The organism is Herbidospora mongoliensis, assembly GCF_001570545.1.
GTDB classification, from domain to species: domain Bacteria; phylum Actinomycetota; class Actinomycetes; order Streptosporangiales; family Streptosporangiaceae; genus Herbidospora; species Herbidospora mongoliensis.
In genome coordinates this window covers 226169-283227 of sequence record NZ_BBXD01000019.1, presented here as the reverse complement: position 1 = coordinate 283227, position 57059 = coordinate 226169, and the positions used below count along the sequence as shown (strand labels likewise).

Here is a 57059-nt window from a genome sequence, read left to right as displayed (position 1 = left end):
CCGTGGCTGCAGACCGCCGTCGGCTCGGTCAGTTTCCGGACCAGCCGGAGGGTGTCCTTCGGGTCGTAGCCGGGTTCGGAGAGCAGTTTCTCCTTGCGGATCGACAGGCCCGCGGCCGCGGCGTAGGGCTTGAGCGTCTGGGTGCACCTTCTGCTGGGGGAGCTGACCAGGATCTGCGGCGCGTACGCCGTCAGCGCCTGGGCGACCACCTCGGCCTGGGCCGTGCCGTCGGAGTCGAGCGGACGCCGGTCGTCGTGGCCCTTCCAGTCGGAGCGGCTGCCCGCCAGGCCGTGCCGCACCAGGATCAGCGGCACCGTCACCAGCGGGGCCGCCGTCAGCGCCCTGAGCAGGCCCGCGTCCCACTCGTAGGTCAGCCGCCGCCGGGCTTCGTCGAGCGGGAGCCAGACCAGCTGGTCGACCTCGTCGACCGCGGTGAGCTCCCCCTCCGCGCGGACCCGCGCGGCCCAGTAGTCGACCCGCTTGAGGCGGCCGTCCTTCAGATAGTGGACGGGCGGCAGCGAACGGCCCAGGACGACCGACAGGCCGGTCTCCTCCTGGACCTCGCGCAGCGCGCCGGCGATGACGTGTTCGCCGGATTTGAGCTTGCCCTTCGGGAACGACCAGTCGTCGTACTTGGGCCGGTGCACGAGCGCGACCTCGGGGGAGGTCTCGTCGCCGCGCCAGATGACGGCGCCGGCGGCGTGGATCACGTCGGTCATTTGCCGTCGTCCACGGTTCGCCAGCGTCGTGTGCCGATGAGGTGCTGCTGAAGATCGGCGCCGCCACTTTGGCGAAGCCAACGGCCATCTGAGGTGAGCCACCATGTGTCCGTCCCGTCGGAGAACGCGCGGTCGAGCAGGTCGGCGATGTATGACCGGTGCTGCGCGCCGGTCACCTTCACCAGGGCCTCCACCCTTCGGTCGAGGTTGCGGCGCATGAGGTCTGCGCTGCCGATCCACATCTCGGGCCGCCGTCCGCCGCCGAACTCGTAGATGCGGGAGTGCTCCAGGAAGCGCCCCAGAAGACTTCTGACCCTGATCGTCTCGGACAAACCCGGGACTCCGGGCATGAGCGTGCAGATGCCGCGAACCCACAGGTCGATCGGCACACCGGCCTGCGAGGCGCGGTAGAGCGCGTCGATCACGGGTTCGTCGACCAGGGAGTTGGTCTTGATCCGGATCCGCGCCGGCCGGCCCGCCTTGTGGTGGGCGATCTCCCGGTCGATGCGGGCCAGCAGGCCGTGCCGCAGCGAGTGGGGCGCCACCAGCAGCCGCCGGTACGCCGAGTGGTTGGAGTAGCCGGTCAGGTGCATGAACAGGTCGGTGACGTCCTCGCCGACGAGGGGGTCGGCGGTGAGCAGGCCGAAGTCCTCGTACATGCGGGCGGTCTTGGGGTTGTAGTTGCCGGTGCCGATGTGGCAGTAGCGGCGCAGTTCGCCGCTCTGTTCCTGGCGGACGACCAGGGCCAGCTTGCAGTGGGTCTTCAGGCCGAGCACGCCGTAGACGACGTGGCAGCCGGCCTTCTCCAGTTTCCTGGCCCACGAGATGTTGGCGTGCTCGTCGAACCTGGCCTTGATCTCGACGACGACCACGACCTGCTTGCCCGCCTCGGCCGCGTCGATCAGGGAGTCCACGATGGGGGAGTTGCCGGAGGTCCGGTAGAGCGTCTGCTTGATCGCCAGCACCGCGGGGTCGGCCGCCGCCTGCTCGATGAACCGGCCCACGCTGGTGGAGAAGCTGTCGTACGGGTGGTGCAGCAGGATGTCCCGCTCGCGCAGCATCGCGAAGATGTCGTCGTCGGCGTGGATCACCTCGGACGGCACGAACGGCCGGTAGCTGAGCTCGCCCCGGTTGTGGGTCGGCCCGAGGTCGGCGATCGTGTGCAGGCCCGACAGGTCGAGCGGCCCCGGCACCCGGTAGATCTCGTGGTCGGCCACGCCCAGCTCTTCGACCAGCAGTTCCAGCACCTCGGGCGAGATGGTGTCCTCGACCTCGATGCGGACCGGCGAACCGAACCTGCGGCGGCGCAGTTCGCGCTCCAGCGCCTGCATGAGGTTCTCGGTGACGTCCTCGTCGACGTCGAGGTCCTCGTTGCGGGTGACCCGGAAGACGTGGTTCTGGACGATCTCCATGCCCTTGAAGAGCGTGCCGAGGTGGGCCGCGATGACGTCTTCGAGCGGGACGAACCGGTCGTTCGCCAGTTTCACGAACCGGGGGAGCTGCGGGGGCACCTTCACCCGGGCGAACACCGTGTTGCCGTTGACGGGGTTGCGGACGGTGACCGCCAGGTTCAGCGAAAGCCCGGAGATATTGGGAAACGGGTGGGACGGGTCGACGGCCAGCGGCGTCAGCACCGGCCGGATCCGCTCCCGGAACAACTTCCGCATCACGGTGCGCTCGTCACGCCCGAGATCGGCCCAGCGGACGATCTTGATGCCCTTCTCCACCAGCTCGGGCACGATCGTCTTGTGGAACAGTGCGGAGTGGCGCTGCACCAGGACGTTGGCGATCCCGTTGATGCGCTCCAACTCTTCACTGGGTTTGAGTCCGCTCTGCGCTCTCAGCAGCAGTCCGGTGGCCATCCGCCGTTTCAGGCCCGCGACCCGCACCATGAAGAATTCGTCCAGGTTGCTCGCGAAGATCGCCAGGAACCTCACCCGTTCGAGCAGGGGGATCTTGGGGTCCTCGGCGAGTTCGAGCACACGTTCGTTGAACTGGAGCCAGCTCTCCTCTCGGTTGAGGAATCGTTCGAGAGGGAGGGGTAGCTCCTCCGGGGAGACGGACGCGGTAATTTCGGCGGACATGTCCCGAATATGCCCGAGTTTGTTGAACGACGTGTTAACTACCTCGCAACGAAATCGTTAGCTCGAGCCGAGTCTGCCTCGGGAAATCAGGCTTCGCTTTCGCGGGTTCGCGCGAGCTTCTCGTTCTCCCTGGCCTCGCGGGCGCGGACCTTCTCCTGCTCGCGCCGGAGCTTCTCGGCCTCCTTGGCCTCGCGGTCGCGCTGCTTCTCGGCCTCGCGCCGGACCTTCTCCTGCTCCTTGCGCTGACGGCTGAGCTCTCTGGGGTCGGTGCGCGGCTCGGGCGGCAACGGCGGCGCCAGCACCAGCCCACGGGAGGAGTTGGTGAGGCCGGGCACCGGATCGAGGTCGCTCAGCCCGTTCCAGCACAGGTTCACCAGGTGGGCGGCGACCGCCTCGCGGCTGGGCCGCCGGACGTCGAGCCACCACTGGCCGGTCAGGGCGACCATGCCGACGAGCATCTGGGCGTACATGGGGGCGAGCTTGGGGTCGTAGCCCCGGCCTGCGAACTCGTCGGCCAGAACGTCTTCGACCTGGCTGGCGATGTCGCTGATCAGACTGGCGAAGGTGCCGGTGCCGGAGGCGGCGTGGGAGTCGCGGACCAGGATCCGGAAGCCCTCGCTGCTCTCCTCGATGTACTGGAGCAGCGCCAGCGCGGCGCGCTCCAGTTTCACCCTCGCGTGGGTCGCCGACAGCGCCTGGGTGACGAGGGTCAGCAGGCGCTGCATCTCGCGGTCGATGACCACGGCGTAGATGCCTTCTTTGCCGCCGAAGTGTTCGTACACCACGGGCTTCGACACGCTGGCGTGGGCGGCGATCTCCTCCACCGAAGTGCCGTCGAAGCCCTTCTCGGCGAAGAGGGCACGACCGATCTGGATCAGCTGCTCGCGCCGCTCCGCGCCCGTCATTCTCCTGCGGGTTCTGGATTCGGTCACGGGACCATAATGGCGGGCTGTGGGAGTGCTGGGTGAGGCCCCTGACTATGCAACGCGTTTCGCCGCCAGCCGCTCGGCGTTCGGCCAGCGCACGTCGTAGGCCCAGCCGAACCGCTCGAAGATCTTGATGGTCCCCGCGCTCAGGTCGATCTGGCCCTTCAGCACACCGTGCCGCGCGCAGGTCGGGTCGGAGTGGTGCAGGTTGTGCCACGACTCGCCGAACGAGGGCAGCGCCAGCCACCAGACGTTGCGGGACTTGTCGCGCGACTCGAAGGCCTCGTCGCCGAACACGTGGCAGATCGAGTTGATCGCCCAGGTCACGTGGTGGAGCAGGCCGATGCGGACCAGGGTGCCCCAGAAGAACGCGGTCGCCGCGCCCTGCCACGACCAGGTGATCAGCCCGCCCAGGATCGCCGGCAGCGCCATGGACGTGATCGCCAGCACCGGGAAGAGCTTGTGGAACTTCACGATGTCGGGGTCTTTGACCAGGTCAGGGGCGTACTTCTCGCGGTTGGCGCGCTCGGCTTCGAAGAGCCAACCCATGTGGGCGTACATGAGGCCCTTGAAGACCGACCAGAACGAGGTGCCGAAGCGCCACGGCGAGTGCGGGTCGCCCTCCTTGTCGGAGAACTTGTGGTGCTTGCGGTGGGTGGCCACCCAGTCGAGAACCGACATCTCCAGCGACATGGAGCCCGCGATGCCCAAGGCGATCTTCAACGGCCGCTTGGCCTTGAACGAGCCGTGGGTGAAGTAACGGTGCAATCCGACCGTCACACCCAGGCCCGTGAACATGTAGAAGACGAAAGCGATGGCGACGTCGACCCAGCTCAGCCAACCCCAGGCCCACGCGGCCGGCACCGCGATGGCCAGCGCCACCAGGGGCGCGCCCACCACGATGCCGAAACTGATGATCTCGGGGGTGGTCTTCCGCTCGGGGTCCATGTCGGGTTTGGGCTGCTGAGGGCTGCCGGGGCGCTCGGAGACTACGGTCATCGACTACCTCACGATCTGTGGTAAGTGGTCCGGTTACGCCACCGTAACCTACGCCATCGTAAGTTAGGAAGTCCTAAGTCGAGAATGGGGAGAAGGTGTATGGGAGACGTCCATCTCATGGCGCGAAACTGTCTTGCGATAAAAGGCGCTGGTCTGCTATGGCGTGGCACGTTCCGGATGTCAGTCCCAACCAGCATCCTTTCCCTGGGCGTGCCCGGTAAGCTTGGTCGCGATCCGGCGTTGGGTAATTGGCAGCCCGCCAACCTTTGGAGTTGGTTTGTCCTGGTTCGAGTCCAGGCGCCGGAACCAATTAGCGTCTCAGGTAAGCTCACGTTGTCTCGCGGGTGACCGTGCGGCGTCCGTCAGCTGACCGTTTCGTTCGCGGATCCGAGGGAGCTCCCACAGTGAGTGCGCCGCGCCCGGCCGCCGTCATCGTCCTCGCCGCCGGTGAGGGCACCCGGATGAAATCCGCCACTCCGAAGGTCCTCCACGAGGTCTGCGGGCGCACGCTCGTCGGCCACATGGTGCACGCCGCTCAAGAGCTCGAACCCGCCCGGTTGATCGTGGTGGTGGGGCACGCCCGCGAGCGGGTCGAGGGCCATCTGTCGGCTTACCCGGATGTGACGGCGGTCGTACAGGAACAGCAGAACGGCACCGGCCACGCCGTGCGGATCGTGCTGGAGAACGTCGGCGTCATCGAGGGAACGGTCCTTGTCGTGTACGGCGACACGCCCCTCCTGCGCGGATCCACTCTGGCCGGGCTCCTGGAGAGGCACGCGTCCGACGGCAACGCCGTCACCGTGCTGACCGCCCACGTGCCCGACCCGACCGGCTACGGCCGGATCGTCCGCGGTGACGACGGGGCGGTCCTGGCGATCGTGGAACACAAGGACGCCACACCCGAGCAGCGGGCGATCGACGAGATGAATTCCGGCGTCTACGCCTTTGACGGAGCACTCCTGGCAGATGCCGTCAAGCGCGTCTCGACCGCCAACTCCCAGGGCGAGGAATACCTCACCGACGTGCTGTCGATCCTCCGCGAGGAGGGTCACCGCGTCGGCGCCCACGTCGCCACCGACCACGTCGAGGTCGAGGGCGTCAACAACAAGGCCCAGCTTGCGTTCGTCCGGCGGGTCCTGAACGACCGCATCGTCCACGAACACATGATCAACGGTGTGACGATCGTCGATCCGGCCTCGACCTGGATCGACGCCGATGTCAGGCTGGAAGCGGACGCCGTCATCCATCCCGGCACCCAGCTCCACGGTTCTTCCCGCGTGGGCACGGGCGCGGAGGTCGGCCCCGGCTGCACCCTGACCGACACCGTCGTCGGTGCGGACGCCGTGGTCCGCAACGCCGTCTGCGACTCGGCCGAGATCGGCCAGGGCGCGTCGGTGGGCCCCTTCGCCTACCTGCGCCCCGGCACCCGCCTGGGCGCCAAGGGCAAGATCGGCACCTACGTCGAGACCAAGAACGCCGTCATCGGCACCGGTTCCAAGGTGCCCCATCTGAGCTACGTCGGCGACGCGACGATCGGCGAGGGCGCCAACATCGGCGCCGCGACCGTCTTCGTCAACTACGACGGCGTGGACAAGCACCACACGACCGTGGGCGACCACGCCCGAGTCGGCAGCGACACCATGCTCGTCGCGCCGCTGACGATCGGCGACGGCGCCTACACGGCCGCCGGCTCGGTGATCGTCAACGACGTCCCCCCCGGCGCGATGGCCGTGGCACGCGGTCGCCAGCGAAACGTCGAGGGCTGGGTGATCCGCCGCCGGACCGGCACGAAGTCGGCCCAGGCGGCCCAGCGGGCCCTCGAAGCAGGGTCATAACAGTACGAGGCGCGGAAAGTCCCGCGTATCACCGGTTTCCCCGGGCCAGGAGGAGCAAGTCGCATGAGCGGGATCCAGACCATGGGCCAGAAGAACCTGATGTTCTTCTCGGGCCGGGCATACCCACAGCTTGCCGAGGAGGTCGCGCGCAACCTGGGGGTGGAGATCACCCCGACCTCCCTGCGTGACTTCGCCAACGGAGAGATCTACGTACGCTACCTGGAGTCGGTCCGGGGCTGCGACGCGTTCGTGATCCAGAGCCACACGGCTCCGATCAATCAGTGGATCATGGAACAGCTGATCATGGTGGACGCGCTGAAGAGAGCGTCCGCCAAACGAGTGACGGTCATCATGCCCTTCTTCGGGTACGCCCGGCAGGACAAGAAGGGCCGGGGCCGCGAGCCGATCACGGCCCGGTTGATGGCCGACATGTTCAAGCAGGCCGGCGCCGACCGTCTGATGTCCATCGACCTGCACACCTCGCAGATCCAGGGCTTCTTCGACGGACCCGTCGACCACTTGTTCGCGATGCCGATCCTGATCAACTACCTCCGCGACAAGATCGACCCGGCGACGACGACGATCGTCTCGCCCGACACCGGCCGCGTGCGGCTGGCGGAGCGGTGGTCCGACGCCCTCGGCACGCCGGTGGCGTTCATCCACAAGCGGCGTGATCTTGACGTGGCGAACCAGGTGAAGGTGAACGAGGTCGTCGGTAAGGTACGCGGACGCACCTGTGTTCTGATCGACGACATGATCGACACGGGCGGTTCGATCTGCAAGGCGGCCGACGCCCTCTATGACCACGGTGCGACCAATGTGATCGTGGCGGCCACCCACGCGGTGTTCTCCGATCCGGCGGTCGACCGGTTGAAGAACTCGGCGATCTCTGAGGTCATCGTGACGAACACGCTGCCGATCTCGGAGGAGCAGCGCTTCGACAAGCTGACCGTGCTGTCGATCGCGCCGCTGATCGCGCGAGCCATCACCGAGGTGTTCACCGACGGTTCGGTGACGAGCCTGTTCGAGGGCGACTCGTAGCCTGAAGGCCGGGGCATACCTGCTCCGGCCTTCTTTGTGTCCCGATATCAGGTCATATTGACCATAAGGTGGTCGCCCGCCTATAGTCGGTCGTGCGCCCGGGTTCGCCTCCCTTCCGAGGTGGCGGCCTGAACATCGAAACTCCGCATTTCTCCTGATCGCGATCTTTTATGGGCGCAGGTGATGAGAATTCGCAGGCATCGAGGGAGTGCCCGGTTCCTGGCACTGGCGGCGGCTCTCGCGGCGGCCGCGTGCGGGCAGACTCCACCGGAACAATCCCAGCCGCAAGTCACGGTCACCGCCACGGCGACCACCACGGCGACGGTCGCACCTTCGACTCAGGCGCCCGAGACCGTCTCCCAGCCCCCATCGGACACTGCCACGGTGCCGGATGTCGTCGGGCTCGACCACCAGCTCGCGCAGGACACCCTGCAGGCGGCCGGCTACTACCTCCTCGCGGAGGAGGACGTGACCGGTCAGGGGAGGGTCATCGCGTGGGACCGGAACTGGGTGGTGGTCGAGCAGAGCCCGGTCGCGGGGACCGCCGCCCCGCGTGACGCGACGATCACCTTACGCTCGCGGAAGAAGAACGAGCCGTGACCGGCATCTCCTTCTCGGACGCGCGACGGGCGGCGCGCGCGATCCGGAACTCGGAACACGCCGCCTCGGTGCGGGCGACCATCCGCCCGCCCGGTCAGTTCGCCGGCGTCCGCGACCGCGGCCCGATGCCGATCATCCTGTACGCCGCGGCCAGAGACGGCAGGCTCGTCTGGCGGGGACCGGACGAGTTCGCCCTGCTGGAGCCCCCCGTGGGCACCCGGCCGGAGGCCGGATCCCGGGGCGGTCCGACGCGCTGGCTGGACCGGCGCTGGGGCGGAGTCGTCGCCTTCGGTCCGCCGGCGCTGCTCCTGCTGGTGGCGGTCGCGTTCGTGCCGTTGGTCCTGGCGGCGCCGGGCTGGTTCGTCCTGCCGACGATCCTGTGCCTGGTGGCCCTCCTCTACGTCACCGTGATGATGGCGACGATGATGGTCCGCCTGATCTACCAGCTGATCCGCCCCATGGTGGAACGCGGTCGCGACCACCGCACGGTCTCGGACGAACTGGTCGGCGAACAGTGGTCGATCGCGATCTGCCACCTGGAGGACGCCCGGCGCGGCGAGGCCTTCGTCGACGAGATCAACCGCTGGTTGGGCCATCGCCTGCCGAAGGGATCCGACCCGGACGCGACACTGGTGTGCCGTCTGACCGGGGTCACGACGTCGGCCATGCGGGAGATCTTCACCACGAAGGCCCGGCACTCCCTCCTGGGCGTGGACGGAACCGGACTCGTGTTCCCACTCACTCCGCCGCCGGCACGGAACGAGCGCAACAGGGACAACGGGGTCACGTTCCTGCTGCTCTGGTTCGCCGCGAAGGCGGTGATCCTGCTGGCCATCGCCATCGCGGTGGCGTCGGCCGAACGGGACGTGTGCGGCGATTCCTGCGCGGGCCGTCCGGCGGAGTTCGGCCAGGCGGTGTGGTGGGTGATCTATCGCGCGGTGTTCACCGAACCGCCGGGGCTGAGCCCGGCGACCGTTCCGGGCTGGACGTTCGGATTTCTGATCAGCCTGTTGAGCATCGCGAGCGTCGCGGTGGTCGCCGCCGCCACCCGGTTGTACATCAAGGCGCGCCGCAGGGCACGCGACGAGTTCGACAGAAGGATCACCGACTTGACCGCGACGACGACGGTCCTGCTGCTGGTCGCCACGCAGGTGGAGCAGGAGCAGGTGACGCTGGCCGCCAGAGAGGCGACCGGGCAGGCGCCCGAGATCCTCTTCCTCGACCACCACGTGGCCTTCGACCTGGGTGTCGCCGGTGGCGCCCGCATCCTGCTCGGCCGTTGCGCGGCGGGGGCCGCGGCGGCCGGCGGGTCGGCGCTCACCACGCGGTCGCTCATCGATCAGCTCAAACCCGACTACCTCATCCTGACCGGCATCTGCTTCGGTCTGCGCCGCGAGCAGCAGCGGATCGGCGACATCCTGATCTCCGAACAGCTGCGCCTTCTGGACCCCAAGAAGATCGTGGACGTCGGAGGTGTCTCGGTCGAGATCCAGCGGGGCGCCCGTCCCGAACCGTCGGTCACGCTCCTGAACCGCACCTATGCCATGTCCGGTGGTCCCAAGACGCACTACGGGATCCTCCTGACGTCCAACGTCCTCGTCGACTCGGAGATCGAGCGGGCCCGCCTCATCGCCGAGAACCCCGACGCGCTCGGCGGCGAGATGGAGGGCGGTGGCTTCTACGCGGCCGCTGCCCTGACCGGCTCCCACTGGATCGTGATCAAGTCGATCTGCGACTGGGGGGCGAAGAAGACCAAGAAGGACCAGCCCCTGGCGGCCCGCAACGCGGCCGACTACGTCATCGGGATGATCGCGATGGGCGGCCTGGGAAAGGCCCCGCCTTCGGGGCGGCGGGAGCCGAGCCGGGCCTAACTGTTGTGATCGGCGCGGGTCATCGGGGGGAACAGGTTCTCCGCCTGCCCGCGCCGATACAGCGCGGCCGGGCGGCCGACCTCCAGTGAGCGGAACTCTCCGGTCGCGCGGACGAAGTCGACCGCTTTGGTGACCTTCCGCCGGAAGTTGCTCGGATCGAGGGGGAAACCCCACGTCACCTCGTAGACATGGCGTAGGTCGGCGAGGGTGAAGGGCTCCCGGCAGAAGGCCGCCGCCACGGTCGTGTACTCGAGCTTGGCCCGCGCCCGGTCGAGGCCCTCCTTGAGGATCTCGGCGTGGTCGAAGGCGTGCAACACGGTGGGGGACAGCGCCGTGCTCACGGGAACCCAGTGGGCCTCGCGCGCGTCGGTGCCCGCGACCGGAATCGGCAGATCGGGGCCGAGCGCGAGGTAGGCGACCGTGTAGGTCCTGCACCGGGGGTCGCGGCCGGAATCGCCGAAGGTCCGCAGCTGCTCGAGATGGAGGGTGCGGCCGTCGACGCCGGTCTCCTCCTCCAGTTCCCGGAGCGCGGCCTCGTCGAGGTTCTCGCCGACCCGGACGAATCCGCCGGGAAGAGTGAATTCACCTTCGAAAGGAGGCTTGCCACGCCGTATGAGAAGTACGTGGAGAGCGGCGTCCCGGATCGTGAAAATCACCAGGTCGACCGTCACCGCAGCCGGAACCGTTCCGTCGTACTTCTGTTCCCGATCATGGATCACTTCCCCAGGATAGCTATGGTCACAATGACCTAAACATGCGTAGCCGCCGGATGCCGGAGCTGGTCAGGCAAGTGGCCTCTCGCCAGCCGGTAGACTCGAAGGAGTGCCCGTAACGCCTTCCGCTAGGGCGGGTGAGGGTGGGCGCTAACCCGAAACCGAGATCCCTAGGAGATCGTCGTGTCCGAAGTCAAGATCGCTTCCGAGCTTCGCAATGAGTTCGGCAAGGGTGCCGCCCGTAAGATCCGCCGCGCCGACCGGGTGCCGGTTGTTCTCTACGGTCACGGCACCGAGCCCCGTCACCTCACGATGCCCGGCCACGAGCTGCTGCTCGCGCTTCGCACGCCCAACGTGCTCATCCGCGTCGAGGGTGCTGTCAACGAGCTCGCCCTCCCCAAGGGTGTGCAGCGTGACCCGATCAAGGGCTTCCTCGAGCACGTCGACCTGATCCTGGTTCGCCGCGGCGAGAAGGTCACCATCGAAATGCCGGTCACGGTCACCGGTGACGTCGTCAACGGCGCCATCCTCGACCAGCAGCTCGTGCAGATCTCGGTCGAGGCCGAGGCGACGAACCTGCCGACCGGTGTCGAGATCGACGTCGACGGCAAGGACGTCGGCTTCGCCGTCCACGCCGGCGACCTGAAGCTGCCCGAGGGCACCACCCTCGCGGTCGAGCCGGACATCCTGGTGCTCCACGTCCTGGGTGCGCAGGCCGCCGAGCTGCCCGACGACGGTTCGGAGGCCGCCGAGGCCCCCACCGCCGAGGGCACCGAGGGCGAGTCGGCTCCCGCCGCCGAATAAGGCGTTTCTGTAAGGTCCCCCACAGGGAGATCCTGTGGGGGACCTTTCCGCGTGTGAGGAGACATGCAGTGGACCGCTGGCTGATCGCCGGGCTGGGCAACCCCGGGCCCGAGTACGCCGGGAACCGGCACAACGCGGGCTTCATGGTGGCCGACGAACTGGCCGCGCGCGCCGGTGGGCGGTTCAAGGCGCACAAGTCCCGCGCGGAGGTGCTCGAAGGGCGGCTGGCCGGGGTTCCGGTGGTGCTGGCCAAGCCCATGACGTTCATGAACCTCTCGGGCGGGCCGGTGAAGGCCCTCGCCGACTTCTACAAGACCGGGCTCAACCTCATCGTCGTCCACGACGAACTCGACGTGCCCTGGGGTGCGCTGCGCGCCAAGCTGGGCGGCGGCGACAACGGGCACAACGGGCTGAAGTCGATCACGAAGGCGCTGACGCCCGAATACCTGCGGCTTCGGTTCGGGATCGGGCGGCCTCCGGGGCGGATGGACACCGCCGTCTACGTGCTCAAGGACTTCGCCACCGCCGAGCGCAAGGACCTGCCGTTCCTGGTCGACCGGGCGGCCGACATGGTCGAGTCGCTCATGCTCAACGGCTTGGAGCCCACCCAGAACAAGTTCCACGCCGGCGATCTGAACCCGGTCAAACCCCCGCGTTAGCCCATTCCGGCGTCCACGTGCCGGGCCCGGTCCTGGTGGTGCCGAGATGGGCGCGGAGCGCGGCGAGCGCGCCGTGGGAGTTGTCCCGGCGCCAGATCAGCGAGTGGGGATAGACCGGGGTCGGATCCTGTAGGGGAATGCGGCGCAACCCCTGCTCCACCGGCCAGACCAGCCGGGTCCCCTCCCCGACGAAGGTCGCCAGTTCCGGCGAGCCCGCGATCGTGTCGAGCAGCGGGTCGGTGCCGAACCCGGGCCCGGTGACCTCGATGGTCAGCCCGAACGCGGCGGCGAGGTCGTCGTAGTAGGCGGCCCACTCGGTCCCGGCCACGATGCCGGGCATCCAGATCAGATGCCCCGCGAGCTCGGCCGGACTGACCGCCGGGGCGTCGGCGAGCGGATGGTCCGGCCCGGTCAGCAGATGGACGGGCTCGTCGAACACCCGCGCCCCCTCGATGCCACCGGAAAGCCGCTCCCGGTCGACGGCACGGAACGACGCGTCGATCGACCCCGACCGCAGGGCCTCGATGGCCGCATCGGCGTCGAAGAGCGTGACGACGTCGAGCTCGACCTCGGGACACGCCCGATGGAACCCGCCCAGCACGCCTGCGGGGGCGAGCCGCCGTCCGATCACATCGACCCGCAGCGGCCGGCGCCCGGGACGGACGCTGGCCATCGCCCGCTCTTCGGCCCTGAGGAGGTCGCGGGCGTGCGGCAGGAACGCCTGCCCGTCGATGGTGACCCGCGCTCCCCGCGTGGTGCGCGTGAACAGGCTCACCCCGAGAACCCGTTCCAACGTGGCGATGCGCTTGGACACGGCCTGCTGCGTGACGGCCAGCTCATCGGCGGCGTCCTGGAAACGCCCCGCGTCCACGACGGCCACAAAGGTACGTACGGCGTCGAGGTCCACCCCGGCAGATTAGCCGGTCACAGGCGGAGCAAGGGCTTCACAACTTCTGGTTGTGGGCTTCGGACCACAAGTTGTTTGAGCGTGTCGTCCAAGGGCCGGTTTGATACCTGTCGTGGATCGGCGATTCAGGTGGTTGTGGGCGGCTTACGCGGTCAGTACCTATGGCACGTGGCTGGGGTTCGGGGCGTTTTCGCTGATCGCGGTGCTGGTGCTGGAGGTGGGGCCGGCGCAGGTGTCGGTGCTGTCGGCCGTCGGGCTGGCCGTGGGGGCGGTCGTCGCGGTGCCGCTCGGACCGTGGGTGGAGGGCCGGCGTAAGCGGCAGGTGATGGTCGCGATGGACCTGATCCGGTTCGCGGCCCTCGTCAGCGTCCCCGTCGCGTTCGTGTTCGGGTGGCTCTCCTTCGGCCAGCTCCTGGTCGTCTCCGTCATCGCCGCCGCGGCGAAGATCGCTTTCAACGCCGCCTCGGGGGCCTTCCTGAAGACGCTGCTCCCCCGGGAGGACCTGCTCGTCGCGAACAGCCGGCTGGAGTCCACCATGTGGTCGGCGAGCGTGGTCGGGCCGCCGCTCGGCGGGCTCGCGATCGGGGTGTTCGGTCCGGTCGTGACGGTGCTGGCGGACGCGGTCAGCTATCTGGTATCGGCGTCGTTCGTCCGGGCGATCGGCGGCGACGAGCCGCGTCCGGCGCGGAACGAAGCGCGGCTGCGGCCCGCCGACCTGGTCGAAGGGTGGCGCGACATCCTGGCCCACCGGCCACTGCGGCGGCTGTTCCTCAACGTGGTCTTCTTCAACGGCCTGCTGATGGCGACTGAGCCGCTCCTCGCCGTCCTCCTGCTGGACCGGCTCGGCTTCGCCGCGTGGCAGTACGGGCTGGTCTTCGCCCTGCCGTGCGTCGGCGGTCTCATCGGGGCCAGGCTGGCACGGCGGCTGGTGGCGCGGTACGGGCAGCGCGCGGTGCTGCGCGCGGCCGGGGCGCTGCGGGTGTGCTGGCCCTTCTGGCTGGCGTTCGTGCAGTCGGGGCTTCCGGGGATCGTGCTGGTGATCGTCATCCAGTTCGGCCTGGTGACCTGCTGCGCGGTGTTCAACCCGGTCGTGGCCACCTACCGGCTGGAGCAGATCGCCCCCGACCGGGTCGCCCGCACCCTGACCGCGTGGTCGGTCAGCACCAGCGGCAGCATCGCGGTCCTGACCGCCCTCTGGGGTCTGCTGGCCGCCGTCATCGGCCTGCGCGAGGCGATCGCGGCGGCCGGAGTGCTCATCCTGCTCACCGGGTTGTCAGGCAAACCCTGACGCGCTAATTTGTCAGGGTATCCCTGACGAATAGGAGCCTCCCATGACGACAGACGTGCGGATCCGCTGCTCGTTCTGCGGCAAGCCTGAGAACGAGGTCGAACGGATCGTCGCCGGCCCGGGTGTCTACATCTGCGACCAGTGCGTGAGCCTGGCCGCGACGGTCATCGAGCAGAGCGCCGCGACCGGCGAAGACAGCCCCGACAAGCCGAAACTCCCGATCTGGAACTCGCTCTCCGACGAGGAGATGCTGAGTCACATCCCCCGCGTCGCCGCCCACATCGACGCCACCGAGACCGACCTCACCGCCTGGGTGCGGGAACTACGCCGCCGGGGAGTCACCTGGGCGAAGCTGGGGGAGGCCCTCGGCATCACCCGTCAGTCAGCTTGGGAACGCTTCTCGGGAGAAGAATAAAAGATCAAACGCGCCATTCCATGATGTTCTGGAACAGGTCCGCCTGTTCGATCGCGTCGTCCAGCGCGTGATGTGAGTGGGGATGGGTGGAACGAAGCTCTTTCGGCATCTGTCGTTTCGATGACCACGTGAGTGGAACCCCCGCCTTCGCGGCGTAAAGGGTCTTGATGTCCATCGCCCTGGAATGTCCGAACGGCGAATCGCCGGTGAAATTCATGAAGTACCAGTAAATCCACATCCAGTCGAACGACAACGGAAACGCCACCAGCACCGGAGTCGTCCCGTCGCACACCTTCCGTACCCATGCGGCCGCCGACTCCATCGCCTCTTTGGGGTCCTGGCCCTCGCGGAGGAGCAGGTCACGGTCGAGGCCGCTCACGTCCAGGGCCGACTGGACGAAGGCGTCGCTGATCGGGCGGAGCTCCGCGTAGAAGGTCGTCAGCGTCGGGTCGCTCCGGGTGAAGCCGCGGCCCAGTCGCTTCCCCGCCACCGTCATTCCGAAACTAACCATGGAATACGGGCCGGGAATGGGGCCATCCGCCTCGATGTCGACAGAAATGTACGTCTCGGCTTTCACTGAATTCTCCGGGGAGCTGGCGCTAGCATTCCTGCGGTCGGTAAACGTTCGGTAAAGGGGGCGCGTGGGTGACAGTTGTCGAGCGGCCGAAGACGGCCATCAGGCGCGTGGGGCCCGGGTGGGCGGCGCGATATCGGGCCATGGTGGTCGTCTCCGACATCCTGTGCGCTCTCCTCGCCGGTGGGCTCGCGGTCGTCGTCCGGTTCGGTGAGGTTACTCCCTACGTCGAGCCATACGCCGTGTTAAGTGGTGCGTTGCCGGTTTTGTGGGTCGTGGTGGTCGGGTTGAGCCGGGCCTACGAGCCTCGGTTCGCCGGGGTCGGGTCGGAGGAGTTCCGGCGGGTCGCGCGGGCCGGGATGATGCTCACGGCCGCCGTCGCCGTCGGATCGTATGTGACCAAGATCGACGTCGCACGGGGTTACGTTATCATCGCGTTACCACTGATGACGGTTTTCACGTTGCTTGCCCGATATGCCCTGAGGCGCAGGCTGCACCGGAAGCGGACGAAACTCCAGTGCATGAGGCGGGTCATCGCCGTGGGCCACAAGGAGTCGGTGGCGAGCCTCATCACGCTGCTCAAGCGCGAGCGCTACCACGGCATGCACATCGTCGGGGCCTGTCTCCCCGATGACAGCGCCTCCGACGACGAGGTGGGCGTGCCCGTCCTGGGCGGGTTCTCCGACGTCCCGATCGCCGTCGACCAGATCGGCGCCGACACCGTCGCGGTGCTGGCCTGCCCGGAGTTCGACGGGTCGGCGCTGAGGAGGCTCGCCTGGCGGCTGGAGAAGTCGCGCACCGATCTGGTGGTGGCCCCGGCGCTGATGGAGGTCGCGGGGCCGCGTACGACCATCAGGCCGGTCGCGGGCATGCCGCTCCTGCACGTCGAGCACCCCGAACTGGCGGGAGGACGGCGGCTGATCAAGGACGTCTTCGACCGCGTCGTCGCGGGTCTCGGGCTGATCACCCTGTCTCCGCTGTTCCTGATCATCGCGGTCGCCGTCAGAACCACCAGCTCCGGCCCCGCCTACTTCCGGCAGACCCGCGTCGGCAAGGACGGGAAGACGTTCACCATCGTCAAGTTCCGCACGATGGGGCTCGACGCCGAGAGCCGCAAGGTCGAGCTGGTCAGCGACGCCGACGGCGTGCTCTTCAAGGTCAGGAACGACCCCCGCGTCACCCGCGTCGGCGCCTTCCTGCGCCGTCACTCGCTCGACGAACTGCCGCAGCTCGTGAACGTCGTCAAAGGCGACATGTCGCTGGTGGGGCCGCGTCCGCCGCTGCCCCAGGAGGTCGCCCGCTACGGCGACGACGTGCGCAGACGACTTCTTGTCAGGCCGGGGATGACCGGCTTGTGGCAGGTCAGCGGCCGATCGGATCTGTCGTGGGAGGAAGCGGTACGGTTGGACCTGCGCTACATGGAAAACTGGTCACTCACCCTCGACCTCCAGATCATGTGGAAGACGTGGTCGGCCGTGGCACGCGGATCAGGAGCCTACTAAGTAGTGATGAGCATCAGAGACGATCACGCCCTCGCCGGAGACCTCGCGACGGAGGCGGGTGAGAGACTGCTCCGCCTGCGGGCCCAGCTCGGCTTCGACGACGCGAAAGCGCTGAAGGACGCCGGAGACCAGTCCTCCCACGAATTCCTCGTCGAGTCGCTCGGACGGCTCCGTCCCAGCGACCACATCCTGTCGGAAGAGGGCGCGCGCACCGAGGTCGCGCGTCTTTCCGCCAACCGGGTCTGGATCGTCGACCCGCTCGACGGCACCCGTGAGTTCTCCGAGGCCGGCCGGGTCGACTGGGCCGTTCACGTCGCGCTGTGGGAAGACGGCAAGCTCGCCGCCGGCGCCATCGCGCTGCCGGCCCAGGGCGCGACCCTGACCACGGCCAACCCGCCCAAGCTCCCGGTCAACAACAACCAGCGCATCCGGATCGCGGTGTCCCGCACCCGGCCGCCCGAGTTCGTCCAGAAGCTCGCCTACCTGGTGGGGGCCGACCTCGTCCCGATCGGCAGCGCCGGCGCGAAGATCGCCGCCGTGCTGACCGGTCAGGTGGAGGCATACGTCCACGCGGGTGGGCAGTACGAATGGGACTCGGCCGCTCCGGTGGCCGTGGCGCTGGCCGCGGGAGCCCATGCGAGCCGGATCGACGGGTCAGAACTGATCTACAACCGGGCCGACCCCTCGTTGCCGGATATCCTTGTTTCCCTACCGGATCTGGCGCCGACCCTGCTCGCCGGGATCCGTGACCTGCACCAGTAACTTCATAAGGAACCGCTTTGCTGCAGCATGACTACACGACGTCGCAGCTCGACGTCCTCGAAGCCGAGGCGATCCACATCATGCGTGAGGTCGCGGCCGAGTTCGAGCGGCCCTGTCTGCTCTTCTCCGGCGGCAAGGACTCGATCGTCATGCTGCGCATCGCCGAGAAGGCCTTCTGGCCGGCGCCCATACCGTTCCCGCTGATGCACGTCGACACGGGGCACAACTTCCCCGAGGTGATCGAATTCCGCGACCGGCGGTCGGCCGAGCTGGGGGCGCGGCTGGTGGTCGCGTCCGTCCAGGATTCGATCGACGCCGGGCGGGTGGTCGAGGAGACCGGGCGGCGCGCCTCGCGCAACCGGCTCCAGACCACCACGCTGCTCGACGGGATCGAGGACAACGAGTTCGACGCCGTGTTCGGCGGCGCGCGGCGCGACGAGGAGAAGGCCCGCGCCAAGGAGCGGGTGTTCTCCTTCCGCGACGACTTCGGCCAGTGGGACCCGAAGAACCAGCGGCCCGAGCTGTGGAACCTCTACAACGCGAAGATCCGCAAGGGTGAGCACATCCGGGTCTTCCCGCTGTCCAACTGGACCGAGCTCGACGTGTGGGACTACATCCGCCGCGAGGGCATCGAGATCCCGTCCATCTACTTCGCGCACACCCGACGGGTGTTCGAGCGCGACGGCATGCTGCTGCCCGAGGGCGACGTGGTGGTGCGCGGTGACGACGAGCCGCTGTTCGAGTCGACGGTGCGCTACCGCACGGTCGGCGACATGACCTGCACCGGCGCCGTCTCCTCGACCGCAGCCACGGTCGACGAGATCATCGCCGAGATCGCGGCGACCCGGATCACCGAGCGTGGCGCGACCCGCGCCGACGACCGGGCCTCCGAAGCCGCCATGGAGGACCGGAAGAAGGAAGGCTACTTTTAATGGACATCCTTCGTTTCGCGACGGCGGGCAGTGTCGACGACGGCAAGTCGACCCTGATCGGGCGGCTCCTGTTCGACTCCAAAGCCATCTTCGAAGACCAGCTCGAAGCGGTCGAGCGCACCAGCCGCGACCGGGGCACCGAATACACCGACCTGTCGCTGCTGACCGACGGCCTGCGCGCCGAGCGTGAGCAGGGCATCACGATCGACGTGGCCTACCGCTACTTCGCCACGCCCAAGCGCAAGTTCATCATCGCCGACACCCCGGGCCACATCCAGTACACCCGGAACATGGTGACCGGCGCCTCGACCGCCGACCTGGCGATCATCCTGATCGACGCGCGCAAGGGCGTGCTGGAGCAGTCGCGCCGTCACGCGTTCCTGACGACGCTGCTGCGCGTGCCGCACCTGGTCGTCGCGATCAACAAGATGGACCTGGTCGAATACGCCGAGGAGCGCTTCGAGGAGATCCGCGAGGAGTTCACCCAGTTCGCGTCCAAGCTGAACGCGAGCGACCTGAGCTTCATCCCGATCTCCGCCCTCCACGGCGACAACGTGGTCTCCCGCTCGGAGAACATGCCGTGGTACCAGGGCCCGTCGCTGCTCCACCACCTGGAGCACGTCCACATCGCCTCCGACCGCAACATGGTCGACGTGCGGTTCCCCGTGCAATACGTCATCCGCCCCCACAAGACCGAGTTCCACGACTACCGGGGTTACGCCGGTCAGGTCGCGGGCGGCGTGCTGAAGCCGGGCGACGACGTCATGCACCTGCCCTCCGGCCTGACCACGAAGATCGCCTCGATCGACACCTTCGACGGCCCGGTCACCGAGGCGTTCGCGCCGATGTCGGTGACCCTGCGTCTTGAGGATCACATCGACATCTCCCGGGGCGACATGATCTGCCGGCCGAACAACCAGCCGCGGGTGGCCCAGGAGATCGAGGCGATGGTCTGCTGGATGGCCGACATCGCCAAGCTCGCCCCGCGCACCAAGCTGACCATCAAGCACACCACCCGCACGGCCCGCGCCCTGGTGAAAGACCTCCACTACCGGCTCGACGTCAACACCCTCCACCGCGACGAGACCGCGACGAGCCTGTCGCTCAACGAGATCGGCCGGGTGTCGCTGCGCATCACCCAGCCGCTGTTCGTCGACGACTACGCCCGCAACCGGCTCACCGGAGGGTTCATCCTGATCGACGAGGCCACCAACAGCACCGTCGGTGCGGGCATGATTCTCTAAAACCTGTTGTTTGAGGCAGATTCAAAGCGCGAGCCACGACCGGCCTTCGGCCGTCCGCGTCTCGCGCTGGGTAAATCCTTGAGCGTTCGGTGAACGCTTAGTTACTCTCCGCGCTAGCGTCAGCACGTTCCGTATTCACTTCGGGGGTCGTGCACGTGTCTGACGCTCAGCCGATGATTTTTGTTGGAGGGCTGGGGCGTAGCGGGACGACGCTGCTGGAGCGCCTTCTGGGTGAGCTCCCCGGCGTCGCGCCGCTCGGCGAAGTCGTCCATCTGTGGCACCGGGGGGTGCGCGCGAACGAGCCGTGCGGTTGTGGGCGGCCGTTCTCGCAGTGCCGTTTCTGGCACGAGGTCGGTGACCGCGCGTTCGGCGGCTGGCGTCCGGCCAAGGCCGACCGGCTGCTCGAACTGCGTCACAAGGTCGACCGCACCCGCCGCGTCCCGGTCTTCGTGCTGGGCCTGATCAGCCGTGAAGCGCAGCTCACCGAGTATGTCGCCTCGTATCACCGCATCTACGCGGCGGCGGCCGAGGTCGTGCGCGGTCAGGTCGTCATCGATTCGAGCAAGCACGCCTCGCTGGCCTACTGCCTGTCGGCCATCCTCGATCTGACCGTCGTCCACGTCGTGCGCGATCCGCGTGCGGTGGCGGCGTCGTGGCGGCGCAAGGTCGCGCGGCCGGAAGACGGCCGTCCGATGGCGCGGTGGTCGCCCGCACGCACCGCCGTCCACTGGTTCGTCCAGAACCTCGCCTACGAGGTGCTGCGCCGCAAAGGGGTGCCCATCGTCCGGGTCCACTACGAGGATCTGGTCGAAAAACCGGCCGACACACTGCGCGCGCTGGCCGGCAAGCTCGGGCTGCCCGACAGCCACGAGGCGCTGGCCTTCATCACCGGCCGCACCGCCCGGCTCGGCGTCGCCCACACCGTGTCCGGCAACCCGATGCGTTTCCACGTGGGCCGCGTGCGCTTCCGTGACCGGCGCCCTGACCTGCCCTTCCCCCACCGCTGGGCGGTCACCGCGCTCACTCTCCCCCTTCTTCTCTGGTACGGCTACCGCCTCAATTACTGACCTACCGATCGGAGGCCAAGGATGTCCTCGACCATCGGCGTCGTCATCCCCACCCGTGGTGACCGTCCCTTGCGCGCGACGATCGACGGTGTGCTGGCGCAAAGCCCGGCCGCCGTCGTTGTCGTCGTCGATGGAGCGCCCTTAGATTCCGTCGACGACCCCCGGGTGAAAGTAGTGCCCAACTGCCTGAGTCCGGGCCTGCCGGGAGCCCGCAACACCGGGATCGCGGCGCTCGACACCGACCTGGTGGCCTTCTGCGACGACGACGACGTGTGGTTGCCGGGGAAGCTCTCCAGCCAGGTCGACCTGCTGGAGAAGACCGGGGCCGAGTTCGCGAGCTGCGGGATCGAGGTCGAATACGGCTCGCGCCGGGTGACCCGGCTGGCCGGTGCCACGGAGATCACGGCGGCCGATCTGACGCGCTCGCGGATGGTGATGGTGCATTCGTCGACGTACCTGTTCAGGAAAGGCGCGCTCTGGGTCGACGAGAGCGCGCCCGGCGGCCAGAACGAAGACTGGGACCTGGCGCTGCGGGCGGCCAAACGCCGGCCGATCGCGCATGTCGACCGGCCGCTCGTCCGCGTGCGGTGGGGCGGGTCTCACTACGCGACCCGCTGGGCCGACCGGATCAGCGGCCTGGAGTGGATGCTGGCCCGGCATCCCGAGATCGCCGACGACGCCCGCGGGGCCGCCCGGATCTATGGTCAGCTGGCGTTCCACCATGCCGCCCTCGGGCGGCGGAAGGAGGCGCGGCGGTTCGCCGCCCTCGCCTTCCATTCACGGCACCGGGAGCCCCGGGCGGCGTTGGCGCTGGTCGTGGCGGCCGGGCTGATCTCGGCTCCGGCCGTGCTGAGCGCGCTGCATACCCGCGGCCACGGAATCTGATGCGCACGCGCATCGTCGCGCCGCCCAAGAGGCGGCGGGTTTCCGTGGGCGGGGTCTTCATCGACCGGCTGACCGAGATCGAGGTCGTCGACCGGGTGATCGGGGCGATCCGGCGTGGGTCCGGCGGGCATCTGGTGACGCCCAACGTGGACATCTGCCGCGCGTGCGCGCGGGATCCCGCGCTGCGCGCCCTGGTGCTCCGGGCCACCATCGCCGTCGCCGACGGGATGCCGCTGGTGTGGGCGACCAGGCTGCTGGGGAAACCGGTGCCGGCCCGGATCACCGGGGCCGATCTGATCTGGTCGCTCTCCGAGGCGGCCGCTTTCTACCGGGTGCCGATCTACCTGCTGGGCGGGCCGCCCGGTGTCGGTGATCGGGCCGCCCGGGCGCTGTGCGAGCGGTATCCCGGGCTGTCGATCGCCGGGGTCGACGCGCCGCCGTGGGGGTTCGAGGACGACGCCGAGCAGTTCGCGGCCATGCGCGACGCGCTGACCTCGGCACGTCCGCTGCTGGTGTTCGTCGGGCTGGGTTTTCCCAAGCAGGATCTGCTCATCGAGCGGCTGCGGGGGGAACTGCCCGAGACCTGGTTCGTCGGGTGCGGGTCGGCGATCGCGTTCGCCGGGGGCGCCGTGGTGCGGGCGCCGGTGTGGATGCGCGATCGGGGGCTGGAGTGGCTGTTCCGGCTGCTCAGCGAGCCGTCCCGGCTGGCCCGGCGCTATCTGATCGACGATCTGCCGTTCGCGGTGCGGCTGCTGACCGTGTGCGCGGTCCGGCGGCTATTCACTTAGCAGGGCGCTGATCCTCGCGGCGTCGGCGGCGGACAGGCGCGACCTGGCCGCCGCCGCTCTGCTGTCGGTGGGCCGGAACGCGGTCTTCGAAGCGCCTTGCCAGGTGAAGCCTCGCTCCCGCGTGGTTCCGGTGCAGGATCTCGTGATCGTGGCGGCCGACTGGTCGGTCCAGGGGATGCCGCACCATTCGTACAGATCGCGGAAACCGAAGTGTGGATCGGTCGCCAGTGACTCGTAGCCGACCACGCGGATGTTGGGGTGGCGCATCCGCAGGACCGAGTCGTGGGCGGCCTTCCAGAGGGCGGCCACTCTTTCCAACCGGCCTCCGGCCTGCGACAGCTTCGACAGGTGCGGGTGGTCTCTGAGCAGAAGCGGCTGGGCCAGCAGGTCGCGGGGGTCGGCGGTCCAGCCGAGGTGTTCCCAGCTGCCGACGAAGGTGATCGGGTCGCGGGTGAGGATGACGACGCGGCAGTCGAGGCGGTCGGCGAACCACTCGGCGGACCAGAGGGCGAACGGGTCGTCGAGGAGGGCCTGGCGTCCGGTCAGACGGCCGTGCGCGAACGATGTCGCATATTTCAGGAATCGGGCGGGGGACGGCGGCCAGGGGAGTTCGGCGTGCCAGCGGAACCTCAGCCCCAGCGTGTCCTGGAACGGCTTCAGCCAGGCTTGCTCGTTGTCCCGGCAGATGTACTGGAAACGGTGTGCAACCTGCGCGTTCAGCACTCCGCGGTAGGGGCGTTCGGGGTTGAGGGGCTCGTTGACGTACACGAGCTTCCCGGAGGCGCAGAGCATGCGGCCGGCCCATGACGTGCCGCTGCGGGGGAGGCCGGTGACGAGGATCATGCGGTCGCCCTGGCGAGCTGGGTGAGCGGCAGCAGGTTCTTCACGAGCACCCCTCCCGCCCAGCCGAGCGCCGCGCCGAACGCGCCGTAGGCCGGGACGAGCAGCAGATCGAGCACGACGGTGGTCGCCAGCGCGGCGACGATGTTCCCCAGACTGGCCCTGGTCCGGCCCGAAGCGATCATGACCACATCGGCCATCCCGCAGGCGGAGGCGACCATCATCGTGATCGCCAGCACGACCGCCACGTCGGCGGCGTGGGTGTATCCATCGCCGAAGACCTGCAGGATCTGGGGCGCGAAGATGGCGTACAGAACCCAGAAAGGCCAGGTCAGCGCCATTTGGGTGCGCGCCGCCCGCCGATGCAGGGCACGCGCCGCCGCCGGCTCTCCGTCGGCGAACTTCTTCACCAGCTCTGCCTGTACGCCCTGCGCCAGCCCCTGACCGATGAGCTGGCCGACGACTTTGAAGCGTGTGGCGGCGACGTAGAACGCGGCCTCGGCGGGCCCGGCGAGGAGCGCGACGATGACGACGTCGAGCCGCTGGAAGACGGCCTGGAGCGCGGCGGCCAGCGACCGGGGCCCGGTGTAGACCCAGAACTCCCGCCACGATGTCCGCGTCTCGACCTCCCGCAGTCTCAAAGCGGCGATGACGACCACAGGGACGGCCGGAACGCCCCACGCGGCGATGAGCCAAGGTGCGGAGAGGCCTGCGGCCAGCGCACCACCCACGAGAAGGAGTTGGGCGACGGGCTGCACCAGCCCGCTGAGCAGCAGCGTTTCCCGCATCGCCCCGGTTCCCCTGGTGGCGGCGACCAGCACATCGGCGACCACGATGAAGGGCAGCACGATGGCGAGTGCGGGTTCGGTGCCGGAAAGGATCGCGGCAGTGCCCAACGCTCCTGCCACCACCGGGACCAGTGCCACCGCGAGAAGCGACCGACCTCGGGACGGTACGTCTCGTGCCCGGAAGTAGATGAGCCCGTTGCCCGTATCCAGCCGTAACACCCCGGCCAGCATCAACCCCAGTGCCGTCGTGGTGAAGAACGCGCCCGCCTCGGTCGGAGGCAGGGTCCGGGTGATGAGCAGGGTGATGGCGAACTGGGCGACCGCGTTGGTTCCGGCTCCCGCCAGTCCCGCCACCGACCTCAGACGCGCCATGAAGGGGTCGCGTCGAGCCAGGGGAGCAGCAGTGCGTCCCACGGCAGGAAGTGGTTCGACAACCGGGCGCGCAGGCCGGGCGCTATCGGCGAGTGGGTCCGTGAGTTGTGGCGCTCGAAGACGGGGTCGGCCGCCGGGGGGAGGCCGAGGAAGTCGAGCAGGTCGGCGTAGACGGGCAGGGGGTCGGTGAAGAAGCGGCCGCTGTCGATGACCTTGATGCGGTCTCTGGCGATCAGCGGTTCGAGGCGGGCGAGTTGTTCGGCGTAGCGTCCGCGAGACAGATAGGCGTGGTGCCGGTGGGCGTGGCTTGCCGACAGCGGGGCCGCGCAGAGGCGGGCGGTCTCTCCGGCCAGGCGTTCGGGTTCCAGTTCGACGGCTCGGGCGAACGACGGCTCCGAGTCGAAACCGCGCGCCAATTCGTGCGCATGCGCGGAAATGGCACGTTCCACTGGATCCCGGACCAGCACGATGAGCTTCACTTCCGGCAGGTCCCACGCGATCCGCGGCCCGGCCAGCGGGTGGAACAGGTAGTAGGGGGCCGACTCGAACGCCAGCATCCCCGCCCGTCGCAGCGGGAAGTGGGCCCGATACCAGCCCATACCCCGCCCGTAGGCCATGTCGAAGTAGTGCACGCCCTTCCGCAACACCGGCTTGGCGACGAGGGGATGCTGCGACAGCGCCCGGTAGAGGGAGGTCGTCCCGCACCGCTGCGCGCCGACGATGAGGAATGACGGGAGCATCCGGGCGCTTCCCGTCAGCCGCCCCGCCGTGATCGACACGGCGTGGGCGGTCGTCTTCAGGGCGTTCACGTCAGGGATTCCAGCCCGTCGACGGCAGGGTTGAGCCACTTCGAGGGGGAGCCCAGCGGCTCGTGGCCACTGGCGCGGTGACGCTCGGCCAGGGTCATCAGGTAGCCGGCGGCGGTCACGCGGGCGTCTTCGTAGGTGATCCCGAAGGGTTCGAGCAGGCGTCCCGACTGGGCGACGCATGCCTTCGCCGCCGACACCGGGCGCATCCGCCGCAGCGCGGTCTGGAAGAAGTAGTGCAGCGTGTCGAAGCCGAGCGGCACGCCGGTGCCGAACCGCTCCCAGTCCCAGACCAGCAGGCGGTCGCCCATCGGGGCGACGTTCCACGGCGAGAAGTCGCCGTGCCAGGCGCCCTTGCCGAGCCCGGCGATCTCCTTGGCGGCCTCGGCGAGCAGGTCGGCGGAGGGCTTGCCCTTGGTGACGGGGAGGGGGGTCAGGACGAGGATGTCCAGGCCGCGCCACACTCCGTGGTGCATGACCTTGGGCGCCATGACGACGTCGAACGAGTGACGGGCGACGGCGCGCAGCGTGTCGGTCTCGTGGCGGATCAGGTCTTTCGTGTGCTGCTTGTCGCCGATCTTCACGAAGGCCAGGAGGCCGGTGTCGCCGTACAACTCCAGGATGGGTTTCCTGTTCGCCCGGCGGGCCGGGCGGACGTGCAGCGTCGCCTGCAACCGGCGGCCGAGCACGTCGCCGAGGTGCGTTTCGATCGTGTCGGGCCCGTCGGGCACCAGCACCCGCCCGCCGACATGCCAGGGCGCGCGGGGCACCAGCCGCCGGGGAACGAGTCGGCTCGGCAGCAGGGTCCGGGCAGTGGAGGTGGTGGACGGCGGGAACAGCAAGGAGATCACCTCATCCAGATAGCGCAGACGTATGCGGAAGTCCTTCACGTCGCGTTCCGCCACAGGACCGCGAACGAGATCAGATAGAGGGTCAGGGCACTTACCAGGCCGTCGTAGATGAACATGTAGAAGAGGACGAGGAGCATGACCAGGCTCCCCGCCTGCCCGATAGGTGACCGATCATGCCAATGTCGCCGGATCGCACCCGCGAAGAAGCCGACATACAGGGCGGCTCCGGTGAAACCCTGGGTGATGAGCAGCAGCCAGAGCTGCCCGTCCGAGCCGAGCGGCGGGTGGCCGCACGCCCGGCACCAGCCGGTCTTCCCGGTGGTGATCGTGCGATGGCTCCCGAACGCGTCGCGCGTGTTGCCGTAGCCGATGACCGGTGACGTCGCGGCGACCTTGATGGTCGTGACGACCGTGTGGGCGCGGATGTCGTTGGAGTGTGGCCTGTCGACGCGGGCCGCGACGACCTGGCCCAACGGGGAGAGCACGAAGGCCGCACCGGTCGCCGTCGCCAGGATCAGCAGGGCCGCCCGGTTCCTGTTTCTGATGATCATGTACGCGATCCCGATGGCGATCGCGGCCCAGAGCCCTCGGTTGAGGGAGTAGACGATCGGCACGGCGGCGATCCCGACGGCGATCACCGCGACCGTCCGACGCGCCGGGCCGCCGTGGATCCACCAGCCGACGACGAACCAGACCAGCAGGATCGAGACGTTGCCGCCCCACGCGTTGGCCCATTCGAAGGGGGCTTCCGGGCGGGGCGCGGCGTGGCCCAGGACGTATTGGATCTGGGCGGCGGTCGGGTGGACGAGGTTCGTGACGAAGGGGTGGTCGGGGAGCAGATACTCCATCGGGGCGGTGAACTCGAACCCCGGCGCGAGGATCCCGAGCACGCCACCGGCGACGGCGGTGAGGAACAGGACGCCGAGCATCCTGACCAACGTCAGCTGCGGGAGCTCGTCTTTGGTGAGATTGCCCAGGTAGAGGACGACGACGAACAGGGCGACGTAGACGGCGAGGCGCATCGCGTAGCCGATGAGGCGGCCGACGCCGAACTCGCCGTAGGTCCCGGCGGGGGTCGCGTCGAGCATGACGGCGCTGACCAGGTAGCCGACGATGAGCAGCGCCCACAGGCCCATGCCGCGCGGGATCCGGATGGGCCGGCGCAACCAGAGCACCACGGCCATGGGGATCGCGACGACGACGATCGACAGCCCGCCGAACCCGAGGGCCCACCAGACGGGGTAACCCACGAGGAAGGCCGCGATCGGCCAGGCGGCGGGCGCCAGTCGCCAGGTCACACGTATCCCCTGGTCACAGTAGGTCCCTGCGTTGCTGGGGGATGTCCACTGTGGGGGGTTGCTGGGAGCGCAACGCGTCGACCGCCAACGTTCCCGGAGCGCCCGCGGGATCGACGGCGATGACGCCCAGCACGTCCATCCCCCGTCGCTTGAGGGACTTGGCCGTCCGGATGACCCACGGGGCGCGGATCCGGCCCAGGGCCACGGCGAGGACCGCCGCGTCGGTCGGACCCGCGGTGACCAGCAGGATGCCGCTCAAAGGGGGGAAGCCCTCTTCCAGCGTCCAGGCCACGTGGGCGGGCTCGACTCCCAGTCCCTCGACCAGGACGCTTCGGTGGCCGGCGGCCGCCACCACGGCGGCGAACTCCTCACCTTGGGGGAGGAGGGCCAGGTTGGTGAGGCGTTCCACGTCGGCCGGGGTGCGGAGCCTGGTGTCGTAGCGGTCTCGTGCGAAGGCCGCGCCGACGCCGAGCAGGATGCCGGCGAAGAGGCCGCCGCCCACGTACACGGCAGGGAGGGGTTCGCTGGCCGTCGCGGGGGGAGTCGCGGGAGTGATGACGGTCCCGGGAGTGACCGCGGTGGTCTTGAGGATGTCGTACCGGAGACTGAGGGCCGTCGCCTGGCGGGCGAGCACCGTCTCCTGGTGGGCGGCCAGTGCGCGTTGGGGTGTGCCCCTGGCGTGCCGGGACATGGTGATCAAAGCGGTGCTGAGCTGGCTGTTGACCAAGCGGAGCTTCGCGAGGATCGCGCGCTTCCGCTCGGTCAGGACTGCCTCGGCGGAGGCCAGGCGATGCGCCAGGTAGGCGTCGGCGAAGGCCTGCGCGCCTTCGGCCGCGCCGGTCGCATCCGGCGAAGTGAACGAAATGCGAAGAATTCCGGAATTAGGCGGCACATCAACGGAAACCAGACTTCGCAGCTCTTCCGGGTCCCCTCCGATAACGCGTGACGCATTCGTGGCGACGACAGAGGATTGGGCAATCTGTGCCTCGGTGTCGAGATTGAGAGCTTCGCGCTGTCGCGTCGTCACCGGGTTCTCCTGCTCCCCGAGCCCGGTCGGCGACACCTGCACCTCGGCCACCCCGAGGTAGGCCGTCGGCGCCGTCCACAGCAGTCCGATGCCGCCCATGACGCCGAGAAGAAGGCAGGTCAGGGCGATGCTTCGGCGGCGGCGGAACACGGAGCCGTACTCCGCGAGGTCGCGGCTGTGCCGCGGTGGCAGGCTCATGCAGGTCTCCGATGGGGGTCAAGCGACTACGAACCCTAGCCGGGCCCGGCGATTTTCCCGATGTCATTTCAAGAATTTCTGCTGGCGAATCACGGAACAATAACGGCGATTCGTCTGACATGTCGGAGCTGCGTTCTGGAAAAGGTGGCCACATGTTCTTCCCGCGCAGGGGAAAGTGAATCCATGCGCTGGGCAATCACGGTGGTCGTGTTGATGATGGCGGGCTGTTCCCTGGCTTCGGGAGCCGCCGAGCGGAACGTCCCGAAGGCGGAGCCGCCGCTCGCCGCGCACTGCGCCGTCACCGGCGAGCTGATCCCGACCTGCGGGGCATGGTGGGGCATCGCCCCGGGGGTCTTCACCGGCAGGGGTCCGACCCGCAGTCTGGCGACCGCCGAACAGCGCATGGGCCGCAAGGCCGACATCCTGCACGTCTACCACCGGGCCGGCGAACTCTTCCCCACCGACGAGGAGCGCGCCCTCGCGACCGACCGCCTGCTGCTGGTCAACTGGAAGCCGTCACTGCGGCACACCTGGGCCGAGATCGCCGCCGGCGCGCTCGACCGGCGCATCGACAAGCTGGCCCGCCACATCACCGCGACGTTCCCGCAGCGCTTCTTCCTGACGATCCACCACGAGCCGGAGAACGACGTGCGGCCCGTCGAGGGGATGGCGGCCGACGACTACGCGGCGATGTTCCGCCACGTCGTGCTGCGCCTGCGCGAGAGGGGCGTCACCAACGCGGTGACCGTGATGACCTACATGGGCGCGCCCAACTGGTCGTCGACGTCGTGGTTCGAGCGGCTCTATCCCGGCGACGCGGTGGTCGACTGGATCGGCGTCGACCCCTACGCCGACCACCGGGTCACCGACTTCGCCTCACTCGTCGACAAGCGCCGGCCCGACCATCCCGACTGGCCGGGCTTCTACCGCTGGGCGCAGTCGCGCTTCCCGGCCAAGCCGATCATGGTGGCCGAATGGGGGGTGTTCGAGCGTCCCGGGGTGAAAGCCGCGTTCTTCGATTCCGTACGCCGCCAAATAGCCGCATTCCCCCAGATCAAGGCCCTGGTCTACTTCGACTCCCCCTGGGCCCCCCGGGGTGACACGCGGTTCGACACCACGCCCGATGCCGCCGGGGCGTTCCGGCGGCTCGGGCAGTCGCCCTACCTGACCCAGCCACCGGCCGTGAGGGCGTTCATCACCAGCGCGACGGCCCGCTCGACCGACAGGCCGGTGGTGTCGACCTCCAGGTCGGCGTCCTCCGGCTCGTCGTAGGGGGCCGAGATGCCGGTGAACTCGGGGATCAGGCCCGCGCGGGCCTTGGCGTAGAGGCCCTTGCGGTCGCGGCGTTCGCACTCCTCCAGCGGGGTGGAGATCCACACCAGCAGAAAGTCGGCGCCGACCTCCTCGGCCATCTCGCGCGCCTCTTCCCTGGTCTCGGCGTGGGGCGCGATCGGAGCGCAGATGGCCAGACCGCCGTGCCGGGCGACCTCGGAGGCGACGTAACCGATCCTGCGGATGTTCAGGTCGCGGTCCTCCGCCGAGAAGGTCAGGCCCTTGGACAGCAGACGCCGCACCACGTCGCCGTCGAGGTAGGTGACCGTGCGGGTGCCCTTCTCCAGCAGCGCGTCGCGCACGCCCCTGGCCACGGTCGACTTGCCCGAACCGCTCAGACCGGTGAAGAAGACCACCAGACCGCGCCGGTGCGGCGGGCCGGGGATGCTGATCGGGGCCGGTCCGGCGTAGTGCTCGGTGGCGCCGTAGTTGCGGGCGACGTACTCACGGAGTTCGAGGTCGATCTCGACGTCCTCGCGCGGCGCCAGCGGGACCGCCACCACCTGCGACCCGGGCAGTGCGGCCTGCGCCTTCAGCGCCGACCGGACCACGGCGGGACCGCCCTCGCCGAAGGCGAGCGGCATCAGCAGGATCTGCGCCTCCAGCTCCTCGGCCGTGGCGGCGACGTCGGCCAGCGCCGGCCCGTCGAGCGGGCCGCGCATCGTGACGACCAGCACCTCGCCGTCGAACTTCACATCCTGGGGTGTACGGCGCAGCCGCGCGAACGGCCCGTAAACCGCATCGCCCAGGGCCTTCACCGGCCCGGCCGCGTGGTGCCCGTCGCGTTCGGTCACCGTCAGGGTCGCCAGCGCGGCGCCCTCCGGATCGGTGAGGGTGACCTCGTCTCCGACGGCGATGTCGTCGGGCAGTGCGATGGTGATGGGGTCGGGCCAGGGGGTGCCGTCGGCGAGCGTGCCCGTCTCGGTGACCGACGCGGCGTCGGCCTTGCCGAGGAAACCGGTCAGCGGCGCGAACGCTCCCGAAAGAAGCAGTTCGAGGTCGGCCAGTTCGCGGGGGTCGGGGGTCCAGTCGGTCATGGTGGTCGATTTCCGATCTCGGCAGGCATAGGAGGGGCCGTACGACGGCGTCTTCAAGGCTGACACATTCTCCAGGAGGTGATCGTGGACTCCGCAGCAGAACTCCGTTTCCGCGAGTTCGTGACCGCCAGGTCGCCCGCACTGATGGGCCTGGCCTACCTACTCACCGCGGGAGACCAGCACGCCTCCGAGGACCTGGTGCAGTCGTCGCTGGTCAGGGCCCTGGGGCAGTGGGAAAAGATAGAAGCCCCCGAGGCGTACGTGAAGCGCGTCATGTACAACCAGCACGTCAGCCTGTGGCGGCGCGCCTGGCGCAGACACGAGACCAGTGTCGCCGAACTCCCAGAAAAAGGCGCCGACGACGGCACCCGCCCGGTCGAGTTACGCCTGGCCCTACGTGAGGCCATGGCGAAACTCACCAGACGGCAGCGCGCCATGCTCGTGCTCCGCTACTACGAGGACCTGCCGGAAGACGAGATCGCCCGCCTGATGGGCTGCTCGATCGGCACGGTCCGCAGCACCACCCACCGATCGCTGGCGAAGCTGCGCTCTGCCGACCTGAGGGAGCTCACCCGATGAACGAGGACACCCTGATCAAGGAGGGCCTCCGGGACTGGGCCCAAGAGGTGCGCGTGCCCACCGACCTGGCCGGCCGCGCGCTGCGGGCCCGTAGGCGGCGGCGATTCGGCTTCACCGGGTTCGGCGCCGTCCTGGTCGCCGCCGCCGTCGTGGCCGTCGTAGCCCTGCCGCCGGGCGCCTCACCCGACCGCATCACCGTGGCCGAGGCACCGACGCCGGCTGCCTCGCCGGCGCCGACGAGCGTCCACAGCGACATCGAGAACGACCCGCCGGTGAACCTGGTCGCAGCCGGACCGTGGGCCGTGGGCTCCTACTACTCGACCGAATGGGCCGACACCGGCCGGGGCACCGAGACCCTCCGCTACACCTGGAGCGTCTACAGCCAGGCCGAGGGCCGCTACACCGCCACCCCCTTCCAGTGGCTCGACGTGCTGCCCGGCATGCGCCTCGCGGCCGTGCTCGACGGCGACCTGCCCTCCCGCAGGGTCGGTGTGGTCGACCTGACGACCATGGCGGTCACCCGCTGGTACGACCTGGAGAACGCCGCCGGATCGGTCTTCTGGTCACCCGACGGCTCGAAGCTGGTCGCCACCACCTACAGCGCGCCCCCCGACGAGAAGGCCTGGCTGGACGAGGAGCGCACCAGCGCACGGGGCCTGCCCAAGCCCCGCACCGGCTTCCACGTGATCGACGTGACCGCCGGGACCACGACGTGGACGGCGCTCCCGCCCGACGTCGACTCCGTGAACGGGCGCGAGGACCTGCGCTGGGACGACGACAACACCCGCCTGTGGGCCGCCAAGATCGCGGGCGGCGGCCGGTGGCTCTACGACACCGGCGGCGCCCGCCTGGGCTCCGAGGAGGACTACCCCCGCCGCCGCGACGAGGCGGGAGTGTCCCCGGACGGCAGGCTGCGGGCCGGTCCCGCCGGGCTGCCCACCAGGGTCACCGACGTCGAGACCGGCGAGGTCGTCGGCCGTCAGCAGATGCTGCAGCTGTGGGCCTGGGTCGACGACGATCACCTGATCGGCCTCGGCTGTGCCCGTGACTGCGACAACGAGTTCGACAGCGCGCTGGTCATGGTGAGCGTCGACGGGAAGGAGACGGTGCAGCTCGCCTCCTACCGCGACTCGCGCGCCTCGTGGCGGCCGGTCCTGGTCCGCCGCTAGATGATCCGCGCGAAGTGGTTCCTCGGCCGGCGCACGATCAGCGTCACCTCGTCGTAGACCGGGTCGAGCTTCCCTCGCGACAACGACGCCGCCGCCCGGAGCACCGTCTCGACCAGTTTTCTCCGAGGGCCGAGACGGGCCGGGCCGGTGGTGTCGCCCCGGTCCTCGGCGATCATCAGGCCGCGCATCAGGCAGTAGGCCCGCAGCCCTTCCCGAGAGCAGACCGGTTCGTAGATCGCGGGCAGCGTCTCCCCGAACCGCCGCCGCAACCAGTCGGGCAGGACGCGGTCGACGAACCCGTAGGCCGACTCCCGATCACGCACCCGGATGAGCAGCAGCCCGCCGGGCCGCAGCGAGTTGACCATGCGGTCGAGGATCAGTTCGGCGTATTGGACCCGCTCCAGCAGGAACTCCACGCAGACGACGTCGAACCCGCGCGGCGTCATCGGCACGGAACGCAGGTCGCCCAAGGCGTACGCGTGCAGATCGGGACGCCGGGTCGTGTGCGAACGCAGCGCGGGCCGGTCTTCATCGACCCCCGTCACCCGGCAGTCGACACCGCCGAGATCCAGTGGTTCGCCCCGGCCGCATCCGGCAACCAGGACGTCGAGCGGCGTTCCGGGCGACTCCGCGGCGCGTTCGCCGATGATTTTTCCGAAGGACATGTCACAAAGCGTAGTCATCCGCTCACAGAATCGGTCGCCATCATGGGCGAGTCGCGGGCGCAGTAGCCTTGGGAGGTACCCCCGGTCCCGATCAGGTTCCGGGTCGTCCGCGTGCCGTCGATTCCTCCGGTGCTCGGCTGTAGTGACTGACGTGGGGGCCGCAGGGCATGACTCTTTCCGGACTTCTCGACCTCGTAGCCGCGCAATCAGAGCTGGCAGAGGCACTTGGCCAGGAGGTGACCGGCGCCGATCTGATCGCGCCGACCGCGCTGCGTCCGTTCGGGGTGGCGGCCGTGGCGCGCACCCGTCCGGTCCTGGCGGTGACCGCCACCGGGCGTGAGGCCGAAGATCTCGCCGCCGCTCTCACCAGCCTGCTGCCCGACTCGCAGGTGGCCGTCTTCCCGGCCTGGGAGACGCTGCCGCACGAGCGCCTCTCGCCGCGCAGCGACACGGTGGGCCAGCGGCTCGCCATCCTGCGGCGGCTCGCCCATCCGGTCGCGGGCGATCCGTCGGCCGGCCCGCTGCGGGTCGTGGTGGCTCCGGTCCGGGCGATCCTGCAGCCGATCGTGGCGGGGCTCGGCGATCTGGAGCCCGTACGCCTGCGTCCCGGCGACGACGCCGATCTCGAAGACGTGGTGGTCCGCCTGGTGGAGAACGGCTACCACCGGGTCGACATGGTGGAGAAGCGTGGCGAGGTCGCGGTCAGGGGCGGCCTGCTCGACGTGTTCCCGCCGACCGAGGAGCACCCGCTGCGGCTGGAGTTCTGGGGCGACACCGTGGAGGAGATCCGCTGGTTCAAGGTCGCCGACCAGCGCTCGCTGGAGGTCGCCGACGGCGGCCTGTTCGCCGCGCCGTGCCGTGAGCTGCTGCTCACCCCGGAGGTCCGTGACCGTGCCCGTGAGCTGGCCGAACGCCATCCGGCGCTGGGGGAGATCCTCGGCTCGCTGGCCGACGGGATTCCGGTCGAGGGCATGGAGGCGTTCGCGCCGGTGCTCTCCGGGGAGATGGACATGCTGATCGACCACCTGCCGCTACGCGCGGGGGTGTTCGTCTGCGACCCCGAGCGCATCCGGGGGCGGGCGGTCGAACTCGTCCGCACCAGCCAGGAGTTCCTCGAGGCGTCGTGGATCACCGCCGCCGCCGGGGGAGAGGCGCCGATCGACCTCGACGCCGCCGCGTTCCGCACCCTCGACGAGGTGCGCGAGCACGCCGGTCAGCTGGGCCAGCCCTGGTGGTCGATCTCGCCGTTCGGTGAGGGCATCGACCTGGGGGCGCACGACGTGGAGGCGTACCGGGGAGACACCCAGCGCGCCCTCGGTGACATCAAGGGGTGGCTCGGGGCGGGGCGCTCGGTCGTCCTGATGAGTGAGGGGCACGGGCCGGCCGAGCGGATGGTCGAGCTGCTCAAGGGGGTCGACGTGGCCGCGCGGCTGGTGCGCTCGATCGACGAGCCGCCCGGCCGTGACGTCGTGCAGGTCACCACGGGTCGGTTGGAGCACGGATTCGTGACCGCCGGCCTCGCCGTGATGACCCATCTCGACCTGGTGGGGCAGAAGGCGTCCACGAAGGACATGCGCAGGCTGCCGAGCCGGCGCCGGAACATGGTCGACCCGCTCCAGCTCAAGGTGGGCGACCACGTCGTCCACGAACAGCACGGCGTCGGCCGCTACATCGAGATGGTCCAGCGCACGGTGCAGACCGCCACCCGCGAATACCTCGTCATCGAATACGCCAAGGGCGACCGTCTCTACGTCCCGACCGACCAGCTCGACGAGGTCACCCGCTACGTCGGCGGCGAGTCCCCGACGCTGAACCGCATGGGCGGCGCCGACTGGGCCAAGGCCAAGACCCGCGCCAAGAAGGCCGTCAAGGAGATCGCGGGCGAGCTCATCCGCCTCTACTCCGCCCGCATGGCCTCGCCGGGTTACGCCTTCGCGGCCGACTCGCCGTGGCAGCGCGAGATGGAAGACGCCTTCCCCTACGCCGAGACCGGCGACCAGCTGGAAGCCATCGACGAGGTCAAGCGTGACATGGAGCGCGGCGTCCCGATGGACCGGCTGATCTGCGGCGACGTGGGTTACGGCAAGACCGAGATCGCGGTCCGGGCGGCGTTCAAGGCCGTCCAGGACGGCAAGCAGGTCGCCGTGCTGGTGCCGACGACGCTGCTGGTGCAGCAGCACCTGTCGACCTTCGGCGAGCGGTTCGCCAACTTCCCCGTGACGGTGCGGCCGGTCTCCCGGTTCCAGACCGACGCCGAGGTCAAGGACACCCTCGAAGGGCTGCGGGCGGGCGGCATCGACGTCGTCATCGGCACCCACCGGCTGTTCTCGCCCGAGGTCAGGTTCAAGGACCTGGGCCTGATCATCGTCGACGAGGAGCAGCGGTTCGGCGTCGAGCACAAAGAGGCGATGAAGCACCTGCGCACCCAGGTCGACGTGCTGGCGATGTCGGCGACGCCGATCCCCCGAACCCTGGAGATGGGCCTCACCGGCATCCGCGAGATGTCGACCATCCTCACCCCGCCCGAGGAGCGCCACCCGATCCTGACCTTCGTCGGGCCCTACGACGAGAAGCAGATCGGCGCCGCGATCCGGCGTGAGCTGATGCGCGACGGCCAGGTGTTCTTCGTCCACAACCGGGTGCGCAGCATCGACAAGGTGGCCGCCCGCCTGCACGAACTCGTGCCCGAGGCGCGCATCGCGATCGCCCACGGGCAGATGAACGAGCAGCAGCTCGAACGGATCATGGTCGGTTTCTGGGAGCGCGAGTACGACGTGCTCGTCTCGACCACGATCGTCGAGTCGGGACTCGACGTGCCCAACGCCAACACCCTGATCGTCGACCGGGCCGACAACTACGGCCTCTCGCAGCTCCACCAGCTGCGCGGCCGCGTCGGCCGTGGCCGGGAGCGCGGCTACGCCTACTTCCTCTATCCGCCGGAGAACCCGCTCACCGAGACCGCCCATGAGCGCCTGGCCACGATCGCCCAGCACACCGAGATGGGCGCGGGCATGTACGTCGCCATGAAGGACCTGGAGATCCGGGGCGCCGGCAACATCCTGGGCGCCGAGCAGTCGGGCCACATCCAGGGTGTGGGCTTCGACCTCTATGTGCGGATGATGGCGGAGGCCGTACAGGAACAGAAGAACATGCTGTCCGGCGAGACGGTCACCGAGCAGCCCGACGTCAAGGTCGAGCTCCCGATCAACGCGCACATCCCGCACGACTACGTCACCAGCGAGCGCCTGCGGCTGGAGGCCTACAAGCGGATCGCCGCGATCGTCACCGAGGAAGACATCACCGCCGTCCGCGACGAGCTCACCGACCGCTACGGACGTCCGCCGCAGGAGGTCGACAACCTGCTCGAGGTGGCCCGGTTCCGGATGAGGGCACGCAAGGCCGGGCTGACCGACGTCCAGCTGATGGGCGCCAACGTCAAGTTCGCCCCGGCTGCCCTGCGCGACTCGCAGCAGGTCCGGCTCCAGCGGCTCTATCCGAAGGCCCTGCTCAAGCAGGCCACCGAGACGCTTCTGGTGCCGGTACCGAAGACGAAACCGATCGGCGGGCAGCCGCTGCGCGACCTGGAAATGCTCCGCTGGTGCGGAGACCTGGTCGAGGCGCTTTTCCTGGAGCCCAACCGAGTAAAGTAGGCGCGCCGAACAGCAGTCAGGACCGGGAGGGTCGTTCCGTGAAGCTCAAACTGGCCGCCGTGGCCGTCGCCACAGGGTTGGCGCTGACCGCGTGCAGCGGGCCGATTGAGGCCGGTTCCGCGGCCACCGTCGGCGACCACCGCATCACCACCGACACGCTCGAGAAGAACGTGGCCGAATACCAGAAGGCGCTGGAGGCCGCGAAGGTCGCGCCCGACCAGCTGCAGCTGCCCGGCACGCTGACCCAGGCGGTGCTGCTCCAGCTCGCCAACATCAGCCAGTTCACCCAGCTCGAGGCACAGAACGGCATCTCGGTCACCGAGGGAGAAGTCGCCGCCTTCTACGCCAAGAACAACGGCCAGGCCGCCGTCGACCAGATCCTGCTCCAGCGGGGCGTGGCCCCGGGGGCGACCCGCGACTGGCTCAAGGTCTCCATCGGCTCGGAGAAGCTCGCCGCCAAGCTGGGCGGCGGCAGCAGCGAGCAGCAGCTCGCCGACGGCCAGGCGAAGATCAACGAGCTGGCCGGCCAGATCCCGGTGGTCTTCAGCCCCCGTTACGGCAAGTTCGACCCCCAGCAGGGCTGGCTGCCGAACGACCGCTTCGGCGCCCCGCCCGCCGGCAACGGCGCCGCCGCGGGCTGACGCGTGCCACTGATCGTCGTCACCTCCTCGCCCCGGGTCGCCCCCGGGATCCTCAGCGCTCCCGCGTGGGAGGCCCTTCGGGCGGGGAAGGTGTTCACCGGCTCCGCCGGCCATCCGCTGCTGCCCTACGTCCCGGGCGCCGAGGTCCGCGACGACCCTTCGGGGATCGCGCGGGAGAGCGTCACCTCGACGCTGGTCTGGCTCGCCGCCCAAGACGGCGACGAGTCGTTCTTCCGCGCCGTCGCCCATGCGGCCCTGGCCCTGGACGACCCGCCGGAGATCGAGGTGATCCCGGGCTCCTACGACCTCCCCGGCGCCCGCCTGCTCGACATGGTCGCCGTGATGGACCGGCTGCGCCGCGAGTGCCCGTGGGACGGCCGGCAGACCCACGAGTCCCTCATCCCCTACCTGGTCGAAGAGTCCTACGAGGTCCTGGAGACCATCGAGAGCGGCGACCTGGTCGGCCTGCGTGAGGAACTCGGCGACCTGCTGTTCCAGGTCGTCTTCCACGCCCGGCTCGCGCAGGAGCGCGGCGACGAGGGCTGGGACATCGACGACGTCGCCGAGGCGATCGTGACCAAGCTGGTCCGGCGGCACCCCCACGTCTTCGCCGACGTGTCGGTCGACGGGGCCGACGCGGTGGTGGCCAACTGGGAAGAGATCAAGAAGGCCGAACGCGCCGAGAAGGGCGAACCCGCGTCGGCGCTGACCGGCGTCCCGATGGGCCAGCCGTCGGTGTCCCTGGCCGCCCAGCTGCTGCGCCGTGCCTCCCGGGCCGGTGCTCCCGCCGAGCTCGCGGCGGGCCCTCCTTCTTCCGGCCAGCGGCTTTTCGATCTCGTACGCGAAATCCAAGACGGCGGCGACGATCCCGAGGCCGCGCTGAGGCAGGCGGCGCGCGACTACCGGGCCCGCGTCGAGGCCTGGGAGACGGCCGATACCGGCGAGTAACGTCGGTAAGCTCTTTAAGCAAACTGTCTTTCGACATTTAGGAGTGCTTCGTGGCTTCCATCGAGGCCGTTCACGCCCGCGAGATCCTCGATTCACGGGGTAACCCGACTGTCGAGGTCGAGGTCCTGCTCGAAGACGGCAGCACCGGCCGCGCGGCCGTGCCGAGCGGCGCCTCCACCGGGCAGTTCGAGGCGGTCGAGCTGCGTGACGGCGGCTCCCGCTACAAGGGCAAGGGTGTGGAGAAGGCCGTCCTGGCCGTCACCGACGAGATCCAGGACGAGATCCTCGGCATCGACGCCGAAGAGCAGCGCATCATCGACCAGGTCATGATCGACCTCGACGGCACGCCGAACAAGGCACGCCTGGGCGCCAACGCCATCCTCGGCGTCTCCCTGGCCGTCGCCAAGGCCGCGGCCGAGTCGTCCGACCTGCAGTTGTTCCGCTACGTCGGCGGCCCCAACGCCCACGTGCTGCCGGTCCCGATGATGAACATCCTCAACGGCGGCGCCCACGCCGACAGCAACGTCGACATCCAGGAGTTCATGATCGCGCCGATCGGCGCGGCCACCTTCTCCGAGGCCGTCCGCATGGGCACCGAGACCTACCACTCGCTGAAGGCCGTCCTCAAGGAGCGCGGCTACGCGACCGGCCTCGGCGACGAGGGCGGCTTCGCCCCCAGCCTGCCGAGCAACCGCGACGCGCTCGACCTGATCCTGGTCGCGATCGAGAAGGCCGGCTACACCCCCGGCACCGACATCGGTCTCGCCCTCGACGTGGCCGCCACCGAGTTCCACCAGGACGGCGTCTACACGATCGAGGGCAAGGGCCTGTCGGCCGACGAGCTCATCGCCTACTACGAAGACCTCGTCCGCAGCTACCCGCTGGTCTCGATCGAAGACCCGCTCGACGAGGAAGACTGGTCGGGCTGGAAGGCCATGACCGATGTCCTCGGCGGCAAGGTCCAGATCGTCGGCGACGACCTGTTCGTCACCAACCCCGAGCGCCTCCAGCGCGGCCTCGACACCGGCACCGCCAACGCGCTGCTGGTCAAGGTCAACCAGATCGGCACCCTGTCGGAGACCCTCGACGCCGTCGACCTGGCCCACCGCGCCGGCTACCGCTGCATGATGAGCCACCGCTCGGGCGAGACCGAAGACGTCACCATCGCCGACCTCGCCGTCGCCACCAACTGCGGCCAGATCAAGACCGGCGCCCCCGCCCGTTCCGACCGGGTCGCCAAGTACAACCAGCTGCTGCGCATCGAGGAACTTCTCGACGACGCCGCGCGCTACGCGGGTCGCAAGGCTTTCCCGCGCTTCCAGGGCTAAGTTTTACCGGTACGGCCCGCGTTCACGTGGGCGCGGGCCTTACCGGGAAGCGGGGTCTAGATTGGCGAAACGTCCGCAACTCACCGGCCGGGCCGCGATCCTGGCGGTCGTGGTCTGTGCGATCGCGATGAGCCTGGCCTATCCCGTCCGCGAGTTCCTCGCGCAGCGTCGGCAGATCACCCAGCTGGAACAGCAGCAGGCCAAGGCCCTGACCGACCTCCGCTCGCTCGAAGAGGAGCGCAAGCGCCTGGAAGACCCCGAATACATCAAGCGCGAGGCCCGCGAGAAACTGCACTTCTGCGAGCCCGGCGCCCACTGTTACGGGGTCCTCGAAGACGGGACCAAGACATCGGCCGCGGCCGGCCAGCGCAAGGCCGCCGTGTCACCGTGGTACATCTCGCTCTGGCAGTCGGTCGAATCGGCCGACCGGGGCGAAGGCAAGAAGATCGGGGGATAGGTGTCCGGGGTCAGTCCAGACGACCTGGCGGCGGTAGAGGCCCAGCTGGGGCGGCCACCACGGGGTGTGCGCGCGGTCGCGCACCGATGCCCGTGCGGCCTTCCCGACGTGGTCGAGACCTCACCCCGCCTGCCCGACGGCACACCTTTCCCCACGACCTTCTACCTGACCTGCCCCCGCGCGGCCTCGGCCATCGGCACCCTGGAGGCCGACGGCCTCATGGTCGAGATGCGCGAACGCCTGGCCGCCGACCCCGAGTTGGCGGCGCGCTACCAGGCCGCCCACGACGACTACCTGGCCCGCCGCGACAAGGCCGCCGCAGAAGACGGACTGGAGCCCCTGCCGCGGGGAACCCAGACGGCCGGCGGGATGCCCGACCGCGTCAAGTGCCTCCACGCGCTGGTCGGCCACGAACTCGCCGCCCCGGGCAGCAACCCGCTCGGCCGCGAAGCCCTGGATGTCCTGCCGGAGTGGTGGTCCGAGGGCCCTTGCGTCTGCTGAGCCGCCATCCTGTTCCACAGCGGCCGGCTCAAAGACCTCGGCGCCGTCCGGGGTCTTTTTCTTTCTGTTACGGCTCCGCCCACCCTGCACCGCCCGCCGCCCCGGGCGAACCCCGTTTCCGGCGCCAACCGGCCGCGCCGCCCCGCTGCGCGACGACCTGAAGCCACGAGGTCCAGCCAGTGGAACCGCCGCTAACCCCCCACTTCGACCCGAGGTGGTCGGCCAGGCCGTGCCAGACCTCCTCCCACTACCATTTCGCCGCCGCCAACCTCGCCCTTGCTCAACCTATCGATATTCGATAGATTTCCATCGCAACTCGATAAGGGGACGGCTGATGGGAAATCTGACGGTGCGGGCGCTTCGCGTCGTGCTCGCGGTGGTGCTCGCGGGCACCGTGTTCGTACAGGTGTCGACGCTGGCGGTGCTGGTCCTCGGGAACGACCCGGAGGACGGATCGCTCGCGCTGACCCCGCTGCGCGTGATCCTGATCCTGGGCATGGTGGCGGCCCAGGTCACCCTGGTCAGCGTCTGGCGGCTGGTGACGATGGTGCGACGCGGAACCGTGTTCTCCCACGCCGCCTTCCGCCATGTGGACACCATGATCGGTGCGATCGTGGTGGCTGCCCTCCTGTGGTTCGCGGTCACGGCGATCAACGCGCCGGGCCAGCGGGACGACCCGGGCGTCACCCTCATCATGGGCGGGGTCGGCCTGGGGATCCTGGGGGTCGCGCTCATCGTGCTCGTGCTGCGGATGCTGCTCGCCCAGGCCGTCGCGCGCGACGTCGAGGCGACGCGGATGCGGGCCGAGCTGGACGAGGTGATCTGATGCCGATCGTCGTCGACATCGACGTGATGCTGGCCAGACGGAAGATGTCCGTCGGCGACCTCGCGGACCAGGTCGGGATCACGCCCGCCAACCTGGCGGTGCTCAAGAACGGCCGCGCCAAGGCGGTGCGCTTCGCGACGCTCGCCGCGCTCTGCGAGGTGCTGAAATGCCAGCCGGGCGACCTGCTTCGCTGGGAGTCCGAGGTGCCGCAGGCGGATGAAGTTCCGCAAGAGCGGACGTGAAACGCCTTGGCCTCCGGCTGAGTGAGGGTGATCGTGCGGTCGCCTGACACTTTGGCTGCGTATGCTGGCGAACCTGTTCATCGGTGCTGATGAGGTGGGTTCAGAAGTGACGCGTGTGGCCGCCATCGACTGTGGGACCAACTCGGTCCGGTTGCTCATCGCCGACGTCGTGGGTGACACGCTCACCGACGTCTCCCGGCGGATGGAGATCGTCCGCCTGGGCCAGGGCGTCGACAAGACCGGCATGCTCGCCCCCGAGGCCCTGGAGCGCACGTTCGCCGCGATGCGCGGCTACGCCTCGGAGATCGTCGACGAGGGCGCCGTGACGACCCGCGTCGTCGCGACCTCCGCCACCCGCGACGCCGGGAACCGGAATGTCTTCGTCGACGGTGTACGCGCCATTTTCGGCGTAGAGCCCGAAGTCGTGACCGGTGACGCGGAGGCCAATCTCTCTTTCAACGGGGCCGTAAGGGGCATTTCCGACCCGCCGGGGCCCTACCTGGTCGTGGACATCGGTGGGGGCTCGACCGAGTTCGTCGTGGGCTCCGCGTCGGTCAAGGGCGCCCTGTCCATGGACATCGGCTGCGTCCGCCTGACCGAACGCCACGACGCCGACTTCACCGCCATGCGGACCGACATCGACGCCGCCCTCGCGGTGGTGGCCGACACGGTCCCGGTGCGCGACGCCCAGACGCTGGTCGGCCTGGCCGGTTCGGTGACCACGGTCGCCGGGATCGCCCTCGGCCTGCCCTTCTACGACTCCGCCCGCATCCACCACTCGCGGATCTCCGCCGGCGACATCCACGACGTGACCGAGCGGCTGCTCACGATGACCCGCGAGGAGCGCGCGGCCATCCCGGTGATGCACCCGGGGCGCGTCGACGTGATCAGCGCGGGTGCGCTCATCCTCGACCGGATCGTCCAGGACTTCGGCTCCGCCGAGGTGATCGTGAGCGAACACGACATCCTCGACGGCATCGCCTGGTCAATGGCCTGAAAACCGGGTGACGAGTCGCCGCCACCGGGGCTTGCCGCTGCCTCCCGAGCGGACCGACTGCGCGCGGCGGTCCGGGAACAGGAGTGCTGCGCCCCGCCTGAGCATTGCCGCATATTTCTGGACTGGCCCGAGCCCGGGTTGCTTCCAGCGATGAGTGGGCTCAACTGCCCGGTCATGCCGCATATTTCCGGCATGACCAGGCGGCGCATCACTTGTGCAGGCGTACCGGCAGGGAGAACAGGCCGCGCATGATGTTGCTCGGCCACCAGACCAGGTCGTCGGTCGCCAGGCTCAGGTCGGGGAAGCGCCGGATCACCCCGCCGATCGCGACCTCGCCCTCGATCTTCGCCAGGGCAGCTCCCACGCAGTAGTGCGGCCCCCGCCCGAACGCCAGATGCGGCTCGTCGATGCGCCCCGGACGGAACGCGTCGGGATCGTCGAACGCCTCAGGATCGCGGTTGGCCGCCAGCAGGGACACCAGGATCGGCTCGCCGGGCAGCATCTCCTGGCCGCCGATGACGACGCGCTCGGTCGGGAAGCGCCACGTCGCGTTCCGCACGGGGCCGTCGTAGCGGAGCATCTCGTCGATCACGTCGGGCAAGGTCGACGGGTCGGCCCGTAAAGCCGCGAACTGGTCGGGGTGGCGCAGTAACGCAAGCAGCCCGTTGCCGATCAGCGCGACCGTCGTCTCGTGGCCCGCGATCAGCAGCAGGAACGCGGTGGAGGTCAGTTCCTCGGGGCTGATGTCGGGCCGGCGCACGAGCTCGGTCAGCAGGTCGTCGCCCGGATGGGTGCGCTTGTGCGCGACCAGGTCGGCGAGGAACCGCTCCAGGCCGTCGGTCGCGGCCGCGATCTGGTCGACCTCCGAGGCCGCCGCCGAGTCGATCACCGAGGCCAGGTGGTGGAAGGTGGCCCGCTCCGGTTCGGGGACGCCCAGCAGGTCGCAGATGATCGCGATCGGCAGGGGATAGGCCAGGTCGGCGACCAGGTCGGCCTCGTCTTTGGCGGCCATCACGGCGAGCAGGCCCTCGGTCAGCTCCTCGGCCCTGGCCCGTAACCCGGCCACGCGACGGGGCGTGAACGCGGCGCTGACCAGGCGGCGCAGCCGGGGGTGGTCGGGAGAGTCGGCGTTCAGCATGTGGCGGGCCAGCGTCGAGCGGTGGTCGAGCGGCAGGCCGAGTCGCGCGCGGAACCACACGGGGGAGCCCAGCGCAGGGTCCTTCGCCAGCGCGGGATGGGTCAGCGCCGTCACCGCGTCGGTGTAACGCGTGATCAGCCAGGCCTCGCAGCCGGGCAGCGGCACCTTGGTCACCGGGGCGTTGCGGCGCAGCCAGTCGTAGGCCGGATAGGGATCGGCGTCGAAGGCGGGGCCGAAAAGTGGAGGGAGGGACACGGCGTCTGTCCTTCCCCGCGCCCCCCGCTGGCACGCTTGGGGCCATGAGTTTCGTTCCTCCGGGCACCGGCTGGCCGGACGACCCCGCCACGCCCGCGACCTCCGTCGCCACCACCCCGGCCGAGGTGGCAGAACTGGCCGCGACCAGCCCGGACATCACCGAGCTGACCGCCCGCCAGTCGGTGTGCCGTGCCTGTCCACGGCTGGTGGCATGGCGGGAGGAGGTGGCCGACACCAAGCGGAAGGCGTACCAGAACGAGACCTACTGGGGACGCCCCATCGCCGGCTGGGGCGACGACGACCCGAAGGTCCTGATCGTGGGCCTCGCCCCCGCCGCCAACGGCGGCAACCGCACCGGCCGCATCTTCACCGGCGACCGCAGCGGCGACTGGCTCTTCGCCTCCCTCCACCGCACGGGGCTGGCCGCCCAGCCGACCAGCGTCCACGCGGGCGACGGCCAGCGCCTGCTCGGCACCCGCATGGTCGCGGCCGTCCGCTGCGCCCCACCCGCCAACAAGCCGACCCCGGGGGAGAGGGACAACTGTTTCCCCTGGCTGCTGAAAGAGCTCCAGTTCGTCCGCCCCCGCGTCATCGTCGCGCTGGGCGGCTTCGCCTGGCAGGCCATCTGGCCGGCGCTGAGGGCCGCCGGACACGACCTCCCCACCCCGCGCCCCGCCTTCGGTCACGGTGTGGAGGTCCCGCTCGGCCCACTGACCCTGATCGGCTGCTACCACCCCAGCCAGCAGAACACCTTCACCGGCCGGGTGACCGAGCCCATGCTCGACGCGATCTTCACCCGTGCGGCGAGCTTCTGACGAGTGACGGCCCCGCCCTCATGGGTGGGACGGGATTCTCCCACCCCCGACCGACGATTCCCGCCGCGCCGATCACGCCTGTGGAAACGACGACGACGCCGACACGATCGGTGGGCACATCACGCGGCGCCGCTCTGGTCTGAAAGGTGGTTTTCTGTTACGGCTCCGCCCACCCCGGCTCCGCCCGCCGCTCCGACCGCCCGCCGAATCCGGCGCCAACCGGCCGCGCCGCTCCCCCGCCGCAACGGCGGGGAGCCATGGCCGGCCTACTGTGGGAATCCAGCCCCTGCCGACCCGTTCTCTCCCGGCCCGGTGTCTCGCCCTCCGGAGCATGGAGCCGTGGCCGACGTCTCGCGTGGCGCGTACATCTCGACAGGCGAGACCCTCCCGCCGGAGCCGGGCCAGGGCGGTGTGTTCTCCCAGGTGGGAGGGCTTGTGAATTGCTTCACATGTGTGAAGTCGGTCACGTTGGGAAATTTGGTCAAAGTTGCCACGTGAATCCGTACAGGAACTTCTTGATCTGGAAACTTCGGTCAAGTTCCCTTGGGAAGGGATTGGCTTCGGCGGGTGTTGTTCAGGTAGCTTGTGAATGCTTTCACAAGCCAGGTGAACACACGAAGGGCATCCGTGGTGAACCGCACGTCGAAGCACATCGTCATCGTTGGCGGTGGATACGTGGGCATGTACACCGGCCTGCGGCTCCAGCGCACGCTCCGCCGCGAACTGCGCGACGGATCGGTCCGCATCACCCTCATCGACCCTCAGTCCTACATGACCTACCAGCCGTTCCTGCCGGAGGCCGCCGCGGGGAGCATCTCGCCGCGCCACGTCGTCGCGCCGCTGCGCCGCGTGCTCCCCAAGGTCAGGATCCTCAACGGCAAGGTCGCCAAGGTCCATCACGAGCAGCGCACGCTGACCTTCGAGCCGATTGTGGGCGAACCCCGTGAGATCGGCTACGACATCGTGGTGATGGCGGCCGGTTCGGTCTCCCGCACCCTCCCCATCCCGGGGCTCGCCGACGCGGCCATCGGGTTCAAGTCGGTCGGGGAGGCCATCGCGCTGCGCAACCGCGTGCTGGCCCTGCTCGACCGGGCCGAGTCGGCCGACGACGACGAGGTGCGCCGCCGGGCGCTCACGTTCGTCGTGGTCGGCGGCGGGTTCGCCGGCATCGAGGCGCTGGCCGAGCTCGAGGACATGACCGTCGACGCCATCTCCTACTACCCGTCGATCAAGAAGAGCGACCTGCGGTGGGTGCTGATCGAGGCCTCCGACCGCATCCTGCCCGAGGTCGGGCCCGAGATGGGTCTCTGGACCGCCGCGCAGCTGCGCGAGCGCGGCATCGAGCTGAAGATGCAGACCCGGCTCGACTCCGTCGTCGGCGGACACGTCGAGACCAGCGACGGCGACTCCTTCGAGGCGGCCACCGTCGTGTGGACGGCGGGTGTGAAGGCCGCGCCGATCACCAACTCCGGCGACTTCCCGCTCGACGAGCGCGGCCGGATCAAGACGACCACCCAGCTCACTATTGACGGCGCCGAGGGTGCCTTCGCGGCCGGTGACGTGGCCGGCGTGCCCGACCTCACCCACCCGGGGGAGTACTGCGCGCCCAACGCCCAGCACGCCGTCCGCCAGGCGAAGGTGCTCGGCGACAACATCACCGCCTACCTGCGCGAGCGTCCCCTGAAGGACTACCGGCACAAGTACGTCGGCTCGGTCGCCGGCCTCGGCCTGCACAAGGGCGTCGCGAACGTCTACGGAGTCAAGCTGCGCGGGTGGCCCGCGTGGTTCATGCACCGGACCTACCACCTGTCGCGGGTGCCCACCACCAACAGGAAGGTCCGCGTCATCGCCGACTGGACCCTGTCGCTGTTCTTCCGCCGGGAGACGGTGTCGCTCGGTGAGATCGAGCACCCCCGCGACCAGTTCAAGGCCGCTGCCGGAGGGTAACCCCGGCATCTCCCTTTGTTAACGGCCCGCGCCTACCATCAGGCGCGGGCCGTTTCACGTTGCAAGGCGAGAGGAGCGCGAGGATGGTTGTTTCATCCCGTTTCGCTGGCCATTCTCCCTGCTACTGTATTGCCGCCCAGTTTGATGGATCGTACGGGAGATGCGGCGTAAGGTCTCACCAGTTACAGTTGTGCGCTCCGTGACGTATGATCGCGGCGCCCCCGTAGCCCAATGGCAGAGGCAAGCCCCTTAAAAGGGCTTTAGTGCGGGTTCGAGTCCCGCCGGGGGCACCGTAAGGTGGCGTTATTCAGCCCGTGACCAGCAGAAATGTGGTCACGGGCTGTTGTGATTCCAGGATTTTCGCGCCGAATACGCGAGAACTGACCTGCGACGATGATCGTCGGCCTCTGCCGTCCGGGTCAGGTGAGCTCGGGTGGACGGCCTGTGAGCCGGGGCGTCAGTGGTCCCGTCAAGCTCGGGAACCCCTCTGGGTGCGAAGAATCTGTCCTGGTAGACAGGTGACCGAACGGGGTTCTGTCAGGACTGTGGGTGATCTTCTTCGGGGGCTCCCGGCCGGGTTCGGTCCCGGTCGTGCACATGGCTTACCCCGGGGCGAGAATCCGGTCCCATGCCTGAATTCCGCCAGGTGGGGATGCGTGGAGTAGTGGAAGACAGAAAATGCCACTAAGGGTCGACCGATAAGTCTCTGATCATGAATGCGCGGGGGTCGGGGCGTGGCGGCGACCGGTGTTTCGCGGGATTTCCCCGGTGGCGGCCTTTCTGTTGAACACGACATTCCAGCTGCGAACTCGGCGGCTCCTCTTCTCTGCGTCGTCTCGCCCCGGACCGGCTCATTTTCGGGAGTTATTCCAGCTCGGATTGATTCCGCCGGAAAACGTCATGGCGATTGCTTCTCCGTCGATTCTCCTGAGCCCGTCGACTGCGAAAGCGGTGCTTAACCGCCGGTCCTTCCCGGCCCGTTCGCCCCCGGTGCCGAGGGGTGCCGTGCAGGTGCCGGGCGACGTTCCTGTTGTGGGCGGGTTCCCGCAGGTCAGGGTAGGTGTACTGAGCTGATCCAATGCCGCTGCCGACGGCTATTCGCGTCAGAGGGCCGCGTTCCAGAAGGGCTCCCGATTTTGACCTGGAAGATACCTGTGTGGTCAGTCGGATAGGACTGCGCCAGGTGTGACCACATGTGAAGGTGGTGTTGTTGGGGTATGGCGTGGAAAATCTTTCAGCGGAAGGTCAAATTTCCGCCAAGTCGATCGCGGGAACCGTTAGTGGCATTCCATTCGTCTAATTCGAGGGCGAAGACTGCCAGGTTTCGTTCAGGTGAGTGTGCTCAGGGCCGATCTGACCGCTGCGGGAAGATCGGGAGAGTCCACCGCGGCGAGTTCATCCGCCGTCCACTCGCGGGTCACCACGAGCGCGGCCAGCGGCTCGGCCAGACCGTCTCCCACCAGGCAACAGACCGCCCGGGGCAGCAACCCGTCGTGAGCGACGGCCAGCCGCAGGAAGGCCGCTGCCGCCTCCGGAGACCCGTCCGCGACGCAGCCCAGCCACCACAGTGCCCGCCGCGCCTGCGCCCACGACAGATCCTGGGTGACCGCGTCGATGATCCCCGGCCGCGCCGTCGCGACCTCCGACAGCAGCCGGGTGGCGAGGAGCACCGGCCGGATCGGTTCCCACGCCGACATCCGTGCGATGTCGTCATCGGGCCGGTCGCGCAGCTCGGGGATGCGCCGCAGCACGTCGGGGCCGCCTCCCGCCAGTAGGTTCGCGACCACGGCCGACTCACCGAAGTCGCCGCCGCCCAGCGCGGCCCACCTCCGCCGCTCCCTGTCCAGCAGATCGACGGCGTGCTTGCGGGCCGTCAGTCGGGCGGCGTCCAGGACGTTGAAAACGGGCCCCGCCGGGGTCGGCACGTCGTCGGCGACCTCCCCGCCGAACTCCTCGACCGCCAGCTCGAAACAGACGTCGAGGTCGTCAGGGTCGTGTAGCCGGATGACCGGGCCGTAATGGGACTCCAGCCCGCCGGGATGCCGGGCCTCCGCGATCACCCGGATCGGCGGCTTGCCGGGGTGGTCGCGCAGCTCGGCCAGCAGGAGCGGTATGTCGTCCCGCAGGTCGGCCTCGTCGACCAAAATCAGGGCCGGTCTCTTGTCCGATGCCGGCATCTTGATCAGGCCCCGGCTCGGTCCGGGGCCGAGCCGGCCGCACCTCCACTTGCCTTCGCGGGTGCGGGCGAACTCCACCATCAGCCGCGACTTGCCCACCCCCGGCGGGCCCGCCACGACCATCAGCGGAAAGGCGTCAGGGTCGTCGAGCCAGGTGCCGAGTCTGGCCAACTCCTCCTCCCGGCCCACGAAGGGCACCGGGCAGGAGACCGGTTCGAGCAGCGTCTTGCCGTATTTGGGGGTCTCCCACAGCGGTAGCAGCGGGATTCTCCGTGGCGTGGGCAGCCGGGGGATCTTCGGCAGCATCCGCCGCAGCGCCTTCCCCGGGCTCCGGTTCTGCACGGCGATGGACACGATGATGAGTGAGGCCAGGGTGAACTTGAGCCCCGCGCCGTACCACTTATCGTTGCGGAGGCCGTCGAGGAACCCGGTGACGAGGAGGAAACCCACGAAGAAGACGGAGGGCAGCCATTCCCGGGCCCATGAGCGCATGCATGATCAATACCGCACCACGCGGTCTCGGGGCCAGGTGGCCAGGCGCCAGACGTACTCGATCGGGCCCTGCCGGAACCGGCGCAGCCAGAGCGTCGACCAGACCCACTGCACGCCCATGATGACCCCCGCGATCCCCAGCACCGTCCCCGTCGACCAGTCCTCGGCGGTGCCGCCGATCACCTTCGACAGGGCCAGGACGAGCACCGTCGCCGTCAGGTAGTTGGTCAGCGCCATCCGGCCGAGGGGCGTGAGGAGGGCGTACAGAAAACCCCGGAGGGGGCTGCGGAGCAGCAGCAGGAACACGCAGAAGTAGACGGTCGCGGTCGCCAGCCCGGCGGCCGTGAACAGGTTCGCGTCAGAGCTCTGCAGGTGCCCCAGCACGACAGCCGGCACCAGTGCCACCGCCCCGACGATCACCGGGATCCGGGTGGACGACTCCAGCCGGTCGGCCACCCCATACCGGACCAGCGCCGACCCCAGCAGGAACAGCCCGGGAACCACCATGATCCCGCCGCCGAAGAAGAGCGCCAGGCCGAGCGCCACCACCGACAGTCCCGCGACCGCTCGCCGGGGTAGCCACGACGACGGCAGCAGGACGACCAGACCGACGACGGCGTAGATCGCCAGGATGTCGCCGTCCCAGAGCAGCCGGTGGGCCAGCCCGAGCAGGAACAGCGCCACGAGCCGTCGCAGCAGCACCAGCCGTGGCGAGACGCCGCGTGCCACGGCCGACTCGTAGAGGAGCGAGAAGCCCATCCCGAACAGGAGGGAGAAGACGGGGAAGAAGCGGTGATCGACCAGCAGCCCGAGCCAGAGGTCGGCGGTGGAGGGCGGCGCGGCGTCGGGGGGAAGCAGGCCGACCGTGGTGGCGATCGGCCGGACGTTGGCGACCAGGATTCCGCAGAGCGCGAACCCGCGGATGACGTCGAGAGCCACGATGCGTGGCCGGGGGGATTGTCGTGCCATGCCGCCAAAGTCTTGACATTGCGGAACCTGCTGGCATGAACCGAATGACCGGTTCCTGTGGCGGTGGATCGTCCTTTCGGTCAGCGGCGCCTACCCGCGCCCGGTGAACCCGCCGTGAACGCCACCCGTACTTCATCACGACTCGACCCGAGTACCCAGCAAAATGATCTTGTTGATGTTGATCGCGGCGTATCGTGGCTCGGAACACGGTACGGCGATTGGACGGGTGGAACATGGACACTCTTCACGGATCTTCCCCCTTTCCCCCTATCGCGGACTACGGCTTCCTTTCCGACTGCGAAGTGACCGCACTGGTCGCCAGCAGTGGGAACATCGAATGGCTCTGCCTTCCCCGGCTCGACTCCCCGTCGGTATTCGGCGCGGTGCTCGACCGGGGCGCGGGGCGGTTCCGGCTCGGCCCGGCGGACACCTTCGTCCCGGCCGCTCGCCGATATCTCCCGGGCACGATGGTGCTGGAGACCTCCTGGGGCACCCCCCAAGGCTGGATCATCGTCAGGGACGTCCTCCTCATGGGGCCCTGGCACCACGAAAACGAGCTCTCCCACACCCACCGGAGAGCGCCCACCGACTACGACAGCGACCACGTCCTGCTTCGGACGGTCCGCTGCGTGTCGGGCGAATTGCAGATCACTTTGGACTGCGAACCGGTCCTCGACTACGGCCGTAAGCCCGTGACCTGGTCATACACAGGTAGGGGATATCACCAGGGCCTCGCGACGGCCGATGGCAGCGACGTGCGGCTCCGGCTCACGACCGACATGCGGCTCGGCTTCGAAGCCGGCCGCGCCATGGCCAGAACCCTCATCAAAGAGGGTGAAACCCGGTTCGTCGCGCTCTCCTGGACCGAGCACGAACCCCCGTACAACTACGACGACGCCTACAAGCGGCTCGTCTGGACCGCGCACCACTGGCAGCACTGGCTGGCGCGCGGCGACATCCCCGACCACCCCTGGCGCGGATACCTGGAGCGCAGCGCGCTCACCCTGAAGGGGCTCACGTTCGCCCCGACGGGGGCGCTGGTCGCGGCGGCGACGACCTCGCTGCCGGAGACCCCGGGCGGCGAGCGCAACTGGGACTACCGCTACTCGTGGGTGCGCGACTCCACATTCGCGCTCTGGGGCCTCTACACGCTCGGCTTCGACTGGGAGGCCGACGACTTCTTCTGGTTCATCGCCGACGTGGCCGAACGCGACGAAGAACTCCAGATCATGTACGGCGTCGACGGCGAACGCGACCTCACCGAGCGCATCCTCGACCACCTCGAAGGCTACGAGGGCGCCAAACCGGTCAGGGTCGGCAACGGCGCGTTCGACCACCGTCAGAACGACGTCTGGGGCGCGGTCCTCGACTCCTTCTACATCCACATCAAGTCGCGTGACCGCCTCGACGACCGCATCTGGCCGATCCTGGTCCGCCAGGTCGAGGCCGCGATGAAGCACTGGAAGGAGACCGACCGGGGCATCTGGGAGGTGCGCGGCGAGCCGCAGCACTTCACCTCGTCCAAGGTCATGTGCTGGGTGGCCATGGACCGGGGCGCCCGGCTGGCCGAACTGCGCGGCGAACCCGAACTGGCCGAGACCTGGCAGGCGGTCGCCGACGAGATCAAGGACGACATCTGCACCAACGGCGTCAGCGAGAACGGGATCTTCCGGCAGCACTACGCGACCGACGCGCTCGACGCCTCGCTGCTGCTGATCCCGCTGGTGCGGTTCCTGCCGGCCGACGACCCGCGCGTGCGGGCGACCGTGCTGGCCATCGCCGACGACCTGACGGTCGACGACCTGGTGCTCCGCTACCGCACCAAGGAGACCGACGACGGGCTGGCCGGCGAGGAGGGCACCTTCACGATCTGCTCGTTCTGGCTGGTCAGCGCCCTGGCGGAGATCGGTGAGCTCCAGCGGGCCCGGCGGCTGTGCGAGAAGCTGCTGTCGTTCGCCAGCCCGCTCGGCCTGTACGCCGAGGAGATCGACCCGGTCAGCGGACGCCAGCTCGGGAACTTCCCGCAGGCGTTCACGCACCTCGCTCTGATCAACGCGATCATTCACATCATTCGTGCGGAAACCGCTCATCGCCAGCCAGGAACTTCTCCGGCGGATCACTCGTTGAGGAGGCGGTGAACCATCGCTTGGTCTTGCGGAGGAATCGATCCCACGGGACCATGGCGAAAAACTGATCATTAAATGCGCATCGTGGAGGCAACGCGGTGGAGAGCAGGAACCCGATTTTCAGTCGGCGTGGCCCAGTGGGCCAAGGACAGTGGTCGGGGCCGGCGCCGAGCCCCCAGCACTTGCAGGACATGTACAACCAGCCCGCCTACGCGCCCCCCACCAACATGGGCCGCACCCTGACGATGGACGACGTCGTCATGAAGGGCTTCATCGTCCTGGGCACACTGCTCGCATCCGCGGGCGTGGCCTGGATCATGGATGTCCCGATGGGGATCGCGATCGTGGCGGTCATCGCCGCGCTGATCCTCGGTTTGGTCATCACGTTCAAGCAGAGCACCAACCCGGCGCTCATCCTGACCTACGCGGTGCTCGAGGGCGTCGCGCTGGCCGGGATCAGCCTGATCTTCGCAGCCCGGTTCGGCAACGGCATCGTCCTCCAGGCGATCGTCGGCACGATGATGGCCGTTCTGGGCGTGCTGTCGGTCTACGCGCTGAACATCTTCCGGCCCACGCCGAAGTTCACGAAGTTCGTGATCGGCGCCGCCATCGGCGCCGTCGGCCTGATCCTGGTCAACCTGCTCGTCGGCATCTGGGTGCCGGGCGGGCTGGGTCTCCGCTCGGGCGGGGCGCTGGCGATCGTGTTCAGCGCGGCGATGATCCTGCTGGGCATGTTCTTCTTGCTGCTCGACTTCGACGAGATCAACCACGCGGTTCAGGCCGGCGCCCCCGAGCGCACGTCCTGGCTGCTCGTCTTCGGCCTGATGCTCAGCATCGTCTGGATCTACCTTGAGGTCCTGCGCCTGCTGTCGTACTTCTCCGGCGACGACTGATCGAGCCACGAAATCACGCCCCCGGCATCGCGCCGGGGGCGTTTTTCGTTGTCTGGCAAGGAACGAGAGATCAACATCTCGTAACGAAGAGATGTCTGTTGGGTCTTGTCAAGCCCCAGGCAGTGAGGCAGTGTCGACTCAAAGGAGCCTTATCCGTGGAGGTGCTTATGTCGTTGAACCACTCACTGGAGACTCAAACAAAGCTCATCGCCCGTGTCCCCAGCATCACCGGACGCGAACTCCCCGAGTGGTTTCAAGCCATCGACGCCGGTCCGTCGTTCTCTCGCTGCGACGAGCGTGCCAACTGGCTCGCCGACGAACACGGACTGACCCACGGCTACGCCGCCGCCATCGTGCTGGAGCACGAGCGTCGCCGACGCGGCCACCTGTTCTAAAACCAGACCAGACCCTGCCTGCGCCCGCGCCCCCTCCGGCGCGGGCGCATCATTGTGTTCATGGAGATTCAGAAGGCCCTGGAGTTCGTCCGGGCCAACCACCGCGCGGTCCTGATCACCCGCCACGCCGACGGCAGGGTGCAGACCTCGCCCGTCACGGTCGGGGTGGGCGCGGGTGACCGCGTCGTCATCAGCAGCCGCGAGACCGCGGTCAAGATCCGGAATGTGCGGGCCAACCCTGAGGTCGTCCTGACGGTGATGACCGACGCCTTCTACGGCCAGTGGCTCCAGCTCGACGGCACGGCTGAGGTGATCTCACTGCCCGAGGCGATGGAACCGCTGGTCGACTACTACCGCGACATCAGCGGCGAACACCCCGACTGGGACGACTACCGCACCACCATGGAGCGGGACCGGCGAGTGATCATCAGCGTCACCGTCACCAAGGCCGGCCCCGACTTCCACGGATAGGTCACTACGAAAGACGCTCCACCAGCATCGCCATGCCCTGGCCGCCGCCGACGCACATGGTCTCCAGGCCGATGGTTCTGTCATGGAAGCGCAGGCTGTTGAGCAGCGTCGAGGTGATGCGCGCGCCGGTCATCCCGAAGGGGTGGCCGACCGCGATCGCGCCGCCGTTCACGTTCAGCCGGTCGAGGTCGATGCCGAGCTCCTGGTACGACGGGATCACCTGGGCCGCGAAGGCCTCGTTGATCTCCACCAGGTCGACGTCGCCGATCGCCATGCCGGCCTTGGCCAGCGCCTTCTTCGACGCCTCGACCGGGCCCAGGCCCATGATCTCGGGCGACACGCCGGTGACGCCGGTCGAGATGATCCGGGCCAGCGGGGTGATGCCGAGCTGGGCGGCCTTGACGTCACTCATGATCACCACGGCGGCGGCGCCGTCGTTGAGCGGGCAGCAGTTGCCTGCGGTGACCGTGCCGTCGGGCCGGAAGACCGGCTTGAGCTGCGAGACCGCCTCGTAGGTGGTGCCCGCCCTGGGGCCGTCGTCCTTGCTGACGACGGTGCCGTCGGGCAGCGTCACCGGGGTGATGTCGGTCTCCCAGAACCCGTTGGCGAGGGCCTTCTCGGCCAGGTTCTGCGACCGTACGCCGAATTCGTCCTGCTCGCGGCGGGAGACGCCACGGGAGGCGGCGACGTTCTCGGCGGTCTGGCCCATCGCCATGTAGATGTCGGGGATGTTCCCGTCGTCGCGGGGGTCGTGCCACGGGGGCGTGCCTCCGGCGGCGGCCGCGTCGGTGCGCGACTTGGCGTCCAGGAACAGGGAGTTGCGGGTGTCGGGCCAGGAGTCGGCGGCGCCCTTCACGAACCGGGACACGCACTCCACCCCGGCCGAGACGAACACGTCTCCTTCGCCGGCCTTGATCGCGTGGAAGGCCATGCGGGTCGTCTGCAGCGACGACGAGCAGTAGCGGTTGACGGTGGTGCCCGGCACCCGGTCGAGCCCGAGCAGCACGGTCACCACCCGGGCCAGGTTGAAGCCCTGCTCACCGGCCGGTTGGCCGGTGCCGAGCATCAGGTCGTCGATCTCGTTCGGGTCGAGCTGCGGCACCTGGGCCAGCGCGGCCTGGACCATTTGGACGGTCAGGTCGTCGGCGCGGATCTCCCTGAGTGATCCCTTGTTGGCGCGACCGATGGGGGAGCGGGCGGTCGCGACGATGACTGCCTCTGGCATGGGGGCTCTCCTGTAAGACGGCAACCTCTTCGAGAAAGCTACTACCTGGGATTCCCGAAGTCGGCGTCAGGGTGCCAGAAAACAGAACTTTGTACTGTTGCACAAGGATCAGCCATACATGCCGGGCAGCGTTGTGGTGGCGTCCTTGATTCCGTGCAGGGCGCCCTTCTCGTCACGCCACAGGCGCCAGCCGTTCTGGGCGCCGGTGAACCACGCGGGCGGGGCGCCCGGCTCGGTGGTGCGCTTGCCGGTGGCCAGGTCGAACTCGCACAGCGAGGCCACGGAGAAGAAACCGGCCGCGGCCTTGCCCAGCGGCTGCGGGTCGGTCACGCAGAACGACCAGCTCCTGACCCCCTTCGCCTGGGTGGCCTGGCCGCTGGACAGGTCGAAGGCGGTGCCCGGGGCGTTGTGCTTGAGGAACCCCAGGGTGTTCATCGCCGACGGGAACGCCAGCCACCAGCCCGAACCGGGCACCTGGGTGGCGGTGATCTGCCCCATCACCCGGCCGGTCGACCCGTCGAGCCGGGCGAACCCGCCGTAGGTGCCCTCGTCGTCGACCGGCCGCACGACCGGCGAGACGGCCGGGTTGCCGCTCGGGTAGACCCGCACCACCGAGGGGCGGACCCAGTCGATCACCCCGTCGTTCATCCGGATCGAGAACATCCCGAACGTGGAGGTCTTCCCGGACTTCGGGTGTGTGTACGGCGCGATGTACCCCACCAGCCGATCGCCGGCCACCCCGAACGCCCAGCCGCCCGACAGGTCGACCCCGTTCCCGAGGGCCGCCTGCACCGGCTGCTGCCACAGGGGCTTGCCGTCCTTCAGCTTGTAGGCCTCGACGACGGGGTTGGCCGCCAGCCGCAGGATGACGACGTGCTGGTCGTCGGCCCACTCGACCTCGGCGATGCCGGGCATCTTCCACAGCATCTTGCCGGTGAGCGGGTCGAGCACGATCATCCGCGCGTTCGCCAGGGCCGTGTGCTCCGACA

General features: G+C 68.8%; 53 protein-coding genes and 2 tRNA genes (2 of these 55 running past the window's edge). 35 read left to right on the top strand and 20 right to left on the bottom strand.

Going from position 1 to position 57059, the window contains the following annotated elements; genetic code table 11:
- From AW272_RS29095 to AW272_RS29080, 4 genes are all read right to left on the bottom strand, one after another.
- Nucleotides 1–719 carry the 5' portion of an NUDIX hydrolase gene (locus AW272_RS29095; RefSeq protein WP_066371803.1) on the bottom strand. It extends 136 nt beyond the left edge of the window, so 719 of the gene's 855 nt are visible here — the first part of the coding sequence; the start codon lies at nt 717–719; its stop codon lies off the left edge, out of view.
- Entirely contained in the window at nt 716–2803 is a 2088-nt protein-coding gene (locus AW272_RS29090; RefSeq protein WP_066371801.1) for an RNA degradosome polyphosphate kinase, read from the bottom strand. Before AW272_RS29090 ends, AW272_RS29095 begins: the two co-directional genes overlap by 4 nt.
- Nucleotides 2804–2889: 86 nt before the next feature.
- A complete protein-coding gene (locus tag AW272_RS29085; protein ID WP_369408785.1) occupies nt 2890–3735 on the bottom strand; it encodes a TetR/AcrR family transcriptional regulator in 846 nt (281 codons plus the stop codon).
- Between the two features lie 45 nt (nt 3736–3780).
- Nucleotides 3781–4728 carry an acyl-CoA desaturase gene (locus AW272_RS29080; protein WP_066371790.1) on the bottom strand — a complete coding sequence of 316 codons (948 nt, stop codon included), beginning with the start codon at nt 4726–4728 and terminating at the stop codon, nt 3781–3783.
- Between the two features lie 233 nt (nt 4729–4961).
- Between AW272_RS29080 and AW272_RS29075 the strand changes: the two genes are divergently transcribed.
- From AW272_RS29075 to AW272_RS29055, 5 genes are all read left to right on the top strand, one after another.
- Nucleotides 4962–5037: transfer RNA gene (locus AW272_RS29075), tRNA-Gln, on the top strand.
- A 95-nt stretch (nt 5038–5132) separates the two neighbouring features.
- Nucleotides 5133–6563, top strand: coding sequence for a bifunctional UDP-N-acetylglucosamine diphosphorylase/glucosamine-1-phosphate N-acetyltransferase GlmU (glmU, locus tag AW272_RS29070; protein ID WP_066371787.1), 1431 nt, complete (start codon nt 5133–5135; stop codon nt 6561–6563).
- A gap of 63 nt (nt 6564–6626) precedes the next feature.
- The gene (locus AW272_RS29065; protein ID WP_062440257.1) at nt 6627–7604 is read left to right on the top strand and encodes a ribose-phosphate diphosphokinase; all 978 of its coding nucleotides are present in this window, start codon (nt 6627–6629) and stop codon (nt 7602–7604) included.
- Between the two features lie 183 nt (nt 7605–7787).
- Nucleotides 7788–8204, top strand: coding sequence for a PASTA domain-containing protein (locus tag AW272_RS29060; RefSeq protein ID WP_066371785.1), 417 nt, complete (start codon nt 7788–7790; stop codon nt 8202–8204).
- Complete coding sequence (locus tag AW272_RS29055) at nt 8201–10075, top strand: 5'-methylthioadenosine/S-adenosylhomocysteine nucleosidase family protein (protein WP_066371783.1); 1875 nt, start codon at nt 8201–8203, stop codon at nt 10073–10075. Before AW272_RS29060 ends, AW272_RS29055 begins: the two co-directional genes overlap by 4 nt.
- Here AW272_RS29055 and AW272_RS29050 read toward each other — a convergent pair.
- On the bottom strand, nt 10072–10791 hold the full coding sequence (locus AW272_RS29050) for an NUDIX hydrolase (RefSeq protein ID WP_245657779.1): 720 nt from the start codon (nt 10789–10791) through the stop codon (nt 10072–10074). The genes AW272_RS29055 and AW272_RS29050 overlap by 4 nt on opposite strands.
- 180 nt (nt 10792–10971) lie before the next feature.
- Between AW272_RS29050 and AW272_RS29045 the strand changes: the two genes are divergently transcribed.
- Complete coding sequence (locus AW272_RS29045) at nt 10972–11592, top strand: 50S ribosomal protein L25/general stress protein Ctc (protein ID WP_066371779.1); 621 nt, start codon at nt 10972–10974, stop codon at nt 11590–11592.
- Between the two features lie 68 nt (nt 11593–11660).
- Complete coding sequence (gene pth, locus AW272_RS29040; RefSeq protein WP_066371777.1) at nt 11661–12251, top strand: aminoacyl-tRNA hydrolase; 591 nt, start codon at nt 11661–11663, stop codon at nt 12249–12251.
- Here pth and AW272_RS29035 read toward each other — a convergent pair.
- Nucleotides 12235–13158 (bottom strand): LysR family transcriptional regulator, encoded by a 924-nt coding sequence (locus AW272_RS29035; protein ID WP_066371774.1) that lies wholly within the window; start codon nt 13156–13158, stop codon nt 12235–12237. The two genes, pth and AW272_RS29035, sit on opposite strands and share 17 nt — an antisense overlap.
- A gap of 112 nt (nt 13159–13270) precedes the next feature.
- Between AW272_RS29035 and AW272_RS29030 the strand changes: the two genes are divergently transcribed.
- Nucleotides 13271–14446 (top strand): MFS transporter, encoded by a 1176-nt coding sequence (locus AW272_RS29030; RefSeq protein WP_066371772.1) that lies wholly within the window; start codon nt 13271–13273, stop codon nt 14444–14446.
- Nucleotides 14447–14489: 43 nt separating this feature from the next.
- Entirely contained in the window at nt 14490–14861 is a 372-nt protein-coding gene (locus AW272_RS29025) for a helix-turn-helix domain-containing protein (protein WP_066371770.1), read from the top strand.
- A 4-nt stretch (nt 14862–14865) separates the two neighbouring features.
- Here AW272_RS29025 and AW272_RS29020 read toward each other — a convergent pair whose 3' ends face one another.
- Nucleotides 14866–15438 carry a 3'-5' exoribonuclease domain-containing protein gene (locus tag AW272_RS29020; protein WP_066371767.1) on the bottom strand — a complete coding sequence of 191 codons (573 nt, stop codon included), beginning with the start codon at nt 15436–15438 and terminating at the stop codon, nt 14866–14868.
- Nucleotides 15439–15578: 140 nt separating this feature from the next.
- Between AW272_RS29020 and AW272_RS43870 the strand changes: the two genes are divergently transcribed.
- The 7 genes from AW272_RS43870 to AW272_RS28985 all read left to right on the top strand — a co-directional run bounded on the left by AW272_RS43870 (nt 15579) and on the right by AW272_RS28985 (nt 22615).
- A complete protein-coding gene (locus AW272_RS43870; RefSeq protein ID WP_174551867.1) occupies nt 15579–16937 on the top strand; it encodes a sugar transferase in 1359 nt (452 codons plus the stop codon).
- 6 nt (nt 16938–16943) lie between these two features.
- Nucleotides 16944–17699 carry a 3'(2'),5'-bisphosphate nucleotidase CysQ gene (locus AW272_RS43865; protein ID WP_174551864.1) on the top strand — a complete coding sequence of 252 codons (756 nt, stop codon included), beginning with the start codon at nt 16944–16946 and terminating at the stop codon, nt 17697–17699.
- 17 nt (nt 17700–17716) lie between these two features.
- A complete protein-coding gene (gene cysD, locus AW272_RS29005; RefSeq protein ID WP_066371757.1) occupies nt 17717–18631 on the top strand; it encodes a sulfate adenylyltransferase subunit CysD in 915 nt (304 codons plus the stop codon).
- The gene (gene cysN, locus AW272_RS29000) at nt 18631–19875 is read left to right on the top strand and encodes a sulfate adenylyltransferase subunit CysN (protein ID WP_066371754.1); all 1245 of its coding nucleotides are present in this window, start codon (nt 18631–18633) and stop codon (nt 19873–19875) included. The genes cysD and cysN overlap by 1 nt, the downstream gene beginning before the upstream one ends.
- A 173-nt stretch (nt 19876–20048) precedes the next feature.
- Nucleotides 20049–20942 (top strand): sulfotransferase family protein, encoded by an 894-nt coding sequence (locus tag AW272_RS28995; protein WP_174551863.1) that lies wholly within the window; start codon nt 20049–20051, stop codon nt 20940–20942.
- 21 nt (nt 20943–20963) lie between these two features.
- Nucleotides 20964–21827: a glycosyltransferase family 2 protein gene (locus tag AW272_RS28990; RefSeq protein WP_066371748.1), complete on the top strand. Its 864-nt coding sequence runs from the start codon at nt 20964–20966 to the stop codon at nt 21825–21827.
- On the top strand, nt 21827–22615 hold the full coding sequence (locus AW272_RS28985; RefSeq protein ID WP_066371746.1) for a WecB/TagA/CpsF family glycosyltransferase: 789 nt from the start codon (nt 21827–21829) through the stop codon (nt 22613–22615). The genes AW272_RS28990 and AW272_RS28985 overlap by 1 nt, the downstream gene beginning before the upstream one ends.
- Here the strand turns inward: AW272_RS28985 and AW272_RS28980 are convergent.
- Genes AW272_RS28980 through AW272_RS28955 form a run of 6 tightly spaced genes read right to left on the bottom strand, consistent with a single transcriptional unit; the run spans nt 22604 to nt 28795 of the window.
- Nucleotides 22604–23458 (bottom strand): sulfotransferase, encoded by an 855-nt coding sequence (locus tag AW272_RS28980; protein WP_066371744.1) that lies wholly within the window; start codon nt 23456–23458, stop codon nt 22604–22606. The two genes, AW272_RS28985 and AW272_RS28980, sit on opposite strands and share 12 nt — an antisense overlap.
- A complete protein-coding gene (locus tag AW272_RS28975) occupies nt 23455–24615 on the bottom strand; it encodes a lipopolysaccharide biosynthesis protein (RefSeq protein ID WP_066371741.1) in 1161 nt (386 codons plus the stop codon). The genes AW272_RS28980 and AW272_RS28975 overlap by 4 nt, the downstream gene beginning before the upstream one ends.
- Entirely contained in the window at nt 24603–25424 is an 822-nt protein-coding gene (locus AW272_RS28970; RefSeq protein ID WP_245657773.1) for a sulfotransferase domain-containing protein, read from the bottom strand. The genes AW272_RS28975 and AW272_RS28970 overlap by 13 nt, the downstream gene beginning before the upstream one ends.
- Entirely contained in the window at nt 25421–26311 is an 891-nt protein-coding gene (locus tag AW272_RS28965) for a hypothetical protein (protein WP_066371977.1), read from the bottom strand. The genes AW272_RS28970 and AW272_RS28965 overlap by 4 nt, the downstream gene beginning before the upstream one ends.
- Complete coding sequence (locus AW272_RS28960) at nt 26308–27570, bottom strand: hypothetical protein (RefSeq protein ID WP_245657772.1); 1263 nt, start codon at nt 27568–27570, stop codon at nt 26308–26310. Before AW272_RS28960 ends, AW272_RS28965 begins: the two co-directional genes overlap by 4 nt.
- 13 nt (nt 27571–27583) lie before the next feature.
- Entirely contained in the window at nt 27584–28795 is a 1212-nt protein-coding gene (locus AW272_RS28955) for a YveK family protein (protein ID WP_066371738.1), read from the bottom strand.
- A 183-nt stretch (nt 28796–28978) separates the two neighbouring features.
- Between AW272_RS28955 and AW272_RS41200 the strand changes: the two genes are divergently transcribed.
- The gene (locus AW272_RS41200) at nt 28979–30067 is read left to right on the top strand and encodes a glycoside hydrolase family 26 protein (protein WP_157518858.1); all 1089 of its coding nucleotides are present in this window, start codon (nt 28979–28981) and stop codon (nt 30065–30067) included.
- Here AW272_RS41200 and cysC read toward each other — a convergent pair.
- Nucleotides 29956–31164 (bottom strand): adenylyl-sulfate kinase, encoded by a 1209-nt coding sequence (cysC, locus tag AW272_RS28945; RefSeq protein ID WP_066371733.1) that lies wholly within the window; start codon nt 31162–31164, stop codon nt 29956–29958. The genes AW272_RS41200 and cysC overlap by 112 nt on opposite strands.
- An 84-nt stretch (nt 31165–31248) precedes the next feature.
- Here cysC and AW272_RS28940 point away from each other — a divergent pair, with 84 nt between their 5' ends.
- Nucleotides 31249–31743 (top strand): SigE family RNA polymerase sigma factor, encoded by a 495-nt coding sequence (locus AW272_RS28940; protein WP_066371731.1) that lies wholly within the window; start codon nt 31249–31251, stop codon nt 31741–31743.
- Nucleotides 31740–32912: a hypothetical protein gene (locus AW272_RS28935; protein ID WP_066371726.1), complete on the top strand. Its 1173-nt coding sequence runs from the start codon at nt 31740–31742 to the stop codon at nt 32910–32912. The genes AW272_RS28940 and AW272_RS28935 overlap by 4 nt, the downstream gene beginning before the upstream one ends.
- Here AW272_RS28935 and AW272_RS28930 read toward each other — a convergent pair.
- Complete coding sequence (locus AW272_RS28930) at nt 32909–33577, bottom strand: class I SAM-dependent methyltransferase (protein WP_157518857.1); 669 nt, start codon at nt 33575–33577, stop codon at nt 32909–32911. The genes AW272_RS28935 and AW272_RS28930 overlap by 4 nt on opposite strands.
- Before the next feature lie 167 nt (nt 33578–33744).
- Between AW272_RS28930 and mfd the strand changes: the two genes are divergently transcribed.
- The 9 genes from mfd (at nt 33745) to AW272_RS28885 (ending at nt 43167) form a co-directional block, all read left to right on the top strand.
- Nucleotides 33745–37227, top strand: coding sequence for a transcription-repair coupling factor (gene mfd / locus AW272_RS28925; protein ID WP_066371716.1), 3483 nt, complete (start codon nt 33745–33747; stop codon nt 37225–37227).
- A gap of 38 nt (nt 37228–37265) precedes the next feature.
- Complete coding sequence (locus tag AW272_RS28920) at nt 37266–37868, top strand: SurA N-terminal domain-containing protein (RefSeq protein WP_066371713.1); 603 nt, start codon at nt 37266–37268, stop codon at nt 37866–37868.
- Between the two features lie 3 nt (nt 37869–37871).
- Nucleotides 37872–38816 (top strand): nucleoside triphosphate pyrophosphohydrolase, encoded by a 945-nt coding sequence (locus AW272_RS28915; RefSeq protein WP_066371711.1) that lies wholly within the window; start codon nt 37872–37874, stop codon nt 38814–38816.
- A gap of 50 nt (nt 38817–38866) precedes the next feature.
- Entirely contained in the window at nt 38867–40144 is a 1278-nt protein-coding gene (eno, locus tag AW272_RS28910; protein WP_066371708.1) for a phosphopyruvate hydratase, read from the top strand.
- A 61-nt stretch (nt 40145–40205) separates the two neighbouring features.
- On the top strand, nt 40206–40601 hold the full coding sequence (locus AW272_RS42625; protein WP_066371705.1) for an FtsB family cell division protein: 396 nt from the start codon (nt 40206–40208) through the stop codon (nt 40599–40601).
- A complete protein-coding gene (locus AW272_RS42620) occupies nt 40602–41102 on the top strand; it encodes a DUF501 domain-containing protein (RefSeq protein WP_066371703.1) in 501 nt (166 codons plus the stop codon).
- A gap of 334 nt (nt 41103–41436) precedes the next feature.
- Nucleotides 41437–41928, top strand: coding sequence for a DUF2975 domain-containing protein (locus AW272_RS28895; protein ID WP_066371700.1), 492 nt, complete (start codon nt 41437–41439; stop codon nt 41926–41928).
- Nucleotides 41928–42170, top strand: coding sequence for a helix-turn-helix domain-containing protein (locus AW272_RS28890; protein ID WP_066371698.1), 243 nt, complete (start codon nt 41928–41930; stop codon nt 42168–42170). Before AW272_RS28895 ends, AW272_RS28890 begins: the two co-directional genes overlap by 1 nt.
- 106 nt (nt 42171–42276) lie before the next feature.
- Nucleotides 42277–43167 (top strand): Ppx/GppA phosphatase family protein, encoded by an 891-nt coding sequence (locus tag AW272_RS28885; RefSeq protein WP_066371971.1) that lies wholly within the window; start codon nt 42277–42279, stop codon nt 43165–43167.
- Between the two features lie 208 nt (nt 43168–43375).
- Here AW272_RS28885 and AW272_RS28880 read toward each other — a convergent pair whose 3' ends face one another.
- A complete protein-coding gene (locus tag AW272_RS28880; protein WP_066371697.1) occupies nt 43376–44560 on the bottom strand; it encodes a cytochrome P450 family protein in 1185 nt (394 codons plus the stop codon).
- 44 nt (nt 44561–44604) lie between these two features.
- Here AW272_RS28880 and AW272_RS28875 point away from each other — a divergent pair, with 44 nt between their 5' ends.
- From AW272_RS28875 to AW272_RS28865, 3 genes are all read left to right on the top strand, one after another.
- Nucleotides 44605–45375: a uracil-DNA glycosylase gene (locus tag AW272_RS28875; protein ID WP_066371695.1), complete on the top strand. Its 771-nt coding sequence runs from the start codon at nt 44605–44607 to the stop codon at nt 45373–45375.
- 681 nt (nt 45376–46056) lie between these two features.
- On the top strand, nt 46057–47322 hold the full coding sequence (locus tag AW272_RS28870; protein ID WP_066371969.1) for an NAD(P)/FAD-dependent oxidoreductase: 1266 nt from the start codon (nt 46057–46059) through the stop codon (nt 47320–47322).
- Nucleotides 47323–47539: 217 nt separating this feature from the next.
- A tRNA-Leu gene (locus tag AW272_RS28865) sits at nt 47540–47612 on the top strand.
- A 1038-nt stretch (nt 47613–48650) separates the two neighbouring features.
- Here AW272_RS28865 and AW272_RS28860 read toward each other — a convergent pair.
- Nucleotides 48651–49991: an AAA family ATPase gene (locus tag AW272_RS28860; RefSeq protein ID WP_066371692.1), complete on the bottom strand. Its 1341-nt coding sequence runs from the start codon at nt 49989–49991 to the stop codon at nt 48651–48653.
- 6 nt (nt 49992–49997) lie between these two features.
- On the bottom strand, nt 49998–50960 hold the full coding sequence (locus AW272_RS28855; protein ID WP_066371689.1) for a DUF418 domain-containing protein: 963 nt from the start codon (nt 50958–50960) through the stop codon (nt 49998–50000).
- Between the two features lie 233 nt (nt 50961–51193).
- On the opposite strand from AW272_RS28855, the gene AW272_RS28850 reads away from it, so the two are divergent.
- The 4 genes from AW272_RS28850 to AW272_RS28835 all read left to right on the top strand — a co-directional run bounded on the left by AW272_RS28850 (nt 51194) and on the right by AW272_RS28835 (nt 54845).
- Nucleotides 51194–53098: a glycoside hydrolase family 15 protein gene (locus AW272_RS28850; protein WP_066371688.1), complete on the top strand. Its 1905-nt coding sequence runs from the start codon at nt 51194–51196 to the stop codon at nt 53096–53098.
- A gap of 179 nt (nt 53099–53277) precedes the next feature.
- Nucleotides 53278–53979 carry a Bax inhibitor-1/YccA family protein gene (locus AW272_RS28845; RefSeq protein ID WP_245657770.1) on the top strand — a complete coding sequence of 234 codons (702 nt, stop codon included), beginning with the start codon at nt 53278–53280 and terminating at the stop codon, nt 53977–53979.
- Nucleotides 53980–54146: 167 nt separating this feature from the next.
- Complete coding sequence (locus tag AW272_RS28840; RefSeq protein ID WP_066371679.1) at nt 54147–54374, top strand: DUF4287 domain-containing protein; 228 nt, start codon at nt 54147–54149, stop codon at nt 54372–54374.
- Nucleotides 54375–54434: 60 nt separating this feature from the next.
- Nucleotides 54435–54845 (top strand): PPOX class F420-dependent oxidoreductase, encoded by a 411-nt coding sequence (locus AW272_RS28835; RefSeq protein WP_066371677.1) that lies wholly within the window; start codon nt 54435–54437, stop codon nt 54843–54845.
- A 4-nt stretch (nt 54846–54849) separates the two neighbouring features.
- Here the strand turns inward: AW272_RS28835 and AW272_RS28830 are convergent, their stop codons facing one another.
- Together AW272_RS28830 and AW272_RS28825 are read right to left on the bottom strand one after the other, a co-directional pair.
- Nucleotides 54850–56070, bottom strand: coding sequence for an acetyl-CoA C-acetyltransferase (locus AW272_RS28830; RefSeq protein WP_066371675.1), 1221 nt, complete (start codon nt 56068–56070; stop codon nt 54850–54852).
- A gap of 108 nt (nt 56071–56178) precedes the next feature.
- Nucleotides 56179–57059: the 3' portion of an outer membrane protein assembly factor BamB family protein gene (locus AW272_RS28825; RefSeq protein ID WP_066371668.1), read on the bottom strand. It continues 466 nt past the right edge of the window; 881 of the gene's 1347 nt are visible here — the last part of the coding sequence; its start codon lies beyond the right edge, outside the window — the gene reads right to left on this strand; it ends in the stop codon at nt 56179–56181.

What these genes read in the sequence shown, in the direction of transcription:
- AW272_RS29090 (WP_066371801.1), bottom strand. Translation starts at nt 2,803, where the DNA reads ATGTCCGCCGAAATTACCGCGTCCGTCTCCCCGGAGGAGCTACCCCTC.
- AW272_RS29080 (WP_066371790.1), bottom strand. Translation starts at nt 4,728, where the DNA reads ATGACCGTAGTCTCCGAGCGCCCCGGCAGCCCTCAGCAGCCCAAACCC.
- AW272_RS29065 (WP_062440257.1), top strand. Translation starts at nt 6,627, where the DNA reads ATGAGCGGGATCCAGACCATGGGCCAGAAGAACCTGATGTTCTTCTCG.
- AW272_RS29060 (WP_066371785.1), top strand. Translation starts at nt 7,788, where the DNA reads ATGAGAATTCGCAGGCATCGAGGGAGTGCCCGGTTCCTGGCACTGGCG.
- AW272_RS29025 (WP_066371770.1), top strand. Translation starts at nt 14,490, where the DNA reads ATGACGACAGACGTGCGGATCCGCTGCTCGTTCTGCGGCAAGCCTGAG.
- AW272_RS43870 (WP_174551867.1), top strand. Translation starts at nt 15,579, where the DNA reads ATGGTGGTCGTCTCCGACATCCTGTGCGCTCTCCTCGCCGGTGGGCTC.
- AW272_RS43865 (WP_174551864.1), top strand. Translation starts at nt 16,944, where the DNA reads ATGAGCATCAGAGACGATCACGCCCTCGCCGGAGACCTCGCGACGGAG.
- cysN (WP_066371754.1), top strand. Translation starts at nt 18,631, where the DNA reads ATGGACATCCTTCGTTTCGCGACGGCGGGCAGTGTCGACGACGGCAAG.
- AW272_RS28995 (WP_174551863.1), top strand. Translation starts at nt 20,049, where the DNA reads ATGATTTTTGTTGGAGGGCTGGGGCGTAGCGGGACGACGCTGCTGGAG.
- AW272_RS28990 (WP_066371748.1), top strand. Translation starts at nt 20,964, where the DNA reads ATGTCCTCGACCATCGGCGTCGTCATCCCCACCCGTGGTGACCGTCCC.
- AW272_RS28985 (WP_066371746.1), top strand. Translation starts at nt 21,827, where the DNA reads ATGCGCACGCGCATCGTCGCGCCGCCCAAGAGGCGGCGGGTTTCCGTG.
- AW272_RS28980 (WP_066371744.1), bottom strand. Translation starts at nt 23,458, where the DNA reads ATGATCCTCGTCACCGGCCTCCCCCGCAGCGGCACGTCATGGGCCGGC.
- AW272_RS28975 (WP_066371741.1), bottom strand. Translation starts at nt 24,615, where the DNA reads ATGGCGCGTCTGAGGTCGGTGGCGGGACTGGCGGGAGCCGGAACCAAC.
- AW272_RS28955 (WP_066371738.1), bottom strand. Translation starts at nt 28,795, where the DNA reads ATGAGCCTGCCACCGCGGCACAGCCGCGACCTCGCGGAGTACGGCTCC.
- AW272_RS41200 (WP_157518858.1), top strand. Translation starts at nt 28,979, where the DNA reads ATGCGCTGGGCAATCACGGTGGTCGTGTTGATGATGGCGGGCTGTTCC.
- cysC (WP_066371733.1), bottom strand. Translation starts at nt 31,164, where the DNA reads ATGACCGACTGGACCCCCGACCCCCGCGAACTGGCCGACCTCGAACTG.
- AW272_RS28935 (WP_066371726.1), top strand. Translation starts at nt 31,740, where the DNA reads ATGAACGAGGACACCCTGATCAAGGAGGGCCTCCGGGACTGGGCCCAA.
- AW272_RS28930 (WP_157518857.1), bottom strand. Translation starts at nt 33,577, where the DNA reads ATGTCCTTCGGAAAAATCATCGGCGAACGCGCCGCGGAGTCGCCCGGA.
- mfd (WP_066371716.1), top strand. Translation starts at nt 33,745, where the DNA reads ATGACTCTTTCCGGACTTCTCGACCTCGTAGCCGCGCAATCAGAGCTG.
- AW272_RS28895 (WP_066371700.1), top strand. Translation starts at nt 41,437, where the DNA reads ATGGGAAATCTGACGGTGCGGGCGCTTCGCGTCGTGCTCGCGGTGGTG.
- AW272_RS28890 (WP_066371698.1), top strand. Translation starts at nt 41,928, where the DNA reads ATGCCGATCGTCGTCGACATCGACGTGATGCTGGCCAGACGGAAGATG.
- AW272_RS28875 (WP_066371695.1), top strand. Translation starts at nt 44,605, where the DNA reads ATGAGTTTCGTTCCTCCGGGCACCGGCTGGCCGGACGACCCCGCCACG.
- AW272_RS28870 (WP_066371969.1), top strand. Translation starts at nt 46,057, where the DNA reads ATGTACACCGGCCTGCGGCTCCAGCGCACGCTCCGCCGCGAACTGCGC.
- AW272_RS28860 (WP_066371692.1), bottom strand. Translation starts at nt 49,991, where the DNA reads ATGCGCTCATGGGCCCGGGAATGGCTGCCCTCCGTCTTCTTCGTGGGT.
- AW272_RS28855 (WP_066371689.1), bottom strand. Translation starts at nt 50,960, where the DNA reads ATGGCACGACAATCCCCCCGGCCACGCATCGTGGCTCTCGACGTCATC.
- AW272_RS28850 (WP_066371688.1), top strand. Translation starts at nt 51,194, where the DNA reads ATGGACACTCTTCACGGATCTTCCCCCTTTCCCCCTATCGCGGACTAC.
- AW272_RS28845 (WP_245657770.1), top strand. Translation starts at nt 53,278, where the DNA reads ATGTACAACCAGCCCGCCTACGCGCCCCCCACCAACATGGGCCGCACC.
- AW272_RS28840 (WP_066371679.1), top strand. Translation starts at nt 54,147, where the DNA reads ATGTCGTTGAACCACTCACTGGAGACTCAAACAAAGCTCATCGCCCGT.
- AW272_RS28835 (WP_066371677.1), top strand. Translation starts at nt 54,435, where the DNA reads ATGGAGATTCAGAAGGCCCTGGAGTTCGTCCGGGCCAACCACCGCGCG.
- AW272_RS28830 (WP_066371675.1), bottom strand. Translation starts at nt 56,070, where the DNA reads ATGCCAGAGGCAGTCATCGTCGCGACCGCCCGCTCCCCCATCGGTCGC.